Source organism: Aureitalea marina, assembly GCF_002943755.1.
GTDB lineage: Bacteria > Bacteroidota > Bacteroidia > Flavobacteriales > Flavobacteriaceae > Aureitalea > Aureitalea marina.
The window spans coordinates 576227-633897 of sequence record NZ_MQUB01000001.1; the positions used below are offsets into that span (position 1 = coordinate 576227).

Here is a 57671-nt window from a genome sequence, read left to right on the forward strand (position 1 = left end):
TCTGGTCCTGGTGGAACTCAATGCCATGCTTTACAAGTATGAAATGGACTTTGCGGAGCTGATCAAAGAAGTATTCGATGAATCTTTCCTCTGTAATGGACGGAATTACAACTCGTCGTATTGGGAAGAGAAGGCGGCTAAGCGAAAAGAGCTGGTGGATCAATTCCTTTGGAATGAAGATGAGGGTATGTACCTGGATTACGACTTGGATCAGGGTAAACAAGTACCTTTTGTTTCGGCCACCTCCTTGGTCCCTTTATGGTGTGGCATGGCCGGCGAAGAGCAGGCTCAGGCACTGATAAGGTCGGTCTTACCGAAGTTGAAGGAAAAGGGTGGAGTTGCCTCTTGTGATGCTGGCAGTCGTGGAGATATATCCGCAGATCGTCCCCAAAGACAGTGGGATTATCCCAATGGCTGGGCACCCCACCAAATGATGATTTGGCAGGGATTGTTTCGTTATGGATATAAGAAAGAGGCCAGGGAGATCATCTATCGTTGGTTATTCATGATCACCCGGAACGCAGTCGATTACAATGGTACCATACCTGAGAAATACGACGTTGTAGCCGCTACACATAAGGTCTTCGCAGAATATGGGAATGTGGGGACAGAGTTCGAATACATCACCCAGGAAGGGTTCGGTTGGATGAATGCCTCATTTCAGTTGGGATATCATTTACTCGATGAGATAGACCGGGAGAACCTGAACCAACTTATTGCTCCAGAGGAGTTGTTTTAGCCGGCTACGATAACCTCAATTCCTTTGTCCTCGAATGCTTGTCGGTGCTTCTTTTTGATACCGGCATCCGTTATCAGGACATGTACCTGCTCAGTCTCAGCGATCTTTCCAAAGCTGCGCTTCCCGATCTTGGAGGAATCTGTCAGGACAACCACTTTTTCGGAGCAGTTGATCATGGTTTTATTCAGGTGGGCCTCCATGGAATTTGAGGTAGTGAGGCCATATTCTGCATCGATACCATCCACACCCAGAAACAAGGTGTTACAGGAATAATCACTCAGGATTTGCTCCGCAATTGGACCCACAACAGATTTCGAACTCTTTCGAACTGACCCCCCAACCTGAATGACGTTAAGCAAGGGGTGTTTACATAATTCGATGGATATATACAGAGAAGTGGTCAAAACGGTCAATTTGGAAAAATCCGATAGCATCCGGGCAAGGTATTGCACGGTGGTACCGGAGGCCATAATGATGTTGTCATTGTTCCTGACATACTTCAAAGCTTCTTCGGCTATCTCTTTTTTCTGATCCACCTGCAGGCTTTCCTTTTCGAGCAGATTTCGCTCAAAGGCATATAGAGACTGTTTACTGGCTCCTCCATGTGTTCTGAATAGCAATCCCTTTTTTTCCAGGAATGTCAGATCCTTGCGAATGGTCACCGAGGAAACATCAAATTTCTCACATAGCTGAAACACCTTGACGAATCCGGATTCGTTCAATTCGGTAAGGATTTGCATTTGTCGCTGGTTGACTCCCTCCATATGTCGTTTTTTAGGCGACTGCAAGTTAACTATTAATTAAAGAACATTCGTTTACATATAGTTTCGATAATTTGTATTTTTGACAAAAAAGAAAGAAAACGAAATATGAATAGGGAGGAACAACTTCTGCAGTTATCGAACTGCGATCAATGGGACTTCATTGTGATCGGTGGAGGAGCCAGCGGATTGGGTGCTGCCGTAGATGCCGCCTCACGGGGTTTTAAAACGGTCTTGTTTGAAGGAGTTGATTTTGCCAAAGGTACATCGAGTCGTAGTACCAAGTTGGTCCATGGTGGAGTTCGATATTTGGCCCAAGGAGACATCGGATTGGTCCGAGAGGCGCTAAAAGAGAGAGGTGTATTGGCTCAAAACGCCGGTCATCTTTTTCAGAATCAAGAGTTCGTCATTCCAACCTACTCGCATCGACAGAAATGGTTCTATGGGATAGGACTTAAAGTATACGATTGGTTGTCTCTTGGATGGAGCCTTGGTCGATCCAGATTGATGGGTAGAAGCCAGGTTTCAAAATTGCTACCGAACATTCGCAAAGATGGTCTGAACGGGGGAGTGTTATACAGGGACGGACAATTTGATGATGCCCGTCTTGCATTGAACCTTGCTCAGACGGCCATTGAGGCCGGTGGTACTGTGATCAATTATATGAAAGTCATCGATTTCCTTAAAGATGATGACCGGAAGATCTGCGGTGTACGGGTCCAGGATATGGAATCTGGGGCGCAACACGAGGTGAGATCTCGGGTAGTGATCAATGCAACCGGAGTTTTCAGTAATAAGATTCTGAAAATGGACGACAGAAAGGCCAATGAGATCCGGGTGGTACCCAGTCAGGGGATTCACCTAGTAGTAGATGCCTCTTTTCTTGGAGCTGATCAGGCCCTTATGATTCCTAAGACGACTGACGGGCGGGTGCTTTTTGCTATACCTTGGCATGGTCGAACCTTACTGGGGACCACAGATACCTTGATCAAGAAACCGAGTTATGAGCCCGAGGCCAGGAAGGAAGAGATCGATTTTATATTGGAAAATGCAGGGCAATATCTGGAGAAAGCCCCGCAGCGGTCTGATGTATTGTCCGTATTTGCTGGATTAAGACCATTGGTTGCTCCCAAAAAGGATAAAGAGAATACCAAAGAGATTTCCAGGGGCCATAAGATATTAACTTCTCCATCCGGTTTGATTACCATTTTGGGGGGCAAGTGGACCACTTATCGCTCCATGGGCAGGGAGTTAATCGATAAAGCTCTCCACATTCATGACCTCAGGAGGGAGCCTTCCAACTCAAGGCAAATTGGGATCCATGGTAATCCAAATGGCCGGGAGTTACCATTAGATCCCAGACTGAGGGTCTATGGTCAGGATGCCTTTAGTATACAGGAAATGGAGAAAGCGGAACCAGAAAGTGCGCAGCGCCTTCATCCCTATTATCCTTATACCAAGGCCCAGCTTATTTGGGCCGTCAATCGTGAGATGGCAAGAACGGTCGAAGATTTCCTTGCCCGAAGGATTCGTTTGCTTTTTTTGGATGCCGAAGCGGCCATTCAGGCGGCGCCTCTGGTTTCCCAGATAATGGCGCAACAGTTGAACAAAGAGCAGGATTGGGTAGAGCAGCAGCTCAGGGATTTCACTAAATTGGCCAAGGGCTACCAATTAGAACATTAACATATGCAAGAACAGCTAGTATTGGCCATCGACCAAGGAACCACCTCCTCCCGAACCCTGATCTTTAATCGTAAAGGAGATATTGTTTCCCAGGCACAACAGGATTTTGAACAACTTTTTCCTCATGAAGGCTGGGTGGAACACGATCCGCTTGCGATTTGGGATTCCCAGTTGAAGACCATGAAGCAGTCTATTTCCCAGTTGGACCTGACTTCAAAAAGGATAGCCGCTATTGGTATTACCAACCAGCGGGAGACTACCTTGGTCTGGGATCGGCAGACCGGTAAGCCGGTATACAATGCCATTGTCTGGCAGGACAGAAGGACAGCCGGTTACTGTAATGAACTCAGAAAAGCAGGTCATGCGGATATGATTCAGGAAAAAACTGGCCTAATACTGGACGCTTATTTTTCTGCTACTAAGCTGAAATGGATATTGGATCAGCAACCTGGATTAAGAGATCGGGCTAAGGCTGGCGAACTGTGTTTTGGAACAGTTGATACCTGGCTGATCTGGAACCTTACTGGAGGAACAAACTTTGTGACCGACACCTCCAATGCCAGCAGGACCATGCTATTCAACATACACCAGCTGAATTGGGACCAGGAGCTGTTAGATCTGTTTGACATCCCCGTAGCCATTCTGCCAGAAGTAAGAGAATCCAGCGAAGTTTACGGAAAAACCCTGGCTGATTTATTCGGAGAGGCCATCCCGATTGCAGGAATTGCTGGGGATCAGCAAGCTGCCTTGTTTGGTCAACTGTGCTGGGAGAAAGGAATGCTTAAAAATACCTACGGCACAGGTTGTTTTATGCTCATGAATACCGGAACCGAGCCTGTCTTGTCACAAAATAAATTATTAACCACCGTAGCCTGGACCATAGGAGGAGTTACCCATTACGCTCTCGAAGGAAGTGTCTTTATAGCAGGGGCCGCCGTACAGTGGGTAAGGGATGGGCTCAAACTGATCGATCACTCACCTCAGATCGAGGATTTGGCGCGGTCTGTTCCTGATAATGGAGGCATGTACTTTGTACCAGCCCTGACGGGCTTGGCGGCACCGTATTGGGATCCATACGCCAGGGGCAGTGTCTTTGGAATCACTCGCGGATCTACGCTGGGGCATTTTGCCCGGGCAACATTGGAAGGTATAGCCTTCCAGGTGTATGATATTGTGCAGGCTATGGAAGGAGATGCGCAGACCTCCGGTGTAGAGTTTAGGGTAGATGGTGGAGCCTCGGCAAACAATTTATTGATGCAATTCCAGGCAGATATCTGCCAGTTTCCGGTAGTACGACCAAAGGTAGTAGAAACCACAGCCATGGGAGCGGCCTTTCTGGCTGGTTTAGCCGCAGGTTATTGGGAAGATAAAGGGCATCTAAGCCAGCAATGGGAGGTGGATACCCGCTTCGATCCCCAGAAGGAAGCACCGGAAGTAGAGGGGTTGTTGACCGGTTGGGAGAAAGCTGTAGAAAGAAGTCGTCAATGGATGGACTCCGAAAGTTAACATGCCCTGAGAATATATTTATGTCCTAGGACTTCAGTTATCTGTGTTGTAGTTTTGCAGCCATGTATCGATCCGTTATCCGTCCAATTCTCTTTCGCTTTGATCCTGAGCGTGTTCATTATTTTTCTTTCTCATCTATCCGTTGGATGCACCGTTTGGGCCTTGGGTGGTTGTTCAGATCACTCTATCAGGTCAATGACAAGCGGCTAGAGCGGGAAGTTTTCGGGCTAAGATTTCCCAATCCTGTTGGTTTGGCAGCCGGGATGGATAAGGATGCGACCCTCTTCAATGAATTGGGCAATATGGGCTTCGGTTTTATCGAGATCGGAACCTTGACCCCCAAACCGCAAGCGGGTAATCCGAAGAAGCGACTTTTTCGATTGAAGCCAGACCAGGGGATCATCAACCGTATGGGCTTTAATAATTCCGGGGTAGAGGCCGCCGCAGAACGGCTTAAAAAGAACAAGGGTGTACTGATAGGAGGAAACATAGGTAAGAATAAGACAACTCCCAACGAGCAGGCGACCTCGGATTATGAGATCTGTTTTGAGGCCTTATTTGAACACGTGGACTATTTTGTGGTCAATGTGAGCTCTCCCAACACTCCCAATCTGCGGGCACTGCAAGATAAAGAACCCTTGACCCGTCTTTTGCAGACCTTGCAGCAAAAGAATAGCGCGAAAGAAAGTCCAAAACCAATCTTATTGAAGATAGCACCAGACCTTACCGATGAGCAATTACTGGACATCATCGATATAGTAAATACAACCGGAATTGCAGGTGTAATTGCTACCAATACCACGATCTCTAGAGAAGGGCTGAAGTCTGAGAATAAGAAGGAGGCCGGTGGCCTCAGCGGAAAACCATTGACCAATCGTTCTACCGAAGTGATCCGTTTTCTGCATCAAAACAGCTCAGGCAGTTTTCCCATCATTGGAGTAGGAGGGATTCACACCGCCCAAGATGCATTGGACAAGCTAGAAGCAGGCGCTAGCCTTGTTCAGCTCTACACCGGTTTTGTCTATGAGGGACCCGGACTGATCAAAAGGATCAACAAGACTTTACTTACTGCTTAATGATCTTGTGCGTACTGACGCGATTGTCGTTGGTTGTCAGCCTGACCAGGTAGAGTCCTGCCGGGTCGTCTTCCATGGAAATGACTTGCTCAGCATTGTCGGCTCTGACCGACCTGATCAAACTTCCAAGTGCATTATAAATTTCAACCTCACGGATATTGGATCCACTGATGCGAAGGACATCGGTTACCGGATTGGGATATAGTCGTACAGCTTTAGTTTGAGTGTCGTCCAAATCAAGTATGGTATTTAAAGACACCGTCAAGGTCCCGATCTTCTCGTTGGAGAATGGAACTACCGCTTGCAGACTACTAATGGGTTCTGCTGGATCCGTATTCATATTTGGGGATGTATAATCCGGGCCACTGTCCGTACCTGCATCATAGGCGTAAAGATTGATCTCGATCTGATCGACCCAATCTCCTTGCTCATCTAGTAGGGATATGCCATTGACTGCGATCATCCAATCCGGGCTAGGAGCGATCATGGATGCAAGGGTCAATAATGGGAAGTCAGAAGATACCACCAGGTCATCGATCTGCATTTGCCCCAGACTAGTATCCAGGTCTGGTCCGTTGATGCTTTTATCGGCCCATCCGGCTTGAATGGCATCGTCAACCTCTTCAAAGAATAAGGTGTTATTTCCCAATTCGGCAATATCCTCAATGCCTGGGGTTGCCAGACCGCCCATTTCAAGGAATAAGCCTCCATCATTATGGGTCGCACCAACCAGTCTGGACCAATGAGCACCACCGGGTAGATTACCACTGCTGTGCGGGTGAGCTGCCTGGGACCAGTTGCTGGTAAAGGTTACGGTGTATTCGGCTGCTGTCTGAGCATCCGATAGATATGCGGTGAGAGCGAAAAGTGATAGAAGTAGTGATCTTTTCATAGTCAGTTTTTTTACAAAGTCGTCACAGATGTGGAATACTTACACATAGACACAAATATTATGCCGACACCAGCATTTTCTTCGTTTTCTGAATTGCTATCTTTGATCCATGCCTACCGTAAAATTGATCGAATGCCCAAGGGATGCCATGCAGGGGATCAAAGACTGGATACCTACTCAGGAAAAGATCCAATACATCCAATCGCTGCTGAGGTGTGGATTTGACACCATCGATTTTGGCAGTTTTGTCTCTCCCAAGGCTATTCCACAAATGCAGGATACAGCCCAGGTTTTGGCTGGTCTGGATCTGTCTCAAACCAAGAGCAAATTGTTGGCGATTGTGGCTAATGTTCGTGGGGCACAGGATGCCGTTCCACACGAGCAGATTCAGTATTTAGGTTATCCTTTTAGTATCTCCGAGAATTTCCAGATGCGCAACACCCACAAGACCATCGATCAATCCGTGGAGGTTTTGAAGCAGATATTGGAGCTGGCTAACGGCAGTAACAAGGAAGTAGTGACTTACTTATCCATGGGCTTTGGGAACCCCTACGGTGACCCATGGAGTGTGGAGATCGTAGGGCAGTGGGCAGAACGGCTCTCCGAGATGGGCGTTCGGATTCTTTCCCTCAGTGATACCATTGGTAGTTCGACCCCGGAGGTCATCGATTATTTGTTCAGTGGACTGATCCCGGCTTATCCCGACATCGAATTTGGTGCTCATTTACATACCACTCCAACCACCTGGCACGAGAAGGTTGATGCGGCCTACAAGGGGGCTGCCGACGTTTTGACGGTGCGATCCAAGGTTTCGGTGGATGCCCTATGGCAAAGGATGAACTGACCGGGAATATGCCTACGGAGAAACTCTTGAGCTTTTTTACAGCTGCAAAAGTGGACTCGGGTATCAACACTATGTCCTTTGAAAGTGCACACAATGAGGCGACCAAGATTTTCACAAAGTATTATTAATTCTGGTTACCCCGGTTTGAAAGCTGGTTAATTCGTTTTACATTTCTGTTGGGTTTCGCCCAAACAACCTAATCCGATAGTATGAATAAGTATATCCGTTATTTTCTATGGCTGGCTCTTATTGCACTGATCGTTATTCAATTCTTTCGTCCGGAAAAGAACATTGCGGGTTACGAGGCGGTCGCTGCCTTTGAGACCGAAACCCGTCCAGGTGACGCTGTTCGGGGAATATTAAAAGAGAACTGTTATGACTGTCACAGCAATCACACGAATTACCCGTGGTATGCGGAGATCGCACCCGTGAGCTTTTGGTTAGACGACCACGTCCGTCATGGCAAAGGAGATTTCAATGTGTCTAACTGGGAGTCCTATTCGGCGAAGAAGAAGGACCACAAACTAGAGGAATTGATCGAAGAGGTCAAGGGTGGTCATATGCCACTTGACTCCTACACTTGGGTGCACGGTAAATTATCTGATGACGAAAAGGATTTACTTCTTCAATGGGCGACTGTGGCCCGGATGGCCTATCAACAAGAGTTAAAGGTGTCATCTAAATAGAAGAAAAACAATCAGTTATATGTTTAGACCTAACTTTATTTAAAATTAATCTAAATAAAGTTGCTAGCTTCATTCTCAGTATTTATTTTTGCCACTGATTTATCAGCCTATTTAAAATCAGTCTAAATAAAATTAGTATGAACAACAGCTTGCTTTTCGCCCTAATCGCTACTACCATTTTAGCGTCTTGTTCTTCCGATGACGACAACAATATAATTGAACCGGATCCGCCAGCCGTAGTAGCTCCGGCAACCTATTCATTTGACCGCGATGGAGAATCAACGGTATCATACAGCGGTCAAACTACCCGAATCCTGATGGGGGAAGAATTGATCGATGCCTTCCTTGATTTTGACAATTCTACAGAAGAACGTCTAATGAGTATGTTTGCTCACGAAGAGGGAAATGCCGATTTCGATAATACAGATCTTAACAGTTCCGACAAAAGCATCAGGAGTAAAACAGCTGCCTCGCGTGACTATTTTAGCGCGAATGCTTCAGAATCCGCCTTGATCAAAGCCGATTTTGAAGGCTGGATCAGTGGACAGATCGATGAGGTTTTCCCTAACGAGGATACATTGGCGGCACCTGGTGTTGCTGGTCAAATTGCCGATGGCGAGAGCACTCGATACGTGAACGGAGATGGATTCGAATTCAATCAGGTATTCGGAAAGGCCCTGATCGGGGGATTGATGGCCGATCAGATGCTGAACAACTACTTGGGGACGGCTGTACTGGATGAGGCGGACAACATTGATAATAATGATAATGAAATCGTTGCGGATGGTAAATCGTATACCACCATGGAGCACAAATGGGACGAGGCATACGGTTATCTTTTTGGAGCCTCCGAGAATGGAGCTAGTCCTTTAGCAACCCTGGGAAGTGACGATAGCTTTCTGAATAAATATATTGGAAGAGTAGACGGTGATGCTGATTTCAACGGAATTGGCCAGGCAATTTATGACGCCCTCAAGTTGGGCCGTGCTGCAATCGTTGCAAAGGATTATACCCTCAGAGATGAGCAGGCCAATATCGTTCGTCAATTGGTTTCGGAAGCCATTGCTATCCGTACAGTGTATTACTTACAACAAGGTAAGAATGCAATCGAAAACGACAATTTGGGAACGGCCTTCCACGATCTTTCAGAAGGTTTAGGGTTTATTTATAGCCTGAGATTCACTCAGAATCCGCTTACTGGTCAGTCTTTCTTTAACCGCGCCGAGGTCGAAGATATGATCGAACAATTACTTCAGGGAGAGAATGGACTCTGGACAGTTACACCAGCCACACTGGATGCTGTTTCTGAGCAAATTGCCGCCCCCTTTGGTTTTACTGTGGAACAAGCCGGCAGCACCAATTAATTTGAATTAGCTATGAAAAAGAACATTGTTTGGATCCTATTCTTTGGATTTCTGTTAGCCTGTTCTTCAGGGGACGATACCCCTTCGAACGACAACAACGATGATAACGGGCAAAATAATAACGACAATAATGACAACGGCACCTCTTTCGACAGGGGTGCTTTGTTGGTCAATTGGGCGGATAATATCATCGTTCCCGCATTTGAAAATTTCAAAGCAGCAGCTGATGGATTGAATCAATCTGCAAATGCATTTTCTCAGGACGCCAGTAGCTCTAATTTGGAAGCCCTAAGATCGTCGTGGTATGACGCTCTGGTTGCATTCCAATCTGTTTCCATATTCGAAATTGGGGAGGCGGAATCGATCCGCTTTAGAAATAGAGTAAACATATATCCTGCGGACCCCAGCCAGATAGAAGAGAATATTCAATCTGCTAGTTACGATCTTGCGTTGCCTTCTAACAATGATGCTCAAGGCTTCCAAGCCTTGGACTATCTGCTTTATGCGTCAGCTGCAGATAATGACGCCATTTTGAATCGATTCCAGACTGAGGCCGATTTGATGGATTATCTCCAGGATTTGACCCAGACCATTTCTGATCTGACAGCTGCTGTGTTAGCAGATTGGCAGGGCGGCTTCCGAGACAGTTTTGTTGCCAATACGGCCAGTTCCGCCAGTGGTTCGGTAGACAAACTTACCAACGATTTCATGTTCTATTACGAGAAAGCTTTACGTGCAGGAAAGGTTGGTATCCCTGCTGGTGTATTCTCTACCGAACCTCTCCCGGATCGAGTAGAGGTTTACTATCAACGGGATTCCTCCAGGGAATTGGCGTTGATCGCTTTGCAGGAAGCCCAGGATTTTTTCAACGGCCGTGCGTTTAATGGGAATGCCACAGGATCTAGTTTGAAGTCCTATCTGGATTTTCTGAATACCATCAAGAATGGAGAGGACCTAAGTCAATTGATCAATGATCAGTTTGACATTGCCAGGTTGAGCATTGAAGGGCTGAATACCAACTTCGTTCAGCAAATACAGGACGACAACGCTAAGATGTTGGGAGCCTATGATGAGCTACAGCGCAATGTGGTCCTGATGAAGGTCGATATGATGCAAGCACTGGATATTAGTATCGATTATGTAGACGCCGACGGCGACTAATGCTGGAACGATATAAAACATATTTGAATCAGTCTACGGAGGCCGCACCACTTGCGGTCTTTCGTATTCTATTTGGTGTGATGATGTTGGCCAGTATCATCCGCTTTGTTGCCAATGGTTGGGTGCGTAAACTCTATATAGACCCCCAATGGCATTTCACTTTCTTTGGCTTCGAATGGGCCAGGCCATTGGGAGAGGCCACTTACATCCTGTTTGTTATCTGTGGGCTTGCCGCTATTCTGGTTGCCCTGGGATATAAGTATCGCTTGGCGATAACGATCTTCTTCCTCAGCTTTACCTATATCGAGTTGATGGATAAGACCACTTATCTGAATCACTATTATTTCATCAGTTGCCTGAGTTTTCTAATGATCTTTCTACCGGCCAATCGCTACTTTGCTTTGGATGCAAATACCAGGCCGGAGTGCGCGAGCCGGTTGGTTCCCCGATGGAGTGTAGTATCTGTACAACTGATGCTGGGAATTGTCTATTTCTATGCCGGTTTGGCCAAGCTGAACAGCGACTGGTTGTTGGAGGCCATGCCCTTGAAGATCTGGCTTCCGGCGCGCTACGATTTACCGTTGTTGGGAGATTTGATGCAGCAGCCATGGGTTCATTATGCGTTTAGCTGGGCAGGTGCTATTTATGACCTTACTATTTCCTTTTTATTACTGAACAAAAGAACCAGGTTATTCGCATTTGGTCTTGTAGTCATCTTTCATGTGCTAACCCGGGTTTTATTTCCCATTGGCATGTTCCCATATATCATGATCGTGAGTTCGCTAATTTTCTTCAGTCCAGCTTTTCACCAGCGGATTCTCGGAGTTCTTTCGAGCTTGATCCAATTTGATCTGCCCAAATGGGACAGTGGTTTGTATGGTCGTATTCTGCCTTCTGGCTCAAGTTGGAAAAAGAAACTGATTATCGGATTTTTTGCCTTCCAGTTGTTGTTTCCGTGGCGCTATTTGCTTTATCCCGGCGAACTGTTTTGGACAGAGGAAGGCTATCGGTTCTCTTGGCGGGTCATGTTGATGGAAAAGGCTGGGTATGCTCAATTCAAGGTTGTTGATGGGGTTAATGGCAACAGTTTTATTGTAGATAACTCGGACTTTTTGACTCCCTTTCAGGAGAAGCAAATGAGTTTTCAGCCGGATTTTATCCTGGAATATGCACACAAGTTGGGCAGGCACTTTGAAGCCCAGGGTCATAGGCAAGTTCAGATCTACGTTGAGTCCTACGTGGCGCTAAACGGCCGCTTAAGTCAACCCTATATCGATCCGGATGTCGATCTGATGCAGCAAAAAGAATCACTGAAACACAAAACCTGGATATTACCTTTTAACGATGAGATCAAAGGTCTATAAGCATTCATTCTTATTCGCCATCACACTTATGTGGTGTGCTCAACTGCTGAGTCAGTCTGTACTCAGTGGGCGGGTAGGTGATCCGGATCAGGGAATTGTCATTGCCAATGCAGAGGTTTATCTGGTGGAAGAAGGCCTGACGGCGATTACGGATTCAAACGGAGAATTTTCATTTTCGAATCTCAATGATGGAACGTATCGCTTGGTCATCTTTTCACTGGGATATGATCTGCTGGAAGAAACTACTGTTGTCCAAGGCGACTCCATGGTCTATTTCCAATTGCAGTTATTGGGAGAGACCTTGACCGAAGTTGTTCTTTCCAGACAAAAGGAACGGATATTTACTTTAAAACAGCTCAAATCTGTTGAGGGGACGGCAATATATGAGTCTAAGAAAAGTGAGGTGGTGCTGGTGGATAATCTAACCGCAAATCTGGCTACTTCCAATGCGCGCCAGGTATATTCCAGAGTAGCGGGATTGAACATTTTTGAGAACAATGATGCCGGACTGCAACTAAACATCGGTGGACGGGGGTTGAATCCGAACAGGACGGCAAACTTCAATACCCGTCAGAACGGTTATGATATTTCGGCCGATGTATTGGGTTATCCGGAGAGCTATTATACTCCACCCGCGGAGTCCATTTCGGAAATTCAAGTAGTTCGTGGTGCAGCTTCCCTTCAATACGGGACTCAATTTGGTGGCTTGGTCAATTTTAAAATGCATCAGCCCAACCGCACCGAGAAGATCGAGTGGACTTCCAGGCAGACCCTTGGCTCTTACGATCTCTTAACCAGTTTTAATAGCCTTAGCGGACAGCTAGGCAAACTAGGTTATTATACCTACTTCAATTACAAACGCGGGAACGATTTCCGCCCTAATTCTCAATTCGAGTCCTATAATGCTTTTGCTCACTTGGACTATGAACTAGGTCAGAACACAACCCTTACCGGCGAATTTAGCTATTTGAACTACCTGGCACAGCAACCCGGAGGTATGACAGATGCCCAGTTTGAAGAAGATCCAAGCTTTAGTAATAGGGAGAGAAATTGGTTCGAGGTAGATTGGAAACTGTATTCACTCAGGTTGGACCACCGCTTTTCCTCCAATACCGATTTCAGTCTTAACCTCTTTGGTCTGGATGCCAGTAGAAAGGCCGTAGGTTTTCGTGAGAACCGGGTTTCTCAACCCGATCAACCCGATGCTCCAAGGGAATTGATCGATGGTCGGTTTAACAACTGGGGAGCAGAAGCCAGATTACTTACGCGTTATGAATTTTTAGACAGGACTCAGGTCTTATTGATAGGGACCAAATACTATCAATCCAACAACAGTGAGAGGCAAGGGCCTGGAAGCAACGGTAGTGATGCAAATTTCGATTTTGCAGACGATGAGTATCCCAATTACCCACGTCAAAGTGACTTCGACTTTCCGAATCTGAATCTGGCTTTTTTTGGAGAGAACATTTTTAAACTGAGCAGGGAGTGGTCCATTACACCTGGATTTCGCTGGGAGTACATCAGGACAGAGAGTGAAGGGGCCTTTAAGAAGATCAATCTGGACAATGCCGGAAACCCTATTCTGAATGAAACCATACGCGATGACAGAGTATTTGAGCGCAATTTTGTGCTTTTCGGACTAGGTGTTAGTTACCGTCCAGAAAATCGGCTGGAATTTTACGGGAACATCAGTCAGAATTACAGATCGGTCACCTTTAATGATATTCGGGTCACCAACCCGTCACTGACAGTGGATCCGAACATATCTGACGAGGAAGGATTTACGGCAGATCTCGGACTGCGAGGACAAATTGACGATGTACTTAGGTTCGATGTAAGTGCATTCTTCTTGAGTTATCGGGACCGGCTAGGAGTAGTCGTGCGGGCGGTCAGTGATATAGAAGAAGAACGATTTAGGAGCAATATCGGAGACGCGATCACTTACGGGTTAGAGACCTTTGGTGAGTGGGATATAAGAAACACCTTCAGTTGGTCTGAGGATTGGAATTTGAGCTTATTTTCCAATCTTGCCTTGACCGGATCCGAGTATACTAGCTCTGAGCTAAACAATGTTGAAGGAAATAAGGTAGAATATGTACCCTTGATAAACTGGAAGACGGGCTTGAATTTCGGTTACCGGAATCTGGCTGCTTCACTACAATGGACCTACTTGAGTGAACAGTTTACAGATGCCACCAATAGCGAGCGAGATTTTGAAAGTCAAAGTGGTATAGTAGGGGAGATCCCATCCTATGGAGTGATGGATCTGTCATTTAACTATACATGGAGATTCGCCCGCCTGGAGACTGGACTTAACAATGTGTTGGACAACAGTTACTTTGTCCGTCGGGCAACAGGTTACCCTGGACCTGGGATCATTCCCAGCCAACCCAGAACCTGGTATTTAGGCTTGCAATTGACCTTTTGATGGTTTAACGGTTATGGTCATGTTAAGACCGGTCAATTGTTCGGCTTTATTACGTATATTTGCACGCAATTAAATGTGAAATTCCGACCGTCTTCTTAGGTCAAAATTTAATTGCGATGACTGCACACCAGCACAAAATTCTCGGAGAAGGACTTACTTACGACGACGTACTTTTAGTACCTGCTTATTCTGAAGTATTGCCTAGAGAGGTTTCGATCTCTTCTCGATTTTCAAGAAACATCACCTTAAATGTTCCCGTGGTCTCGGCTGCTATGGACACCGTCACAGAAAGCGCTATGGCCATCGCCATGGCACGTGAAGGTGGTATAGGGGTATTACATAAGAATATGACCATTAAGAAGCAGGCCGCGGAGGTGCGAAAGGTAAAACGAGCAGAAAGCGGAATGATCTTGGATCCGGTAACCCTCAAGAAGGATCATACCGTTGGTGATGCTCAGAAGACCATGAGCGAATACAAGATAGGCGGGATTCCTATTGTAAACGATGATGGGATACTGATCGGTATTGTGACCAACAGGGACCTGCGTTTTGAGAAGAATTATGGCCGTTTGCTGGAGGAGGTCATGACCAGTGAGAATCTGATCACGGCAGACGAAGGAACTTCCCTGGCTGATGCAGAAACCATATTGCAAGAGAACAAGATCGAGAAGTTACCAGTTGTCTCTAAGGATGGAAAACTTCAAGGATTGATCACTTTCCGGGATATCACTAAACTGACCCAAAAGCCGATTGCGAATAAAGACCAATTTGGTCGTTTACGTGTAGCGGCAGCCCTGGGTGTAACAGCCGATGCGGTAGAACGGGCCACAGCCCTGGTAAAGTCTGGAGTAGATGCAGTGATCATAGATACGGCCCACGGACATACCAAAGGTGTAGTTACTGTGCTGAAAGAGGTCAAAGCGGCCTTCCCTGAACTGGAAGTAGTGGTTGGAAATATTGCGACTGCGGAGGCAGCCAAATATCTGGTCGAGGCCGGAGCCGATGCGGTCAAGGTCGGAATTGGACCGGGATCTATTTGTACGACCCGTGTGGTTGCCGGAGTTGGCTTTCCACAATTCTCGGCGGTAATGGAAGTTGCGGAAGCGATAAAAGGATCGGGAGTACCAGTGATCGCCGATGGAGGTATTCGCTATACCGGAGATATCCCAAAGGCCATAGCGGCCGGAGCAGACTCGGTCATGTTAGGATCACTACTAGCAGGAACCAAGGAATCTCCAGGAGAGACCATTATTTACGAGGGTAGAAAATTTAAGTCTTACCGCGGAATGGGAAGTGTAGAAGCGATGAAGAAGGGGTCCAAGGATCGTTACTTCCAGGACGTAGAAGATGACATCAAGAAATTAGTCCCTGAAGGAATAGTTGGTCGGGTACCATATAAAGGTGATCTTGCCGAAAGCATGACTCAATTTGTCGGTGGGCTAAGAGCCGGAATGGGGTATTGTGGAGCTCCGAGTGTTGAGCACCTCAAAGAACACGCTAAATTCATCAAGATCACGGCTGCAGGGATACACGAAAGCCACCCGCATGATGTTACCATCACTAAGGAGGCTCCTAATTATTCCCGATAAAAGCCAGGGGGTTATTCTCCTTCTTCCAGTTCTATCCCAAGCGCTTTGATCACATCCAAGGTAACATCGTAGTTGTTGTCAATGTAGATCAGGTTGTTGTCGCGCTGAAAGATCTGGGTATAGCCTTGGGCCTTGGCTATGACCTCCAATTGATCACCTACTTTTTTGAACAGTGGCTGCATCAATTCATCCCTTTTCAGAACGAGTAATTGGGAGGAGTTGGAACGGTACTTGTTGATATCGTCCTCCATGGCCAAAAGTGAATCCTGACGGGTCTTTCTTTGGGCGATGGTCAAAGTGGCTTCGTCTGCCTTGTACTTTTCCAGTTCGGTATTGAGGTCAGTCATTTTCTTATTCAGATCTACCTGCAAGGTATTTCCATAGTCTTCAACCCCCTTCTGAACTTGTGCCAGTTCGGGCATTTTGGACAAAATAAAATCCACATCTATGGTTCCGACCTTTGTTTGCTGGGCTATTCCGCTAAATCCGATCAACAGGATAGCGATCATTACATATCTCATCATGGGGTTAACTGTTTAGATTCCCGCAATAATAAGACATTTCTCAGTTATCCTAAAGGAATTATAAGAGCCTTAACGTTATCGTTTGTAAACGACATAATCACTACCAAAAGTCTGGATACCAGCTTCAGACATCAAAATCATGATCTGACCCCGATGATATGTACCGTGATTTATCAGATGGTAGAGGATTTGAGCGACTGTGTTATTAAATGCCTGGCCTCTGCTATTGCTGTAGATGACCTCCTTACTTAAGTCTGTCCCTTCCAAAATTTCCAAGCTTTGATGGTGCAATGAATCGTTGAGGTCGTGGAGCTCAGTGAGTTCTATAAGGTCCCAGACGCCACCTGTATACTGTTGACCCAGGATTCGATTATTCCAGATACCTTGTGCATGCAAGGTATGGGAGATCAATTTGATCATGTCTTCGCTGGTCTTGCTGCCGTCCTCAAGTAAAGAATCGATTATTTGTCTGTTGGAGTATAGGTGATATTCCAATTTATCCCTAAAGAACGCTCTCATTACTGTCGGTGGATCTGTCCTCGATGAGGCTTTAATTTTTCCCTTAGGGCGGGTACCATGTCTTTGGGAACTACCATATAGGCCATGGTATAACTATCCGATACCTTTTCCAAGCCCGTCTCGCACTGATTCAATTTTTCCATACGGATAAAATCGTCCAGGTGGATGCGGTGATGCTCTGCAGTCCGCTCGGCACTGCGTCCGCGAAAGTCCCAGATCATTTTGACAAAATCATAGGACTCATCCATCGGCAACGGAAACCCCTTTCTCGGCAAAATTCTTAAAGTCCATCATATATTTCAGGGACTGTTTCTTAAATGCTCCTGGCATAAGCCAACCCATGAGCTTCATTCCAAAGGAAGCGAATTGGAATTCGCTCTCTGAGACCCACTTCGTAGACTGGGCATCGACCTCTTCAAAAAAATTCTGCTGGATATTATGCACTCCTTTAGCATCGTAAGTGGCATGAAACTCACCGGGAAAATCTCGTTTGGTAATGGTTTCGGTCATGATCATTTGTCGTTTGCCCATCTTGTATTCTAGTTCCATCTGTGCCCCAACGGCTCCTGGATCCTCTTCATTGAGCAACTTATAGCCAATCAGTCCCCTCTGCCAGTGTTTCATATTGTCCGGGTTATCCAGCTTTTCAATAAGCGTACTGCGGGGCAGATCAATGGTAATTTCATTGCGATATTTCATGTGGTCAGGTTTTAATAGACAAGTTAACCAATTTTAAGAAGAAGACAGTACCTCAAAGACACTACAGGGCTATTTATGAATGGCAGCAGGGCTTGGGTAGCGCTTCATTTTTTCTATTTTTGTGCGATTGCTAAACGAATTGATAGTATTGATGAAATTTGCCCTTTTTTCCTTATCCCTGTTGTTCTTTATTCCTATCTGCGCTCAACAAGAGTCGGATGTCCTAATGACGGTCGGACAGATGGAGATCACCGGCCGAGAATTTTTACAGGTCTACCAGAAAAATTTAAACCTGGTTCAGGATGATCAACAGCGATCCATGGATGGTTATATGGATCTTTTTGTTGAATACAAGCTGAAAGTAGCGGAAGCCTACTCCATGGGCCTGGATACCCTGCCTCAATACAAAAAGGAGTTCGCGAAGTATGAGGATCAACTGGCGCGCAATTACATCTACGAGGATAAAATGACGGACGAGCTAGTAACGGAGGCATACGAACGGGGATTGGAAGAATTGGACGTTGATCATATCCTGATGTTAGTTGGTATGAATAGTCTTCCTCAAGATACCTTGAAGGCCTACAACAAAATAGAGTCAGTCAGAAAGAAAGCCTTGGCGGGCGAGAATTTCACACAGTTGGCGAAGCAATACTCCGAGGAACCCGGTGCAAAGGAAACAGGTGGTAAGTTGGGTTATATCTCTGTTTTTGCAACCGTTTATCCTTTTGAGTCTGCCGCTTACCAAATTGAAGTAGGTGGGGTCTCCAAGATTGTCAGGACGCAATTTGGCTACCATATCCTGAAGGTAAATGACCGGCGGGCAAAGAGTCCGGATCTGGTGGTGTCTCATATCATGGTATCAGACAGACAAGATGCCGGTACTGTTGACCCTGAGCAGCGGATCAGGGAAGTATATGCGCAATTTGAGCAGGGAGAAGAGTTTGAAGGTTTGGCCAGGCAGTACTCTGAGGATAAGGGTTCTGCCAGAAATGGGGGCCAATTAAGACCCTTTGGTAGAGGAAGTCTTCGCTCTAAAATATTTGAAACCAAGGCCTACCAGCTTTCGGAGATCGGAGCCGTTAGCGGACCCTTTAAAAGTGAGTTTGGCTGGCATATTATCCGATTGGATTCATTGATACCCGTAAAGACATTTGAAGAACAAAAAGAGGATATTAAAAACAGGATCTCTCAGGGGAATCGCGCCAAGGTTCTCACGCAAAACTTGGTCGACCGGGTAAAGGATCAGTATGGTTTCCAGCGCAAGCAATCGTACTTGGAACCTGCTATGAACTGGGTTACGGACAGTGTGATGAAACGGAGTTGGAAAGCTACCCCATTAATAAGAGAAAGTGACCCGGTATTGTTTATCATTGGAGACAAACCCTTAAGACTGTCCCAGTATGGTGCTTATCTGGAACAGCGACAGAAACGGATTAAATTACCTACACAAAAAGGAGAGCTGCTTACCCAGGTTTACTACGAATTTGAACAGCTGGAGATCGAGCGGTTCGTCAAGTCTCGTTTAGAAGAAGACAATGAGGAATACGCCCTGGTCGTTAATGAATACAGGGAAGGCCTGTTGATATTTGAAGTTATGAACAGATCTGTCTGGAATGAGGCCAGGACGGATAGTTTAGGACTGGAAAAGTTCTTCAAAAAGAACAAAAAGAATTATCGATGGGAAGATCGATTAGAAGCAGAGATCTTTAGTGCCTCGGATGGGACTGTTTTGGAAGAGGTCTCCAACAGATTGCGATCTGGCGAAAATGCAGAGGAGATTCGTGCCGCTTTGAATAATTCTGACAAGGTCAAGGTGCTTTATACCTCAGGAGTTTATGAAGCTGGAGATAGTCGCTTACCGGATTCCTATCAAATGAAAGAAGGTGTCTCCTCAGTGCTGTCCACCGAAGATAATTTTGTTCTGGTGGTAGGTAAGAGCGTGTTACCTGCCGGACCCAAATCCCTGGAAGAAGCCCGAGGACAGGTTCTTTCCGACTATCAGGTCAAAATGGAGGAAGACTGGATGGAACAGCTCAGGAAACGATACCCTGTGGAGATCGATCGGCAGGTTTTTGATCAATTGAAGAACGGCATGAATTAAGCCGTATTAGGGATGAGGAGAAATAACAGAGATAGATGGAGTTGGATTTTGGTCATTGGGATACTGTTTGCGCTATTCTCCTGTGACTATATCAAACAAGATGAGGGACGGATCCCCATAGCCCGTGTAAATGATTCTTACCTGTATTTGGACGAGATCGAGGATCTGGTCTTCGAAACGACGAGCCCGGAAGACAGTGCAGTCATTGTAGGCGGTTATATCAATCGATGGGCCACGCGTCAATTACTTATCGATCAGGCCATGATCAATCTATCAGAGCAGCAGCAACAACAGTTTGACGAATTAGTTGAGGACTACAGATCGGAGCTTTATACGGATGCGTACAAGTCTATGATCGTGAGTCGTGAACTGGACAGTACCATTTCGGAATCTGAACTGAATCAATACTACGAACAGAACAAGGCCAACTTCAGACTAAACGAGTCCTTGATCAAGGTGCGCTATGTTCATTTGGATCCCAATTATTCGGACGAAGAAGCAGTAAGACAGAGGCTGGTCAGATTTGACTCGGCGGATCGATCCGAACTATCCGAATTAAGCATCCAATTCATGTCCTATAACTTCAACGATTCCACCTGGTTTAGGCAAGAAGCACTCGTCGAGACCTTACCAGTTCTGAGTGATCGATTGGAAGTGTTAAAAAAATCCAATTTTACACTCCTACAAGACTCAATAGGACTATATTTGGTCAAAATTGAAGACGCCTTGGCACCTAATGATCCGGCGCCAATGTCCTACGTCCGACCTACCATTATCCAGGTTATTCTGAACAAACGAAAACTGGAACTGATCAAGAAATTAGAAAAGGATATTACCAAAGATGCGATCAATAGCAACCGTTTTGAAACCTATTTCCCGCAATAATCAATTATTAATAGTCGTCATGCTGCTACTGGTATCTGTTACTCAGGCTCAGGAGGTGGTAACTGTGGATAGCACCGGTGTGGCCAAGGGAAGTGCCGAGGAATTAACATCCCAGACTGTTGAAAAGAAAGACACCGTCAGGACCTTCAAACGCTTTAAGGCAGAAGGAGTAACCGCAGTGGTAGGAAACTATGTTATCCTGGATACGGACATAGACAAAAGTTACCTGGAATTGAAGCAGCAAGGAATTTCCGTAGAGGAGATTACCCGATGTGAGCTGCTGGGTAAGTTAATGGAAGATAAACTATACGCACACCAGGCTAAAATAGACAGTATCTTGATCCCGGATGCGGAGATCAATAATCGCATCGACCAGCAAATGCAATACCTGATCACCGAGTTGGGTAGTGAAGAGAAAGTGGCCGAATTCTATCGAAAAGAGAGTATGGCCGAGCTGAGGAAAGAGTTGTTCGAGGTGAACAAAACCCTACAATTGGCCAGCGAGATGCAGCGTAAGGTGGTGGAGAATGTAGAGATCACCCCAGAGGAAGTTAGGGAGTTCTTCTATTCCATACCGGAGGACGAACGACCCATCTTCAGCGCTGAGGTTGAAGTAGCCCAGATCGTCGTCGAACCTGAGGTTACCGCTGAGGCTACTCAGGATGTGATCGACCGATTGAATGAATTAAGACGGGACATCGTAGATAATGGCTCCAGTTTTGCATCCAAAGCTGTACTGTATTCCAAAGATGGAAGTGCTTCCAAAGGCGGTTTGATCCCTGCGGTCAGAAAGAATTCCCCGCTTGCGAAGGAGTTTAAGGACATGGCATTTTCACTTCTAGAGGGTGAAGTCTCCGAACCTTTCGAAACGGAGTTCGGTTGGCACTTGCTCTATGTAGAAAAGATCCGCGGACAAGAAGTGGATGTAAGACATATCATCTTATTCCCTGAGGTTACCCAGTCTACAATTGACAAGGCCCGGGTGAAGATAGATTCACTCCGACAGGAGATCGTTGGTGGTACCATTGCCTTTGATGAGGCTGCCCGGCGTTTCTCAGACGAAACTGAGACCAGGAACAACGGAGGTCAGTTGGTCAATCCGGTCACCTTTGATACCCGCTTCGATCTGACGAAGATGGACCCAACCCTCAGCGCCCAGGTCTACAATTTGAAACAAGACGAGGTGTCGCAGGTGTTCACCGATCGCGATTATACCGGTAAGAGTAAGTTTAAAATACTGACCATAACTCGTCGTTTTGAAGAACACCCGGCGGATTATGTTAAGGATTACGAGAAGATCAAGGACCTCGCTCTAAAGGAGAAACAGATCAGAGCCATCGAGAAATGGCAGGAGAAAAAGATCAAAGACACCTATGTCAATGTCAATGCCGATTACCAGGGTTGTGAATTCAGCAGTAACTGGCTTAAACGATAAATATCTATGAGCGATGTCGCCGCCGTAGACCTTCTGGTCGGAAAATACGAAGCCTTACGCCAGGAGATCGGTAAGGTAATTGTTGGACAGAATGAGGTGGTTGAGCAGGTATTGCTCTCCGTTTTTTCGGGAGGACATGCCCTATTGATCGGTGTTCCGGGATTAGCTAAGACCTTATTGGTCAACACTGTTGCCAATGCCCTAGGGTTGGCTTTTAAACGCATTCAATTCACCCCGGACCTTATGCCGAGTGATATTTTGGGATCGGAGATCCTGGATCAGAACAGGCAATTTAAATTTATCAAGGGTCCCATCTTTGCCAATATCATTCTGGCTGACGAGATCAACCGGACACCACCAAAAACTCAGGCCGCCTTACTAGAGGCCATGCAGGAGCGGGTAGTTACTGTTGCCGGACATCGCTACCCACTGGATAAACCATATTTTGTATTGGCTACACAAAACCCCATCGAGCAGGAAGGGACTTATCCATTACCTGAAGCCCAATTGGACCGTTTTATGTTTGCCATCAACCTGGATTATCCAAGCTTTGAAGAGGAGGTAGAGGTGGTAAAGGCAACGACTACTGGTGATCTTCCGGAGGTAGATGCCTTATTCTCCGCAGAAGAGATTATCAACTTCCAGCAGCTGATCCGGAAAATACCTGTTGCAGATAATGTGATCGAATATGCGGTTTCCCTAGTGGGCAAGAGCCGGCCAAAATCTGACCAGGCTTCGGATATGGTCCGCCAGTATATTGATTGGGGAGCGGGACCACGGGCGTCCCAGAATCTGATCCTCGGTGCGAAGGCCTATGCAGCACTTCACGGTAAATATTCTCCGGATATAGAAGATGTTCAAAAAGTGGCTGTGGGGATTTTGAGACATCGCCTGATCAAGAACTACAAGGCGGAAGCCGAAGGGCTGACGATAGAGGAGATTATCCGCAACTTATTTTAATTGATTACCTTGCTCTGATCCAATCCAGATCAGCTTGCCAATCGAATTTGAGAAACGCGTTTTCGGCTTAGACCTGATGAGGGCAGTTGCCATTTTGAGCGTTGTCTTTTCACATTTTTTATGGGTCTACCCGGACTGGAACAATGGCCTGACACAGTTGTTGATCATTGCCGGTTTCATGGGTGTGGAGATCTTCTTTGTCCTCAGTGGATTTTTGATAGGTGGAATCCTTTATCGCCTATTTGTTGAAGAGCTACAAGGAGGACGCCGGCTGGGCTACTTCCTGATCAGAAAATATGAGAGTCCCATGATGGATTTATGAGATCATTCATCCAAAAAGCGAATTTTCAGAGTTAAAAATTAGCAATTTCATAATTATTGCTACAAAAAATTTGGAATCATTGAATTAATGATTGTTTAAATTGTGATTCATTAAAAAATACGCATTGATTCCCCAATTTTATTGAATTAATTTTAAAATAGTTCATTATTTTGTAATTTCGCAGCACTTTAAAAGCACTAAAAAAAAGAGACTATGGCCTTTGATATCGACATGATCAAACAAGTGTACGCAAACATGCCCGAGCGAGTGGATAAAGCCCGGGAAATTGCTGGTAAACCGTTAACACTTGCAGAGAAGATTTTATATGCCCACCTGTGGGATGGAAATCCGACCCAAGCCTACAGGAGGGGAGCAGATTATGTCGATTTTGCGCCGGACCGAATTGCCTGTCAAGATGCCACAGCACAAATGGCCTTGCTTCAATTTATGCAGGCCGGGAAGAAGAAAGTCGCCGTACCTACTACTGTTCACTGTGACCACTTGATCCAGGCGAAACAAGGTGCGGAAGCAGACCTCAAACGCGCCAACGAGGTCAGTAGTGAAGTATTCGATTTCCTGGAGTCTGTATCCAACAAATACGGTATTGGATTCTGGAAGCCGGGAGCGGGAATTATCCACCAGGTAGTGATCGAGAATTATGCCTTCCCGGGTGGAATGATGATTGGAACAGACTCTCATACGGTGAACGCGGGGGGACTGGGAATGGTAGCCATTGGAGTGGGAGGTGCAGACGCCGTGGATGTCATGGCAGGTATGCCATGGGAGCTAAAGTTTCCTAAACTGATCGGTGTCAAGCTGACTGGAGAGTTGAACGGATGGACAGCCAGTAAGGATGTCATTTTGAAAGTGGCCGGGATACTTACCGTTAAAGGAGGAACAGGAGCTATAGTAGAATACTTTGGACCAGGGGCAGAAAATCTTTCTGCTACCGGAAAGGGAACTATCTGTAATATGGGAGCCGAGATAGGGGCGACGACCTCTACATTTGGGTATGACGATTCCATGGAACGATTCCTTCGCGCCACCGAGCGGGGAGAAGTAGCGGATGAGGCCAATAAGATTCGGGAATACCTTACTGGAGACCCTGAAGTCTATGCCAACCCGGAACAATATTTTGATCAGGTCATCGAGATCGATCTATCGACCCTTAGGCCTCACTTAAATGGGCCGTTTACACCAGACCTGGCTACTCCGGTTGGTGAGTTGGGGCCAAAAGCACAACAAAACGATTGGCCTATCAACGTTATGTGGGGGTTGATTGGGTCCTGTACTAACTCTTCTTACGAGGATCTGACCCGTGCGGCTTCAATCGCCCAGCAGGCCATAGATAAAAACCTTAAACCTAAGAGTGATTTTGGGATCAACCCAGGAAGCGAGCAAATACGATACACTGCAGAACGCGATGGGCTGCTAAGTGTATTTGAAAATCTCGGTGCCACCATCTTCACTAATGCCTGTGGCCCGTGTATTGGCCAATGGGATCGAAGTGATCTGCTGGGGGACGAAAAGAATACCATCGTTCATTCTTTCAACAGAAACTTCTCCAAGCGTGCTGATGGAAACCCAAATACGCATGCCTTTGTTGGCTCTCCGGAAATGGTAGCTGCAATAGCTATCTCAGGCCGATTGGACTTTGATCCGATAACCGATGCCTTGATCAATGAGGATGGGGAAGAGGTCATGCTGGACGAACCAGCAGGACTGGAACTGCCGCCGCTTGGATTTGATGTTGTTGATAATGGCTACCTGGAGCCAGTTGCTGACGGGAGCGGGATCAATGTAGTTGTAAGCCCGGAATCAGAAAGACTACAATTACTTACACCCTTCGTTCCAATTCAAGATAGCGAACTTCAGGGGGTGAAATTGTTGATCAAAGCATTTGGTAAATGTACTACAGACCACATCTCCATGGCGGGGCCCTGGTTGCGCTATCGAGGTCACTTGGACAATATTGCCAATAACACCCTGATCGGAGCAGTCAACGCTTACAACAAAAAAACCAATTTTGTTAAGAATCAATTGGATGGGGAATACGGTGGAGTACCGGATACTCAACGTGCTTACAAATCGGCAGGGATTCGTTCCATAGTTGTGGGAGATCACAACTACGGGGAAGGATCTTCCAGGGAGCATGCCGCCATGCAACCAAGACACCTGGGAGTTGCGGCCGTTTTGGTGAAGTCCTTTGCCCGTATCCACGAGACCAACCTGAAGAAGCAAGGAATGCTTGGACTCACCTTTGCCAATGAGGCCGATTACGATCTGATCCAGGAGGACGATACGTTCAACTTCCTGGATATAGCAGAGTTCGCACCTGGGAAACCATTAACGATAGAGGTGGTTCACGCAGATGGATCTACGGATACCATTATCGCCAACCACACCTATAACGATTCTCAGATCGAGTGGTACAGGGAAGGATCTGCCTTAAACCTGATCAAGAAGCAAAACGCATAACACCAAGAACCCGCCAATCGGCGGGTTTTTTTATTTTAGGAATTTCCTGAATTGCTCAATATCCTCCTTGGAGGTCAAGTCTGGAACATGCTCTGAGATCGGATAACAAAAGCAAGCCTTTTCAAGATCACGGGTTGCATTTAATAAGGCTGTTGGGATTTCCTTTTCACCTCTTTCCTGGTGAAATGGACAATCTCGTAAATAGGGGAACATCAAGGAGCCATCAAAGGAAAAGATGTTCATGCTCACCCTGAATTTACCATCGGGTCCTCGAAATTGATCAACTTTATCCTGCTCTGGTTTTTCGATTATATCGGACAGAAAATTTTGACTGTCCGACTGAAGTAAGGCAAATCTGGCGATGCGCTCATCGGAGAATTCCAAGGCGGCTCGGTCATAGGCCATCAGAGCTGCAGGGCTATTTGACAACCTCACGGTGTTAATGGCTTCAGCAGAGTACAGATTATCCGAGTTACAGACCAGGAAATGTTGTTGTTGCAATTCTGGATATTGAGTCATCGCTTGGTAAACTGCGTCGGCTGTTCCTAATGGTTTGCTTCTAGCTGTTGGAATGTGTTGAATGGCATAGTGGATTTGAATTCCGTGAAACTCATTCTTATTGATTTTTGGACCATAATACTCCTGGAAATCGTTAAGATTGGCACCCACAATTAGGTAGATCTGGGATATGCCAGCAGTTTTTGCCCTAAGAATCAGATGATCCAAAACCGGTCTGTGACCATCTGGTCCGGGGATCAGCGACTTGGACCGGGAATTGGCGAGTTCGATATCCTTAGAAGTCAGGCCAGCTGAACCCTTAGAGGCCTTCATTCTGGTGGAAGCTCCCGCCGCAAGTATCAATAGTTTGTCAGTCATAACAATTTGCTGCCGTTTGCAATCTTAACTCCGAAGGCCTCCTTGGCCCGGCCATAATCATAGCTTCTGCAATCTTGTCTTCATTGCCCGGTTTACACAAACAGATCACACAACCTCCACCGCCGGACCCGACAATTTTTCCTCCTAGTGCACCAGTGGATCGTGCAGCGCTAAGCATTTCTTCGATCCTGTCGGTAGAGAGCCCCAAATTGTCCCTTAGTAAGGCGTGATGCGCCGTCATGATCTCTCCCAGCTTAGCCAGGCTAGGTTCTTTCCGTTCTAGTTCTTCCGTGGCCAATAGAGTGAGGTGATGATTCCCGACTGCTGCACGAAATACAGCCTCTAATTCATCGGGAATTGATCCCAGATAGTCATCAACCTCAGAAGGAGTACAGTCCCGAAGGACAAAATCGGGCTTGGAGTGACGAACGGCACTTATGACTTGTTCTGCTTTTTGCCGGTTGAATCCCAAGGTCCCTAATGTAGATTTTGGTATGCCAGATACACCAAGTACTAGTCCAATGGAGGGACTTCTCAGTGCCTGAACTTTTCCATGACCTTGGGTGTCAATGAACACCAGGTCGCCACAGGCAATGGTGAGTTGGTCCATATTGCCGCCTGGTGAATGATGTTCCAGTACTTCTGCGCGATACGCCAATTGTCCCAGTTCTTGCCCATTCACTGATCGGTCTAGATAGGCAGAGTTCAGGAAATGCATCCAGGCTACCATTACAGCCGATGAGCTGGACACCCCGGCATTTATGGGTAGATTACCGCTAATTGTGATATGATATCCCTGGCTGGCCTCAGCTCCCAGGTCTCGTAAAACCTTCAGGCCACTGGCCAAGTGATCGTGGAGGTCGACTGTCAGTGGGTCACTCAATGAAATTGTTCGCTGCTTATCCAGGTCTGGTAAATGTATCTCAAGAACCGGTGATCCAATTGGATTTGCCTCCAGGTAAATATATCGGTCTATGGCGCAGGCAATGACCGGTAAGCCCAGGTAGTCCTGATGATCACCATATAAACAAACTCGTCCCGGCGTCTGAATGCGTATCTGGGCCATGGATCTTTATTAATACTGGTCTTTGATCCAATTATAGGGCTTCCTCTTGACCCAATTACCACGTGTGAAATCCGGGAAATCCTGGGGAGCTCCATTATTTTCAATGGACGCTTCAGAAAGGGGGGTTATTGCACTCCAGGCAGCAGCATCATAAGCGTCCAAGGGAGGTGCTATGTTCTGCTTCGCCGACTCTACGAATGCTTGTAGCACAAAAAAGTCCATGCCTCCATGGCCAGATCCTTCGGCGTATTCGCCGTATTTCTGCCACAATGGGTGATCATAGCGTTCTAACCAGGAGGAAGCGTCGTCCCAACGGTGTGGCTTTTCTGATTTACCCTCGATGTAGATTCGATTCCCATCTACTTCCCACAATCCTTCGCTTCCTTGTACTCGGAAGCCCAGGGAATAAGGGCGAGGAGAATTGCAATCGTGAGTCACTATGATGGTCTCTCCCATAGTGGTTTCAATGGTGGAAGTGATCACATCCCCTTGTTTCCATTTTAGTTTGGCATTGGGGTGATCTGCGCCACCTACATCCACAATATATTTATTTAGACCTACTGCCTTGCTGGCTGCCGAAGTCATGGAGACGAATCGATTTCCCCGGTTGATATTCGCCATAACCGCTATTGGACCTACTCCATGGGTTGGGTAGACATCTCCGTTCCGAGTAAGGGAGTGCTGGGTACGCCAGGCCGATTCGGATATGCCTTTTTCACCAAACTCTGCGCCTCGACCGTAAGGTTCGACCCCGTCGTTAAACTTGACAAAGCGCAAATCGTGCTGGTAACCACATCGGAAATGGATAAGTTCGCCAAAAAGGTTTTCACGGACCATGCGCATCACAGCCATGATGTCCCTTCTGTAGCATACATTCTCTAAGATCATTAGATGGCTTCCGGTTTCTTCGTGAATGTTGACCAGGTCCCAACATTCTTCCAGGGTATTGGCTGCGGAAACTTCGACACCGGTATACTTCCCGGCGCGCATGGAGTCCTTCGCCATCCTGGCGTGCCAAAGCCAAGGTGTAGATATAATGACGGCATCAACCTCATCCAATTCCAACAGATCGCGATAGGCGTAATCGTCATTACTGAATACTTTAGGCTTACTCCCACCTGCCTTTTCGATCATTCCCAGGGCAATACTGTTGCGTCCATCATCTATATCACAGATTGCTGTGACCAGGATGTCGTCTCTTTGTAAAGCGTTATTGAGGTGGTTGGTTCCTCTAAGACCAACACCTATAAAACCTAAACGGAGTTTATCGGCTCCTGTATTTCTTGAGGCCCAGCTTAAACCGGGAGAAAGCGCCAGGGCCGTGCTTGCCAAAGCGGTTGTTTTTACAAAATCTCTTCGTGTACCCATAGTCGTTTCGTTGAGGTGGTGTTAATTATTGGTCTTGGAAATTACAATTTTAACCAAAGTCCTGGGAAGGATGTAAGGCAAAAATTACTGATTCGACCAAAACCCTATAGCTAATCGATCATGAAGCCCATCTGGTACCTGGAAGACATCAACCTGTTTCAAGTCCTTTGTCCGCACAAATTCAAGCAGCACAAGGCTTCGCACTCTTATGATCAATACCATAAGAAAGACTATATCTACTTTGAGGCGGATCATGCCAATAAGATCTACCTGATCGAAAAGGGGAAGGTAAAGATCGGATACTATACCGAGGATGGTCAGGAAGTGGTCAAGGCGATCCTTACCAAAGGTGAGATTTTCGGTGAACAAGCCATCTTGGGAGAAGAAACCAGGGAAGAATTTGCCATGTCTGTGGATAACTCCACCTCCATTTGTCCGGTGGATGTTGGGATCATGCATGATCTGATGCGTGATAACCGTTCCTTGAGTGTGCGGATATACAAACTGATCGGTTTCCGGATCAAACGATTGGAAAGGAGATTGGAACTCATACTGTTCAGGGATGCGGAAACCAGGGTGCGGGAATTTTTAAAGGAGTTGGCCGAAGACTATGGTCATTGCTGCCCCGAAACGGGAGATACCGTTATTGAGCATCCGTACACCCAAAAGGATATAGCTCACCTTATAGGGACTTCCCGTCCCACCTTCAATGCTATTATGAACCGATTCAAGGAATTGAATGAGGTTGATTTCAGCAGGAAGGAGATTCGCCTTAAATTTTCTGTCTAATGTCAGCTAGCTGACATTTTATCTTCTCGGGCTGAAATAGCTTTGCCTCAGTAACCTAAAAAAATCAAAACATGAAAAAGTCTATCTGGGGCCTGTTGGTCCTGTCTGTTCTGCTGTTTGCCTGCGAAAGCGATGACGACACCCAGGCAGCCGTGGTGCCAAATGCCGGCATGATCACCGGTGGTCCGTTTACCTTTATCGTAGATGGTAATCCGGACAATGTAAGTGGTATTCAAACCGATCCAGATGCCACAGGAACGAACAGAAGCTTTGTGATCACGGATGATCAAGGTGTTATTCTTGGTCTTCCACCAACAACGGCCGATCTGGAGAACGTCGATTTTGATGGTGCCGGGGCAGGAGTTTGCCTGATCTGGTATTTGCGCTTCGAAGATGGCCTGCAAGGAGCCGAGGTTGGCCAAAATGCCAATGATCTTCAAGGAGATTTTGATCTCTCCAATTCCATTACCGTTACTAGAAACGCGGCCCCCAATGCGGGCACACTATCCGGTGGTCCATTTGATTTCTGTGTGGACGGAACGCCTGACATGGTGAGCGGGATTACCACTGACCCTGCTGCAACAGGGACAAACAGAACCTTTGTGATCACCGATGACCAAGGAGTCATTCTTGGATTACCACCCGATATGGCAGCCCTGGAGGGAGTCGATTTTGACGGTGCTGGTCCTGGTGTTTGCCTGATCTGGTATTTGAGATTTGAAGATGACCTAGTTGGGGCAGAACCAGGAATGAATGCCAATGACCTGCAGGGAACGTTCAGCTTGTCCAATTCCATTACCGTGACACGTAATCAGCCGCAAGCTGGAATGATCTCAGGAGGACCCTTCGAATTCATAATTGACGGTAACCCGGATTTTGTAAGTGGAATCACCTTAGATGGAAACGCCACAGGGTCCAATAGTACCTGGGTGATCACAGACGATAGTTTAAATATACTTGGACTACCACCAACACTAGCCGATGTTGAAACGGTAGATTTTGACGGAGCTGGAGTAGGGGTGTGTCTGATCTGGTATTTGCGATTTGAAGATGGACTTCAGGGAGCTGCAGTCGGTGAAAACGCTGCCGACCTTGAAGGATGCTTTAGCTTGTCTAACTCGATTACGGTAAGCCGTGTGAGCGAATAAGCTCAAATTTCTTGTTAGCTTTATCGCGCTTTCCGGACTAAAGGAGGGCGCGATTATTTTTATGGTCAAATTTCTAAAGAAAAACTACGGAAACATCCTGATCCTGGCCTTTCTGGCTCTGTTGATCTTCCCTCAGACCGGTACCCCGATCAAGGTCTTTTTTAATCGGTTGATCTCCTTTTCTCCATCTATATTATCGGAAGAGGATAGGACCAGACTAGAGGACTACAACTGGGTGCTTAGAGATATGGAGGGAAACCTGGTCAATTTGGATCGGTCCCGTGAGAGAGTGGTCATCATTAACTTTTGGGGAACCTGGTGTCCACCATGTATAGCTGAAATGCCTTCTCTACAGGAACTTTATAACGATTATGGGACGCAGGTCGATTTTTACCTGGTCTCTGCTGAGGATCTTTCACTGATTGATCGCTTTATGGAATCCCGGGAGTTTGAGATGCCAGCTTTTCAATTGAGGTCCGTACCGCCAGACAATCTTTCCTATAAAAGCTTACCGACCACCTATCTGCTGGATAAACAAGGGCAGATCGTTATTCGTAAAACAGGTGCCGCCAACTGGAATTCTAAATCGACCCGGGAGCTTTTGGACCAACTACTAATGGATTGATCAGTTATCTTCCTTCTTAGGCCGGAAATTCAGCACCATGGACAGGGTGTGGGCTGCCAGGTTATTGGACCGGCCGTAATAATAATATTGCCAGGAGATATTGGCCAGATTACCGTTCTTTCTACCTGTAGGGCTATGCGAAAGGCGCAATCCGATATTTAGACTGTTGAACTCGGATAGGTCATAGTCTGAAGTGTAAAACTCGTCGGTTGGATCGTGAGCTTCAAAGGGTGCAAAATATTCGGATTCCGATTGCAGATAAAAGCGAGCGCTCGGTTGAAGGTTCCAGCGGGCATTCATCTTAAATACCGCCTCACTCTCTATGGCAAAACTCGTAATTCCAAAGGTGTCCATATAACCGTGGAGGCTATTCCTCAGGATGATGTTTCCGCCTAAAAAGGTATTCCATGATCCGGTCAGGGCTGTTTTAAAACGCTCGTTGGGAAGCAGTTCCACAGCTAGGCTCCCATCATTGAAATAAACCCGGTGAAAGGGTGTGGAAAGCAATCCTTCCTGGAAACTGAGGGTGATGAATCCACCGAAGGTGTTACGCTGGTCAATGATTCGGGTAAATCCAAGATTCAAGTTGTAGGAATTCCTGTTGTACACATCATACCATTCTCTAAAGCGCAATTCCTCAGGATAGATCAACCCGATAGGAGGTTTTAGAAATCCGCCTTGAAGCCGGCCCCAGCGAAGATCGTCAAAGAAGAGCTGAGCTTGGGCGGAATAGGTATTCATTTTATCTTTTGATGAGGCCACTACACCGAAATTGGTCCCCAACGAGGTATAATCGGATTCGATCGACCCACTGAGACCTCCAGTAATGGTCATTCGACCCTCCTCCAGGATCCTGGAATATCCAATACTGGTGTAGGTCCTTGCATCCAGCCTGGAAGGAGAAGATTCATCAAAGTCAATGTTATCTGTAGAGGCCGAAGAAATGACATCTATACCCAGGTCAAAATCAATGATGTTGTTGCCAAATGTATGGCTCATACTAAAAGCCGGCCCATAAATAGTGAGGCGTTCTGTGCCAATTCCTCCGGTTACCGCAGAATTATCACCGGTCTGTAAGTACTGATTATATACCAGGGAAATATCCGACTGAGAAACCCGGATTGTCTCTTGCTGTTGTGCTTGTGCCAACCAAATGGTACAAGCCAGACTGCCAACGATGAGGTAGGGTTTCTTCATCGGTTCTAATTACATCCGCATCCTCCACTACCTTTTTTGGCGCTAGCCGTAACAGCACCCTCCCGTATTGAGTGCACATAGTGTTGGAATACCAACGATCTACTGGGTGCGAGTTGCATCTCGGTATCGTCTACATAAACCCGCTCATAGGGTTTTAACTGATCCGAGCAGGAAGCAAGACCAAGTCCGATAAGAGCTAAGACCGAGACTATTTTAAGAAGTCGCCGCATAATCGAGATTTTTAGAAAAATGGATATGATTATTGTCGTCAATGATGACGACGTGTGTCGATGGCAATTGATTTGCAAATCCCAAGCCCTTTCGCACGCCCATGGCATGAATAGCCGTTGCCAGGGCATCTGAAAGTTCGGCAGAAGGTGATATAACCGAAACGCTTTTTATACCGCTGATCGCCTTCCCTGTGGTTGGATCGAGGTTATGTGAATATCGTTTGCCTTGATGAATAAAATACTGATATTTATTACCGGAAGTGGCAATGGCCCTGTCTGAAATTGGTAAATGTAATATGAATCTTCCTTCTTGGTCAGGATCAGAGATACCTACAGTCCAATCTTTCCCTTTCTCATCCTTCCCAAATGAACAGAGGTCGCCACTGGCATTGATAATTCCGCCATGAACCCCGGCATCCTGCCAAATGGTCCTTACCCGATCTGCTGCATACCCTTTCCCAATTGCCGCAAAATTGATACGCATTCCAGCTACAGGAAGTCTTGCTTGTTTCTTTTCGGTATGGAATTCGATCTTGTCAAACCCAACCAGCTCCATTTGCTTATTTAGTTGTTGATTACCAGGCAATCGTGCATACTGTCCATCGAACCGATAGATCCCTTTTAAAACGGCGGCGGAAGGATCAAAATAACCCTGGGTCATCCGATACAGGCCCTTGCATCTGATCATCAGTTGCATAAACTCTTCGCTGATTTCTACAGCAGCACCTCCAGCCTGATAATTTAACTGACCGGTCATGCTGGTCTCATTGAATTCTGTGAGGACCGCTTCAATTCTGCGGATCTCAGCAATACCAGCGGTTAGCAATTCCGTAGCCCGTTTGGGATCGTCCAGGACCAGACCTAGCTTAAATCCACAACCCATCAGGGTTTCCGTTTGGGTATACCGCTGCAGTTTCATTGACTCATCGCATTTTCAATCAGTCCAATGAACTGATCTACATTTTGTTTCCGATAGGGTATTTGCTGGTAGGCTCCATCTTCTGTATCGACAAGGAGTACGGTAGGGAAGGTACCCTGGAAGTTATATTGATCGGCCATTTTTGCATTGTATTCTTTGGTTGCCTTATCCTGCTCATTACGCTGTGGGAAATCGATGCGCTCTATCTGCATGGACTTAGAAAGTCGATAAACATCAAAGCTGGATTGGCTCAATACATTTCGCTCCAAGCGAAGACAATTACTGCACCAATCAGATCCCTCAAAAACGATAAGACGATATGCTGCTTTTTCTTGGGCAGTGGAGTATAGGCCAATAAACAGTACTAAAAAGAGAATAAATTTCCCTCTAGAGATTATCATTGGGATCAATTAGTTGGTTGTGATCCCTAAGTTAAACATTTTTCGATAGCCGTTAATCAGCTTTTGAGGGCGGGATTCCGACTGGAGGGCCATTCCATAATGGCATAAACGGTAAGTAGCATTCCCAGGTTATAGATGAGGTCCTCAACAGGAATTGTACCCAACCGAATCTCCAGGTTTTGCGCATTATTATACCAAACAACCTGTTCTTCTATGCCTGTTCCTGTTAATACACCATTCACAATAAAGAAAGGGACCAAGATTATAAGGTAGGTCAGGAAAAAGGATTGAAGGATGTCTGCACGCTTGTTATAGACAATGCCCAGTAATAGAAGGGCATATGCAAAATTCAATCCTGTATACCAGTTGGTGTAATGATACCATAAAACCACGATCAGAACAGAGACCAAGCTAATATAGACCACTGAAGTCGCTCTAGCCGATAACTTCATTTTCGGGAAGAGTTCCAATAATGCGTAGTGAGTGAACAAACAGGCGTAAGGAATGCAAATAAAGAAGAGCCACTCTTCCAGAGGCAGATGGAACAGATATACTCCGCTGAGGTAATCTGGGTTAAATCCCCAATACCCCTGAACAGTAAAGTAAACGTCCCAAGGGATGAAAATGCACATCATGACCGCGATCCCCAGGAACAGACGCTTCCATCTCAAATAGAACTTAAGACGCGGATGAAAACTAAAAAGAAAGGGAATAATGAACGAACCAAGATCTAACCAGAGATACAGGTATTTCATTAACGCTTAAAGTATTTTAATGGTGGGATCAACATGCCAAAGCATTCTCCTTCGCCTTTATTGATGTTCTTATGGTGGATCTTGTGCGCTCTCCGAATTCCTTTTGCGTACCAATTATTGGCATTGCGAAACATCTTAAACCGCTGATGGATAAAGATGTCGTGAACCATGAAGTAGGTAAATCCGTAGGCAAAGATTCCGAGTCCAACAGGAAGTCCTGCCCAAAAGTCATGGGAATTCCAGGCATAAAAACATCCTATACTGACAGCCGCATAAAAAATGAAGAACAGATCATTGCGCTCCCACCAACTGCCGTGATCTTTCTTGTGATGATCCTTGTGAAGCACCCAAAGAAATCCGTGCATAATATACTTGTGGGTGAACCAAGCCATGAATTCCATGATGAGAAAAGTGGAAATAAAAATCAATATCCAAAGGGCAACTTGCATCTTATCTGACCAGGTTTAGTTGATATTTAACATAGGACCGGGTTAATAGACCGATCTTTTCATAGTTGGGGACTCGGATACGTTTGTTCTTGATCTCCATAGCAGGAACCCGTTTAAGTTTTTTCAGTAAACGCTTGTAATAACGATATGCCATGAATACACCGAATTTGGCTTCTGCCGGCAAATTTAAGATTCCCTGATAACCTTTATGGAAATCGGCTTCGATATCGGCGATGATCTCCTGTTTAGATACTTCATCAAGCGCTTGTAGGTCGGTATTGGGAAAATAAGTACGGCTAAGGCCCTCGAAATCTGCCTTGAGATCTCTGAGGAAATTGACCTTTTGAAAGGCTGATCCCAGGCTCATGGCCGCGTCTTTCAGTTCGTTGTAGCGTGCGTTATCTCCCTTAACAAAGACCTTTAAACACATCAGTCCGACCACATCGGCAGAACCGTAGATGTATTCCGCATATTCTTCCTGTGTCTTATAAACCGATTTATACAGATCCATTCGCATGCTCTTCAGGAAAGAATCGATCAATTCCCGTTCTATTCCATATTTGCGCACCGTATGTTGAAAGGAGTTTAAAATCGGATTAAGACTGATCTCATTTTTGAGCGCGTGATCCAGATCGGCTACAAAACGATCGAATAATTCTTCTTTAGGGTAGTCGTGAAAGGTGTCTACGATCTCATCTGCGAAGCGAACAAAACCATAAATATTGTAAATGTCTTGTCTGATGGTAGGGGCCAGCATCTTTGTAGCCAGTGAGAACGAGGTACTGTACGCATGGGTGGCCTTGCGACTACATTGGTTAGAAACTTGATCAAAAATAGCTTTCACTACGCAGATTCTTTTTGAATTAAACTTGCGACCAATTTCCCAGAGATCAGAGACGGAGGCACCCCAGGTCCTGGTACAGTCAGCTGTCCCGTGAAGTACAACCCCTTCACTTTTTTACTCTTTAGCTTAGGTCGTAGGAACGCAGTTTGTAGCAAGGTGTTGGCCAGCCCATATGCATTTCCCTTGTACGAATTATAGTCTTTTATAAAGTCATTGATACAAAAGGACTCTTTAAATATAATTGAATTTTTCACTTGTTGACCCGTCAGATCTTCGAATCGGGTCATTATTTTATCAAAATATTCTTCCCGGATGGACTCATCGTCTTCAATTCCAGGAGCTAAAGGGATTAGGAAAATTCCTGCTTCTTTTCCTACAGGTGCACAAGAATCGTCTGTTTTAGATGGGAAACTCGCATAGAAAAGAGGCTTCTCGGGCCAGTGAGGATCGTCGTATATTACCCTGGCATGTTCCTCAAAGGGAACGTCAAAGAAGAGGGTGTGATGATCTACATTCTCCAGCTTTTTGTCGAACCCAACATAGAACAAGAGTGCAGAGGGGGCGAATACCTTTTTGTCCCAATAGGATTCAGAGTATTGGCGATATCCGGGATCCAACAGTTGTTCGGTATGATGATAATCTGCACCCGACAAGATATAGTCTGCTTCAATTTCCTTTCCATCAACCAACAGGTTTTTCACCTGCTTCCCTGTTACGGTGATCTTCTGAACGGCGGCCTCGGTATGAATCATTACACCCAGATCACGTGCTAATTGCTCCATTCCCTGAATCACACTATACATACCATCCTTGGGATGAAAGGTACCAAGACCAAAGTCCGCATAATTCATAAAGCTATAGAAAGCCGGAGTATTGGATGGTTTGGCTCCCAGAAACAGAACTGGAAATTCCAGGATGGAAACCAGCCTGGGATTATCAAATTCCTTCCTCACCTCCTTACTAATGGTCGAGAAGAATTGACCCAGTTTTTTCATGGTAACTGGCGTCACCAACTCCAAAGGGGAGACTCCAGGCCTATATACCAAGTCCTTGATAGCAATATTGTAATTGTCCAGCGCTTCGGCCATAAAAGCCTTGAGCTTTTCTGAACTTCCCGGCTCTTCAGCCTCAAATGCTCTACAGATCTTTTCTAAGCTGTCCTCAATAGTGATAGCATCACCGGGACCAAAATAGACCGAATAAGCCGGATTCAACTTGATCAGATCGTAATAGTCGGAGGGCTTTTTGTCGAAATCAGAAAAGAAGCGCTCGAACACATCGGGCATCCAATACCAGGTTGGCCCAATATCAAATACGAAACCATCGCGTTTCAATTGGCGGGCTCTGCCGCCAACCGTACTGTTCTTTTCATAAATACTCACATCGTAGCCGGCTTTAGCCAAATAGGCCGAGGCCGCAAGCGATGAGAATCCGGATCCAATAATGGCAACAGATGCAGGCATAGTGGGGGTAGAACTGAATTAGTTAGTCCGTTTGTAACGCACCAGGTTTTCGGATAGCTGAGAGAGATCGGAGAAGGTCTTGACGTTTTCCGGTAATACGGAATCTGCCAGCTCGTAAACCTTGGCTCCCATCAGCCAAAGTGGATAGGTTTTCTTCTGGCAAATGAGCTTGTCAAAACGCTTGATGTAATCCATTACACTTTCCTCATCCGGTTTAACGGTGAAATACGAAAAGAAGATGATGTTCTCGTAGTGTTTAAGTAAATGTTTAAGGCTGGTTATTGGAATGTTAGAACCCAGATAGACACTGGTAAATCCACCTTTAAGAAGTTCGTAATTGGCATAGAGAAGGCCAATCTCATGAATTTCTTCATATGGTAAATACAATACAAAAACAGATTCATTGTACTTCCGTGGTTGTCTCATTTCAGCCTCGGTATGAATGATGATCTTCTGCTTTATCAACTCCGAAATGAAGCGCTCGTGTGCGGGGTCTATCGTCCCGGTTTGCCATAGCATACCGATCTCATTGAGCAAGGGCATGAAAACCTCGAAGAATACCTCGCGGAAGTTACGGTCCTCCAAAACCTTGGAATAGGTGTCAGCAAAAAGCTTGTAGTCAAAATCGAACATGGCTGTTTTGAAGGCAGTAAGAGCAAAATCATCTTTCTTCTGCTCTGCCTGTTCCTGCACTACTACGGCAATATCGTTTTCCGAAAGAGCTGCTATCTTCGAAATTTTGTACCCCTCATTATAGAGGAAGGTTACATTGAGCAATTTCTTCAGATTATCCAGATCATATTGTCTGATATTTGTATCTGTTCGCTCGGGTTCCAACAGATTATATCGCTTCTCCCAAATGCGAATTGTGTGGGCCTTTACTCCACTTAAGTTCTCCAGATCACGGATACTAAATTGGGTTTTTACTAGCATAATTTCTTACCTAACCATTGCGAATTTATGAAAACAGGCTCAATTATGTTTAAAAATTTAAGTTAAAAGATAAACAAAATATTTATCAGACTGTTGATAAATGAATTTTGGGACGTCTAAAATTATGTTAAATTGAGGCCTCAAACAGCCGCTATGAGACTTCCATATACCCTTCTTCTAGTTCTCACACTTCTATTAGCTGCCTGCCAATCCGAAGTGGTTCCAGATCAGCCAACCATAGATCCCGATGCCCCGTTATTTAGTTTGTTGTCACCGTCAGAGACAGGGATAGACTTTACCAATACCTGTGTAGAGTCCATTGAGCGAAATCTTGGGCGTTATGATAATTTTTATAACGGGAGTGGTGTGGCCATCGGTGATCTGAACAATGATGGTTTTCAGGATATCGTCTTTGCCGGTAATGACTCACCCAATGTGATCTATCTGAATAATGGCGACATGACCTTCCGAGATATTAGTAAAAGTGCCGGTATTCAGTCCAATAGATGGTCAACAGGGATCAATTTGGTCGATATCAATAAAGATGGTTATCTGGATATCTACGTCGCCAATTCTGGTCCTTATTTGAACGACCTGGCCTTGAGCAATCAGTTATACATAAATAACGGGGATCTCACATTTACTGAAAAAGCTGCAGAATTTGGCATCGACGACTCATCTTATTCCTCTCATTCGGTATTCTTCGATATGGATAAGGATGGGGATCTGGACCTCTTTGTGCTCAATCATTCCTTGTTCAACTATGGAAGTAGTCCCCAGGAATGGGAGCGCGTGCTTAAATCCAAACCAGCTAGTGAGTATAAGAAATCCTGCAGTACCCTCTACAGGAATGATGGTGGCCGTTACACAGATGTCACAGAAGAGGCCGGTATATTCAGGCCTGGATTTGGATTAGGAGCAGCCGTTACGGACATCAATGCCGATGGGATCCTGGATATTTATGTAGCGAATGATTACTACATGCCTGATTTCGTCTTTTTCGGGCTAGGTGATGGCACCTTTAACGAACAATCAGAACGCAGTTTCGATCATACTTCCTTTTACTCCATGGGATGTGATGTTGCCGACATTAACAACGATGGCTTGATGGACCTGTTTGTTGCAGATATGACCCCTCGGATCATTTTCGCTCGAAGACGCTTATGGAATCTATGGATGTTGAACTCTTCAATTTCTTAACCTACACCATGGATTTTGTACCCCAATACATGTTTAACAGTCTAAGTTTAAACAGGGGGGCAGGTTACTACAGTGAAATTGCCCATATGTCTGGTATCGCCAAAACGGACTGGAGTTGGGCAACCCTTATGATGGATCTGGACAATGATACCTACAAGGATCTGATAATCACCAATGGATTTAAGCGGGATACCAAGAATCAGGATTGGAAGACAGAATTGAATGCGAGATATGAGGCAGAAGGGCAGACGATGGAGGTGTATTGGGATCAATTGCAAAAGGCCGATTCTAAACCTATTCCAAACTATGTCTATAGAAATGATGGCGCCCTGAAGTTTGAGGATAAGGTTATCGAGTGGGGATTTGAGGATCCATCATTCAGCAATGGGGCTGCCTACGGTGATCTGGACAATGATGGCGACCTGGATGTGGTTGTAAACAACTTAGAAAGTCCTGCATTTGTATATCGAAACAACACCTCTGAAAAGGGACAGCAGAATTATATTCAGTTGGAATTATTGAATAATGGATTGATCGATCGGGTTTATAATTCGAAGGTCAGACTGTATGCTGGAGGAACAGAACAGATTATCGAGTATAGCTTTTCCCGGGGGTATTATAGCAGTATGCAACCATTAGCACATTTTGGTATAGGGACTAAACAGCGAGTAGACCGGATCGAGGTGGAGTGGCCAGATGGTCAAACCACCACATTGGAAAATCCGGCGATCAATACGAAGCATACGATCGATCGCAGTAAAGTGGCCGCGGTTAGTACTTCGACTGATAGCGAAAGCAAGATGTTTCTTGATATTATTCCTCAGGTTCCCAGTTTTGACTTTGCTCACCAGGAAAACGAGTATAATGATTTTGCCCGGGAGATCTTATTACCACATAAACAGTCTACGCTTGGTCCTGCTTTGGCAGTAGGCGATGTGAATGGTGATGGAGTAGACGATTTTTATATGGGCGGAGCAAAGGATCAGGCGGGTGTGATCTATGTGCAGAATCCGGCTCAGGGATTACTGGCCACAGATCAGCCGATCTTGAACCGGGATTCTGGACATGAAGATGTTGGTGCCACATTTTTTGATGCCGATTCTGATGGTGACCTGGACCTTTTGGTCAGCAGTGGGGGAGGTGGAGAATTCAGGGATAATTCCCTCCTGTTGCAGGATAGACTTTATATGAACGATGGTTCTGGAAATTTTACCAGGTCGTCCAATGGTCTGCCGCGTATGATTTCCAGTACTGGTGTTGTTCGGCCATTTGACTTTGATGCGGATGGGGATCTGGATCTTTTTATCGGGGGACGAACAACACCTGGTAAGTATCCGGAGGCACCTCGCTCATATCTGTTGGAAAATAATAACGGAAAATTTGCTGACAAGACCGATGAGTTAGCCAGTGAACTTAAATTTATCGGTATGGTCACTGATGCCAGTTGGGCGGACGTGAACATGGATGGTAAAACAGACCTGATGCTGGTAGGAGAGTGGATGAATATCACTGTAATGGAATCTGGTGGAAATGGGTTTGAAAATAAAACAGAGCTTTACGGCCTTAACCAAACCGGTGGTTGGTGGTCCAGTATAGAAAAGGGAGATTTCGACAATGACGGAGACCTCGATTTCATTGTTGGTAATATTGGTGAGAATAACAAATTCCATCCAACCAAAGCGAAACCGTTACATATTTTCGCCAACGATTTTGATGAAAATGGCACGCTAGATATTGTCCTGAGTAAAGATTATCAAGGTAGCCTGGTACCTGTGCGTGGTAAGGAATGTTCCACAGAGCAAATGCCCTTTTTAAGTGAGAAATTCCCCAGTTATGCGGAGTTTGCTTCCTCCTCCCTTACCCAGATCTACGGCAATGAAAATCTGGAAGACGCTCTTCATTATCAGGCTGAGACGTTTAGCAGTGTTTACCTGGAGAATTTGGCCAACGGATCTTTTCAGATTTCGACCTTAGCTGTTGAGGTTCAAATGAGTCCTGTAAATGACATCGTAGTACACGACTTCAATCGGGACGGAAATCTGGATGTTGTGCTGGGAGGGAACCGATACAATACCGAGCCGGAAACAACGGCATACGATTCTGGTAAGGGTCTCTATTTATTCGGATTGGGAGATGGATCCTTTATTGTTCAGTCTGATATTTCGGAAAGCGGTTTAATGATACTTGACAATTGTAAAGGTCTTGAACTATTTCAGTTGATTGGTCAACGCCCTGCAATTTTAGTTGCAAATAACAACAGTCGTCCTCAGTTATTTGCATGGACAAGGTGATAACTGCTTAGTTCTTAATACTGAATGGTGATTAGGGAATCGCAATTCGGGATATTTCGACTACAGACTACCGTCTCCACACTAGGGTGTTTATGAATGACGGCCTTACCGTTCAAGAATGATCACAGGTGTTCTAGTTTACGCTGGGAACCTATACATGAAAGACCTAGATTAGCCCCGGTAGGGGAATGGGGGCCCCAAGGTAGAAATCGTGAATCGTTATTCGATTTATTGAGTGAGCAGTGAGTAGTGAATCGGGCTTTTATTTTGACTACCGACTACCGACTACCGACTACCGACTACCGACTACCGACTACCGACCGACTGCCTACACTCTTCACCCCTCACTCCTCACTCAAATCTGGGAGTTGCTTCGCACGTCCCATGCCGTGCAGTCCTGCAAATGTAAAAACCGGACCGGGTGTGTGCTTGCACAAAAACATCCGGTGGATGTTTTTAGCGAAGGGGCCAGGTGGCGGGCTGGCGTTGTTTTTCCGTTTCTTCGAAGTTAGCAAGCAAGCTTGAAAGGAAAGTAATTAGAAATATAAATTGGCGGGGTTAGCTTCGCTGCTCCCAATAACGGCCAGTCCTGCAAATGCAAAAACCCACCCAAACCTGAGGTTTGTGTTGTTTTTCCGTTTGTTCGAAACACTCAAGCAAGCTTGGTGTTCCTCTCAAACGAAAAAACCCACCTTCCTTGGTGGGTTTTTACGCTTGACGTGCCCGAGGTGGGAGTCGAACCCACACGCCCTTGCGGACACATGAACCTGAATCATGCCTGTCTACCAGTTTCAGCACCCGGGCGGATACTTTAGATGTAATGAAGAATATCGAAGTAGGACTTACGCTTTCCTCCTTTACTTAGCCTTTTGTTGGGAGCAGCTGAGCTACTCTCAAGAACTTGTCTCGGCACTGTCTTTATTGTGGGAGTAGCTGCGCTGCTCCCAAGAACGCGCCGAGATTAAAATCAAATTGCTGTTGCACTTTGTGCAACTGGGTCTGTTCGCAGCGATTATTCAAAAACGAGTTTTTGATAATCTCGCTTCACATACCGCCTTCGGTAGCAATTTGATTCCCAAGTGCCCGAAGTGGGAGTCGAACCCACACGCCCTAATGGACACATGGCCCTCAACCATGCCTGTCTACCAATTCCAGCATCCGGGCTAAGTGGGTGCAAATATAAGTCCTTTCGGCTTCCTGCAAAAAATTATTTGTTGAATTCCCAGCCAACGCCCGTGGTAAAAACGTAGTCAAAATCATTCCCTTCTACAGCAGGCTGATTATCGAAGTTGACCGTCGTTCCCATTTTTATGTAGAAGTCCAATGGTAGGTCATATTTTAAGTTCAGATCAAAGTCAGATCTCCACCGACCACTCTCCGTTATACTGGGGTAAATTTTTAGACCAGTGGTCAGGCTAAAATCCTTGAAATCGAACATATTCAGGGAGGTGTTTACAAAAACCTCAGCTGAATTCTTATCTAAGCTCGGATCTTCGAAATTCTCGATATTGTACGTAAAACCCAGGGCAACTCCCCAGAACAACTTATTGGTGGCCACCAGTAAGCGACCCCCTCCTAAACTAGGGCTATACCTTGATCTAATTGCCTGTTCGGTGTTGGATAAAAAGGAAACATTTCCCAATACATACCAGCGCTTTCCGATTATACGAATTATTTCTGCTGTCGCATCAGTTCGCTGAACATCCTCTACGTTGTCCTGTGCCGTTCTCAGAGCATTTAGTTTAAAATCAGAGGTCCATTGTTCTCCAATGTATCCTAACTGTATCCCAAGAGTGTATTGATTGCTGTTATTGGCTTTGGTCAGGTTGTAACCGAAATCGATCGAGCCACTCGTTCGCTGCCAAAAGGTTCCTTCCACTTCCCTGAGGGCAATGATCTCCCATAGTTTGACACTCTCAAATGATCCATCAGGTTGCACAATTCTAAGCTGTCTATCGGCTTCCGGATCAGGTTTTAGTTGACCAAATCTTCGACGACCTCTGGTCAAAACAATGGAGTAGCGGCGTTCTACATTTAATTTTACAACCTTGTCGAATTCGATCATAAAATCAGAATCGCTGTAAGATGTCTCCATGACCAGGACTCCCGCGGCCATAGATTTAACCTCCCCGATCAAGACTTCACCACTTTTCAGGTGCAAGGTGTCTTTTTGAGCTAGAGCTGAAAAGCCAATTGCCCATGTTATGAAAAGCAGAAGCAGTTTACTTTGTATGTGCATACAGTGCCGAACTTTTTTCATTTCTAATTTACAGTATACAATTCAAAAAAGTACCATAGTCCAAACCAGCCCAAATGAGTTAACATCCGAACCTACCGAATTGAGAGCCTCTTTTCTGAAATAAACCAATTTTATTGCTTGCCTGGGGTCAATTCTGACCCCAACTGATCCACCCACTACCAAGTTCGACCGATAATCGGCTAAAGGAATCGTATCTAGTGAGCTTTCACCACCATAGCCGTAACCCAGATCAACGGCAAGCCACATCCCTTTCTTAAAGCGACGGATCAGATGATTTTGAATGGCGTAGATCGGATCGGTAACCTTGCGCTGGTCTGGAAAGAATTCGTTATTCTCAGAATAAAAGAATACGGAACCAGTGAGTTCATATGACCAAGGTCCCCATCTGTGTTCCAAGCCCAATTGTGGCCTGAACATAAAACGGTTTTCACCAATATTGATCAGTTTACTTTCGTCATATTGTCCAAGTGGTAACCTGATAGCCAGGCTGAAACCTAAGGTAGTGTGAGTGGGGTTTTCCTGGTAGAACTGCTGCAGATCTTTCAGATTGCTGGCGGGAGCTCCGATGAGGTTGATGGAAAAGCGAATCCTGGGATCGACCAATCCGCTTCTTTTCACCGATCTGGGTACTCCTTCAAGAAGACCGTTCCAATCTTCAAAATTGACAGGGATTAATATTCCCAGTCTTGCAAATTTCTTTCCAATTCTAAGTGGGTGGACATAAGAAAATGCTACAGTATGTATCTGGATCTTTACATCTTCTGCCAATAGAGAAGGGTCAAACAATACCTCTCCCTGAGTGAAGGCATAACCCGCTCCGATAACACGCGTGTCTAATGGGATAGGGGTCCAACGCCGAGGCTCAACATCTTGCGCTATGCTCTCCAAAGTGAGCAGCAGAGAAGTCAGCAATACACAAACCAAGCATTGAGCTGATCTCACAAGAATCTATTAGAATGTAAAATTTAAGCCTGTAGCAACACCAGCGTAGTTCAGTTTGAGCCGCAGGTCGTCCTTCTTGTAATCGATACCGTAACCTTGTATACCCAGAAGTACAGAGAATAATTCTGAGAAACGATATCCTACATAGATGTTGGCTTTCCAGCTAATATCTGATCCTATTCCCAGCCCACCAGCGTCTATCCGTGCACTGTTGATCCATTTTTCTGTAATGGTCTTGAATCTCACTCCAACAAAGGGATCATTGACATTTGTGGTACGATCAAACGCAGTAACTCCACCGGCATTGATTTCATTGGAGATGTCAAAATAGCGCAGTCCGCCAAATACATCGATAAATAACCAGTCTTGAGAATTGAAGATATTATAACCCCCACCAATTTCTGCTATAAGTTGCTTGAGTTCTAATTCTGCCGGAATATTGACTTGTTCGATCTCACCGTCCTTGGTCAGTTTGAGATAAACGATATCGCCCATAACAAACCAGCGACCTTTAGAGGCTTCGGCATGCATGAGGAACCCAATACTGAAATTATCCATCAGGTCGCCAAAATCTGCTGATACCGGAATATTCTGGCTTTGAAAATCGATGTCACCGGAAAGACCAGTAAACCAGAAGTAGGGGGTCAGTTGCCAATTCCACTCTTCCTTATCGTCGTTTTCCGTAGTCTGGGCTTGCATCAAACCGACCCACAATAATACCAGCAGAAGGAATAGCTTCTTCATGGTTCTGTTGTTTAGTTAATTGAATTTTGACCATATCTCGGTCAGGAGAAAGAACAATCTACCATTCCAACCCTTTCCAGCCCTTAAGTTAAGGGTTAGATTTCAATTACCACAACAGGCAGGTACTATTCCAGTGCCTTCAGGATCTCTTCTGCGTATTTGTCGGCTACCTTGTAGGCGTCGCTTGGATTGTCCGTTTTGGAAGTGACAACTGCCACTAATTGATCGGAATCGTCCTTAGTCAGATCGTAGGCTACGGTTTCCAGATAATAGGTCTTGGTGGTGTAGCTACTAGGTCCGGTGCTTATCCCTACTGAATAGGTATAGGCGTAGGGATGGTAATAATACGGGTAGAATCCTCCATAGTAAGAAGGATAATATCCACCCCATGCCCCTGGGTAGTAGTTGTTGTCGTAGTATGTTGTGCTTTCCTTTACATCCTTAAGTGAAGTGACCACTACTGCGTCGTATCCTTCGTTATCAAAAATGGTTTTGATCATAGCTTGACGCTCTTCGGTCATTTCTGCATCCGGATCGAAATTAGGAAAACGTTCAAAACTCGCGGTCGCATTCAAGCCTCTTGCTTTAAGTTGGTCGGTAATGGCGCGTTCGAAAGCTATTCTTGCAGTTCGATTCTTGGTTCGTGCTATGACCAAGGCATTGTTGTCGGCAAATTCGTTGGAATTTGGAGATTTCCAAGCGTCAACTATGGTCACACTTTTACAAGAGAACAGACCGCTTACTGCCAACAAGAGTATAAAAATTCGATTTTTCATGAACTGTTTTTCTATTTATTGTTTTGCGAATTCGGCATTGCCGATCTTTCCATTTCTTAAAATGGTAATTGAGATTTTCTCGCCCTTTTGAGCTTTCCCGATTCGTTCCCTGACCTTAAAGATGGAATTGATGTCCTCGATCTGAATTCCGCCGATCTCTAGGATTATATCTCCTCCCAACATGATGTTCACCCCTGCGATGCTGGCGGGTATAAATCCTCCCATCAGGTTCAGTTGATTTCCTGCTCCTTTGGTCGAAACATTCATCACGAGTAATCCCCCGGATTGAGGAACATTTAAAGCGGCGGCCATTTCTTCTGTGAGCAGTTGAGTGTCCATCCCTCCCCAGATAGGATCGCCGGTCAATAACTTCTGCGCCACATTGGATGACACTGCAAAGCCAAGCCCTTCAAAGCCCCCTGAGTTGGTATAGATCCTACTGGCAATTCCCATGACCTCTCCTTTTTTGTTAAAGACGGGCCCTCCGGAATTACCCGGATTGATTGCGGCATCTGTTTGAAGGAATTCGATGTTGACGAAGGCATTGCTCAGATGTTCGGGTAAGTATCGCCCTGAAAGGATTCCTCTGCTCAGCGACTGTTTGAACCCTCTGGGAGCACCGAGCACGAAGATGTCTTCTCCAATATCCAATTGGTCCGAATTACCTATACTGGCAACATGCCGACCTTTCAACTCGAAATTGCCCTTCACTTTGATCAAGGCGACATCCGCCAGGGGAAAGGAAGAGATCACGTCTGCTTCGTAGGTCTGACCATCTGAGAATTCCACTTTTACGGATTCAGCCGATTGTACGACGTGTGCAGCGGTCCAGATATGGCCCTGTTCGGACACCAAAACTCCCGATCCTGATGCCTGGTTTGCCATCAGCTCTACTCCTGATGCGCCCAGTTCAGGGCTTACACTTATTATGTTGATCACCACTACCGAAGAGCTTACTCTTTTGTAAAGCTCGGGCAGGGATTGGGCCATACTACAGCTTACACTGACTAGTAAGGCCAAAGTCATAAAACGTTTCAAATCCAAGAAGTGTTTAAGGTTCCTACTGGATACTGGACTCCATAAGAGCGTTGACCAACTCGTAGGAGTATTTGGAAACTGACTTGGAGATGGACGAAGGATCCTTAACCTGGAAGCGGCCAACCCACTGCAGGTTATCGGTATCGTCTACACGCAAATCGTAGAGTACACTCTCAAGGGTATATTTTACTCCGGTAACTACTTGGTCAGGCTCCCAATAGGTCACCGGGTAATAACTGTAGTAGCGGCCAAACCGTCCATATCGCGCCGGATAGTAGGCGGTGTTGGTGTTACCCGGAATCACATCTGTATATTGAGAGGCATCTATCAGGTTGGTGATAATGATACCATCGAAACCAGCTTGTTTCAGGGTATTTCTCAACATGTCAATTTCCGCTTCCGTCAACTTTTTATCGAAGGAGTCTTTTTTGATCACATCTACAGAAGATGCAGCTGTAATGCCTTTGGTGGCAAAATCAGATACTACCTGGTTTTCAAAGCGGATCCTTGAAGTAAGGTCCTTGGCGATGGCCACGATCAGAATTTTGTCGTAACTCTTTTTTTCCTGGCTGACATTAGAGGAAGAGGTCAGGTATTTACTGCTACATCCCGATAGTGTCAGCAAACACACCAATGCGATGAAGGAAATCTTTTTCATATGCATTTAAATTAGTTATGGAATAGGTTAATCGCGCGAATCTCTCAAAAATACTATAATTGGCTTAATGCTCAATAAATTGAATAAAGTTTTAGACAGCGCTTATCGATTTATTACATTAGACGGAAAAATAACGTATGCGTAAACTAGCTCTTTATTTAGGATTGCTGTGCATGATGGTCTTTGTTTCCTGTGCAGGAGATCAGGCAAAGACCTCGGCCAATATCCAATTGGTTGAAGATTATGTAGAAGCGGTCGAAAATTTGGATTACGATGCCATGTCCAATTACCTGGCGGAAGACTACATGGGCTACGGGCCTTCAAGGAACGACAGTATCAACAAGCTGGATGGAGTGGCCAGTTGGAAGCTCAATGTGGAGACCTTGTATGAAAAGATCGACTACAAACGATCCCGCAACATGGCTGTGGTAGTTTCAGATGGGGACAATGCGGGCGAGTGGGTGTCGAACTGGGCAGAGTTGGAGATCACTTACCAGGGAGATCTACCGTCTGTGACCATTTTGGCCAATACCATTTACAAGATCGAGAATGGAAAGATCGCTCGTTCATTTACTTTCTATAATGAGGCAGATGCCCTGGAGCAACTGGGTTATGTCTTTATAAATCCCAACGAATTATGAAGATGTACAGAATAATTGGATTGATGAGTATCATGCTCATATTAGGAGGTTTCATTGGTCAGGCTCAGAATAGCGGATCCATTTCTTCCAGTTTGGACATCTTTATTTTTCCAAACGATGGACAAGGACAGGACCAACAAAACGACGATGAGCTTGCCTGCTTTACCTGGGCTAAACAGCAAACAGGTTATGACCCTATGAATCCGCCCGAATATGTTGGAGAGCAAGTAGATCGATCTGCGGATGGATCTGCGGTTGTCGGAGCAGCAGGAGGAGCAGCCGTTGGTGCTGCTATAGGCTCCATTTCAGGTAATATGGGCGATGGGGCTGCATATGGTGCCATCATTGGTGGTCTGCGCGGACGCCGGCAGAAAAGAGCTGCCGAATCACGTCAGCAGCAAAGCAACAACACAGCAGCGGCCAATGCCCAGAAGGAGGCAGAGAACAATTACAAGAAGGCTTTTAGTGCCTGTATGGAGGCTAAGGGTTACACCGTTAAGTTCTGACACGGTTTATACGTTGGTTTGGAGGTGTAATTCTGGGCCTAAGCCTAATCTTATTGACATTCCTTGTAATTACCTCTAAAGATTCATTGGTCCAATTGATCACGGGCTGGTTTCACCTGGATGAGGTCGCTTCAACTAAGCTGAGGAATTGGTTAAGTCCGTCAGTAGTTTGGGGCCTTAGATTGCTAACGCTTTTCACAGCCTTAATGGGCTGGAAGATCATCTCTCGGTCTGAGGTTGTTGCTGATTTCTTTTTGAGAATTCGGAAGTGGATCATCGCCGTAAAGAGCCGGATACTGCGGATAGACCGGTTGTATCTATACAGTGCTTTGGTAATAGTTGGCATCAGTTTTCTTTTTAATTTGTACAATGTGCTGGTTCGTCCCATTTTTTACGACGAAGCCTGGACCTATTTGAACTTTACCCGTCCTGGTTTTTTAACCGCTATCTCGTACTATCCTTTACCCAACAATCACGTCCTGCATTCGGTCTTGACGGTAATGACCAGGGACTTACCGTTTGGGACCACTGTGAATTTGCGACTTTCCAACTTGTTGGTTTCGTTAATAACGGCCTTGGTCTTTGCCTACACCAGTTACAGGCTCTTCTCCAAGCGAGCAGCACTCGTGCTGTTACCACTGTTCTGTTTTCTATTCCCTGTAAGTTATTACAGCTACCTGTCACGGGGGTATATGTTACTTATTCTGGCTTTTGTGATTTGTCATTATGCGGTCATGCGTTTAACGGCTGCTACGGGTTCAGAAAGGGAGAGAAGGAAGTATAGTTTATTGCTGGTAGCAGGTGGAATTTTAGGCTTGTATACCATGCCCTCCTTTGTCTATCCGTTTTTTTGCTGCGTTGGATTTGTAGCTGTCTGGCTGATTTTTAAAAGCGGTGTTCGCTCTACTGTTCATTTCCTTGGGTTGAATTTGCTCGGAGGCTTGATCGTCGCATGGCTATACGGCCCTATACTTTTCAGGTCAGGGTTGAATTCCTTGATCAATAACGAGATGGTGCAGCCAATCTCACGAGCTGAGGTATGGTCCAGATTGGGGTCACATTTCTCGGAAACTTCAGAGTTCCTATTCGGAATGCCCTTGATTGTATTTACGGTAGCGGTAGTTGTCATGTTGATGGCACTCGCCCGCAAGGTTACTCAGCTGGCGTTTTGGATTTTTTGCCTGGTGATGCCTCCGATAATTTTGATGATCCATGGAGTGATACCTTTTTCCAGAACCTGGATCTATTTGGTGGTAATTGTACTCTCTATCCTTGGTCAGTTGATTAGGACATTCGAAGATCGAATAAGACTTAATCATACCTCAATTGTGGTGTTTGGATCGTTGTTTATCGCCTTGTCCGTTTTCCAGTTTACCCGAAAGATTCAATTGCAGGAGTTCTATTCTTATCGAGCTATGGAAGTAGCTGAATATCTGATGGATGAAGAAGCGAAAACCGTCTATGTTAATCATCCATTGACGGAGATCAACCTCCGGTATATCTTCCTGGAAAGAGATAGTTCGATACAGATCATATATTCCCGAAACCTATTGGATGAAGAAGAAGTTGAACAGGCAACCGAGTGTTGCGACTGGATCCTGCTGGAAGAGGCTATGGACGGTGAAATAGAGTGGCGATTTCATACGGCGGGTGAGTATCCCATGGTTTTAGGACGGACTGATCCGGCTGAATAGATTTTAATCCATGGGTTTGTACTGATTGATCACTCGTAAATTCCGACACGATATTTCATGAATAATCAAGGCCAGGTCAATTTTTACTTGATTGCAATTTAGGGTTACCTTAATTTGTCCAGGGTGGGGAAAAGTGCCCCTAGGTGGAAGTTGTTATTGGTTAATCGATAGTCCTTAATCGAGATCGCATAATTTGACTACAGACTATTAATGTGAGCATTGAGCAGTGAGGGGAAAGAACTAGGTATGTCTGCTGCCAACTGCTGACTACTGACGGGTCTCACCCTTCAGACTTCACTCGAAATACTGGGGTTAACTCGCTTCGCTCGTTGGACCGGACCGAATGTCTTCCAACGGAAGTTGAAAGGTCCACAGGACCTTTCAAAATGCGGGGTCAGGTGGTGCGGTGGCTGTTTGAGAACAATTAGTAATTATCAGAAGTATGAATGCTGGGGTTGGCTCACTGCTTTCACCGGACCGGACCGAGGGATCACAAAATGTCCGGTGGACATTTTGCCCGAGGGGCCAGCTTGTCGCGCGGGCCGATGAAGAAATATTGGGATTCATCAAAATTATCAATGCTGGGGTTAACTCGCTTCGCTCGTTGGACCCAGCGATCCCAAGTTGCAAATGCAAAACCACACAAGCCTCCGGCTTGTGCAGTTTTTTTGTTGTCTTGAAGTTCGAAAGCAAGCTTCCTACTTCTACCCAACAAAAAAACCCACCATTTATGGTGGGTTTTGCATTAACTGGTGACCTGGCTGGGGCTCGAACCCAGGACCCTCTCCTTAAAAGGGAGATGCTCTACCAACTGAGCTACCAGGTCATAATTTAAACTGAACTTTTCGAGGTGTTACATAGCCCCGCAAGCGGGTGCAAATATACTATCAATATCTTGATATTTCAAAGCGAAATTAAATTAAATTTGATGGTTCAAGGGAATTCGAATCGTCCTCTAAAGAGAAAGAGTTTATACAACTATGAAAATAGTATTGATCGGTTATATGGGTAGCGGAAAATCTTCAGTAGGAAGAGTTCTGGCAGATCGTATTGGCAGTGATTATTTGGACCTGGACCTAGAGATTCAACTGAATCAGTCGAAGACCATACCACAAATTTTCAAAGATCAAGGAGAGATCTATTTTCGAAAGATCGAGGCGCAATTGTTGAGACGTGTTTTATGTGCGTCCGGAGATCTGGTGCTCTCCTCTGGTGGAGGAACACCTTGTTATGCAGGGAATATGGATTATATGTTACAGGATGAATCCGTGCGTACCGTGTATCTGAAATGTTCCCTTGAGGTACTGACCGATCGACTTTGGCCTGAACGTGAAGAACGCCCCTTGATAGTACATCTGGAAAATAAGGATCTATTGAATGATTTTATTCGGAAGCATCTCTTCGAACGTTCGGGATACTATCTGCAGGCCGAGCAGGTAATCAATTGTGACGATCTAACACCAGAACAGGTGGCCCTACGAATAGAAGAAACCTTACTCTAGGATCGCCCTGTCTTTTCCTTTCTCGAAGATCACTTCTACATTCATGTTCAGGGAAGTCGAGAGGGATATTCCTTTAAAGTCTGCCTTAACAGGGTATTTCTTGTGATTTCGATTCACCAGCACAGCCGTTTTGAACTGCTTGAGCGGGACTTCTAGAAAATGACGGATCCCGTAGATCAGGGTGGTGCCGGAATGCAATACATCATCCACCAAAACCAGGGATTTATCCCTGTATTGATCTGGGGTTAAAGAGGTCTTTACGGTGTTAATGGGAGAACGTTTGTCCATTTCCACTTCACAAAGTGTAACGGCTATGGGGGAAATCTCTTCCACCTTCTCTTTCAACCGCTGAGCCAGTTTCAGCCCATTTTTCTTGATACCAGCGATGATCACTTCTTTTTCCTCTGTATTCGTCTCATAGATCTGATAGGCAATACGACGGATCTTGTTTGCAATCTCTTCCTGGTTCAGAATTACAGTTGTGGCAGTTTCCATGTTCCCTTTAATTAGACTCCAAAGATATTAAAGCCGCAGCTATTCCTCGTCAAGATCAGTGAATTCATCCAGGTCCCTTCGGTCCTTTTTGGTAGGTCGTCCGCTACCTTTTTGACGATAATATTTTTGAGCCAGAGAAGCAAACTCCTTATTTGCATAAGCCTCTTCCGAAGTGGTATCCTTGCGGTATTGCAGCAGTAGCTTGGCCCCAACCCGACTTGGAGGGATGTCCAGGACTTCCAGTTGAAGATCAATTTGATCCTTTCTCACCGTCAGGTTGTCTCCAGCGAAAACCTCCCTTGATGGTTTAGCTACTTCATCGTTTATCTTAATAGCACCTTTCCGACAGGCCTGGGTAGCCATATTCCTGGTTTTGTAATATCTGAGACACCAAAGCAGTTTATCAACCCGCATGTTATAGCCCTTAATAATTCGTTAATCGAGTCTACTAAAATAGGGGAAAATCGTATCTTGCGGCACCAAAAAAATAAGGATGAGCATAGACAACTTCAAACTTGGTTTGCTTCTGGTCGTGGTTATGGTGATGGGTGCCTGCGGAAATGACGACAACGGACCCGAGCCTATCCCTGAAAGGGACAGAACCGAGGAAGCTGCTTTCGCACAGGAGGAGATCGAAGACTTCTTAGCAACCCACTTTTACAATTACGAAGAGTTTCAAAACCCTGAGCCGGGATTTGATTTCCGAGTTCGGATCGATTCCATCGTAGGAGACAATGCGGATAAGATTCCGCTGATCGATCAAGTAACTTCGAAAATGGTACCGGATAGGGAAGAACCGGATCTGATGTACAAACTGTATTATTTGCAGGTTGAACGAGGTGCTGGAGATCAAATGAGGTTCCCGGACGTCGGTACAATGACCTATGAAGGTCGTTTACTAGATGGACTGGATCTTTTTGATAGTTCCACTGTACCAGTTCAATTGGACATTACTCAAACCATAAATGGTTTCCAGGATGCCATGGTCGAATTTCAAGGGGCAACTGGAGTGACCAGCAACCCAGACGGTAGCTTGACCTTTGATGAGTACGGAATTGGCGCTGTATTTATTCCATCCGGGCTGGCCTATTTCTCAGAGCCACCCCCACCGGATATCAGTGCTGTTTTTATCCCGGTTTATGCCCAGTTGATCTTTACATTCCAGTTGTTTGCTGTAGAGGTTGTAGATCAGGATCAGGATGGTGTACCATCCATCATGGAAGACCTCAATGGTAATGGAATCGAAGAGGATGACGATACCGATGGTGACGGGATCTTCAATATGTTTGATGGTGACGACGATAATGACGGCCGACCAACCTTCATCGAGATTGAAATTGATGAGGACGGCAACATCACCTTTCCAGATGAGGACGGTGACGGAACCCCGGATTACCTAGACCCCGATAGTTGATTTGATATTAAGACCTAAAAAAACCTCGCCCTAAGCGAGGTTTTTTTGTGCTTGTTCATCACCTTATTTTCGAGCAATCACCTTTTTACTTGCTTCGACTATTGAGGCCGCATTCAGACCGTATTTCTCCATCAATTGTGCAGGTGTACCGGATTCACCGAAGGTGTCCATGGTTGCAACGAATTCTTGAGGAGCCGGATTGTTTTTTGTCAGCGTACGAGCCACACTTTCTCCAAGACCTCCGTAGTAGTTGTGCTCTTCTGCTGTTACCACACAAGCTGTTTTTGATACACTGGCAAGAATGGCTTCTTCGTCCAGAGGTTTGATGGTGTGTATGTTGATCACTTCAGCAGAAATTCCCAGATCGTTCAATTGTTCTGCAGCTTGCAAGGCCTCCCAAACCAAATGACCAGTGGCAACAATGGTTACATCTGTACCTTCTTGTAAAAGCACTGCCTTACCGATCTCAAAGACTTGATCCTCCGCCGTGAAATTGGCTACTTTCGGTCTTCCGAAACGCAGATAGACTGGACCGTGATGATCGGCAATTGCAATGGTGGCTGCCTTAGTTTGATTGAAGTCACAGGTGTTAATGACCGTCATTCCCGGGAGCATTTTCATCAGGCCAATGTCTTCCAGGATCTGGTGAGTCGCACCGTCTTCCCCTAAGGTCAATCCAGCATGCGAGGCACAGATCTTTACATTTTTGTGACTGTAGGCTATACTCTGACGAATCTGATCATACACCCGTCCGGTAGAAAAGTTAGCAAAGGTTCCGGTGAAAGGAATCTTTCCACCTATGGTCATTCCAGCTGCAAGCCCCATCATATTAGCCTCGGCAATCCCCACCTGGAAAAATCGTTCCGGGTGATTGGCCTTGAATTCGTCCATTTTTAGGGAACCGGTCAGATCAGCACAGAGTGCCACAACATCCGGGTTCTTCTTTCCCAATTCTGTCAATCCGGCACCGAACCCTGAGCGAGTATCCTTGGCGCCACTATCGATATATTTTTTCATCTTTTTTCCTAATGCGATTAATAGTCTCCCAGGGTTTCTGGGTTCTGGGCTAAACCGATAGCTAATTGCTCATCGTTGGGTGCTTTACCATGCCAGGCATGGGTGTGCATCATAAAATCAACACCATTACCCATAACCGTGTGCATCAACACGCAGACAGGTTTGCCGTTTCCGGTTTTGGTTTTAGCCGCTTCTAATCCAGAGATTACAGCCTGAAGGTCATTGCCATCTTCGATTTCCATCACCTCCCAGCCAAAAGCTTCAAACTTGGCTCTCAGGTTGCCCAATGGCAGAACATCGTCTGTAGAGCCATCAATTTGCTGACCATTATAGTCAACGGTCAGTATGAGGTTGTCCGCTTTGTGAGCGGCACCATACATGATGGCCTCCCAATTCTGTCCTTCTTGTAATTCACCATCACCACATAATGTAAATACCAGGTGGTCATCTCCGTTCAGTTTCTTGGTCTGAGCAGCTCCGATTGCAACAGAAAGCCCCTGACCTAATGACCCTGATGCGACACGTATTCCAGGAAGACCTTCGTGGGTGGTTGGATGTCCTTGCAGTCTGGAATTGATCAAACGGAAGGTGTTTAATTCCTCCACCGGAAAATATCCTGAACGGGCTAGTACACTGTAGAAGACAGGCGAGATGTGTCCGTTGGATAAAAAGAAGATGTCTTCTTCTTTACCGTCCATATCAAATCCTGACTTCCTGTCCATGACTTCCTGAAACAGGGCTACAAAAAATTCGGTGCATCCAAGTGAGCCTCCGGGATGTCCCGAGTTCACTTTGTGCACCTGTCTTAGAATATCTCTTCGAACCTGCACTACCAGGTCCTGAAGCTGATCTTGATTGGGCATATAGCTTGAAAGTTTACGGCGACAAAAGTACACTAATTAAAGGCTTTCTCAAAGGTTAAAAAAAGCCATTTATCAACGGTTAACGCGAATTAGTTAACAGATGGAATTCAGTAGCAGGTATTCACAATTAGTTAAGGACTTGTCCTGATAATTCGGACTATCTTTGCATTTCAATTTTCACCCAGCAGATGCAATTCAACCTAGCAGCTAAAGATCCGCACTCCAAGGCCAGGGCAGGGACCATAACCACGGATCACGGGCAAATACAAACGCCTATTTTTATGCCAGTTGGTACCCTGGCCACAGTCAAAGGGGTTCATCAACGGGAGTTGACCGAGGAGATCGATCCGGATATCATCCTGGGAAATACCTATCATCTATATCTTAGACCTCAGATCGATATTCTTGAAAAGGCTGGGGGCTTGCACAAATTCATGAATTGGGATCGAAACATACTGACCGATAGCGGAGGCTATCAGGTGTATTCCCTGTCAGCCAATAGGAAGATTAAAGAGGAGGGCGTGAAATTCAAGTCTCACATTGATGGAAGT

At 45.7% G+C, this 57671-nt stretch carries 55 protein-coding genes, 3 tRNA genes and 1 pseudogene (2 of these 59 running past the window's edge); 28 read left to right on the forward strand and 31 right to left on the reverse strand.

Features of this window, described 5'->3' with window-relative positions:
• Nucleotides 1-739, forward strand: the final stretch of a protein-coding gene (locus tag BST85_RS02695) for a trehalase family glycosidase (protein ID WP_104811853.1). It extends 1121 nt beyond the left edge of the window; the window shows 739 of its 1860 coding nt (coding positions 1122-1860); the start codon falls outside the window, past its left edge; it ends in the stop codon at nt 737-739.
• Here the strand turns inward: BST85_RS02695 and BST85_RS02700 are convergent.
• The gene (locus tag BST85_RS02700) at nt 736-1479 is read right to left on the reverse strand and encodes a DeoR/GlpR family DNA-binding transcription regulator (RefSeq protein ID WP_245917620.1); all 744 of its coding nucleotides are present in this window, start codon (nt 1477-1479) and stop codon (nt 736-738) included. The two genes, BST85_RS02695 and BST85_RS02700, sit on opposite strands and share 4 nt — an antisense overlap.
• Nucleotides 1480-1608: 129 nt before the next feature.
• On the opposite strand from BST85_RS02700, the gene BST85_RS02705 reads away from it, so the two are divergent.
• The 3 genes from BST85_RS02705 to BST85_RS02715 all read left to right on the forward strand — a co-directional run bounded on the left by BST85_RS02705 (nt 1609) and on the right by BST85_RS02715 (nt 5765).
• Nucleotides 1609-3183 (forward strand): glycerol-3-phosphate dehydrogenase/oxidase, encoded by a 1575-nt coding sequence (locus tag BST85_RS02705; protein ID WP_104811855.1) that lies wholly within the window; start codon nt 1609-1611, stop codon nt 3181-3183.
• Between the two features lie 3 nt (nt 3184-3186).
• The gene (gene glpK / locus BST85_RS02710; protein WP_104811856.1) at nt 3187-4689 is read left to right on the forward strand and encodes a glycerol kinase GlpK; all 1503 of its coding nucleotides are present in this window, start codon (nt 3187-3189) and stop codon (nt 4687-4689) included.
• A 62-nt stretch (nt 4690-4751) separates the two neighbouring features.
• A complete protein-coding gene (locus BST85_RS02715; RefSeq protein WP_104811857.1) occupies nt 4752-5765 on the forward strand; it encodes a quinone-dependent dihydroorotate dehydrogenase in 1014 nt (337 codons plus the stop codon).
• On the opposite strand, the gene BST85_RS02720 is transcribed toward BST85_RS02715, so the two are convergent.
• Complete coding sequence (locus tag BST85_RS02720; RefSeq protein ID WP_104811858.1) at nt 5755-6657, reverse strand: spondin domain-containing protein; 903 nt, start codon at nt 6655-6657, stop codon at nt 5755-5757. The genes BST85_RS02715 and BST85_RS02720 overlap by 11 nt on opposite strands.
• 109 nt (nt 6658-6766) lie before the next feature.
• On the opposite strand from BST85_RS02720, the pseudogene BST85_RS02725 reads away from it, so the two are divergent.
• From BST85_RS02725 to guaB, 7 genes and pseudogenes are all read left to right on the forward strand, one after another.
• Nucleotides 6767-7629 (forward strand): annotated as a pseudogene (locus BST85_RS02725) (hydroxymethylglutaryl-CoA lyase).
• Nucleotides 7630-7710: 81 nt separating this feature from the next.
• Complete coding sequence (locus BST85_RS02730) at nt 7711-8187, forward strand: heme-binding domain-containing protein (protein WP_104811859.1); 477 nt, start codon at nt 7711-7713, stop codon at nt 8185-8187.
• A 137-nt stretch (nt 8188-8324) separates the two neighbouring features.
• Nucleotides 8325-9551, forward strand: a complete 1227-nt coding sequence (locus BST85_RS02735; protein WP_104811860.1) for a DUF4856 domain-containing protein — start codon at nt 8325-8327, stop codon at nt 9549-9551.
• A gap of 12 nt (nt 9552-9563) precedes the next feature.
• Nucleotides 9564-10712, forward strand: a complete 1149-nt coding sequence (locus tag BST85_RS02740) for an imelysin family protein (RefSeq protein WP_104811861.1) — start codon at nt 9564-9566, stop codon at nt 10710-10712.
• Nucleotides 10712-12076, forward strand: a complete 1365-nt coding sequence (locus tag BST85_RS02745; protein ID WP_104811862.1) for an HTTM domain-containing protein — start codon at nt 10712-10714, stop codon at nt 12074-12076. Before BST85_RS02740 ends, BST85_RS02745 begins: the two co-directional genes overlap by 1 nt.
• Nucleotides 12057-14504, forward strand: coding sequence for a TonB-dependent receptor domain-containing protein (locus BST85_RS02750; RefSeq protein ID WP_104811863.1), 2448 nt, complete (start codon nt 12057-12059; stop codon nt 14502-14504). The genes BST85_RS02745 and BST85_RS02750 overlap by 20 nt, the downstream gene beginning before the upstream one ends.
• Before the next feature lie 116 nt (nt 14505-14620).
• On the forward strand, nt 14621-16093 hold the full coding sequence (gene guaB, locus BST85_RS02755; RefSeq protein WP_104811864.1) for an IMP dehydrogenase: 1473 nt from the start codon (nt 14621-14623) through the stop codon (nt 16091-16093).
• An 11-nt stretch (nt 16094-16104) separates the two neighbouring features.
• On the opposite strand, the gene BST85_RS02760 is transcribed toward guaB, so the two are convergent.
• The 4 genes from BST85_RS02760 to BST85_RS02775 all read right to left on the reverse strand — a co-directional run bounded on the left by BST85_RS02760 (nt 16105) and on the right by BST85_RS02775 (nt 17835).
• Complete coding sequence (locus BST85_RS02760; RefSeq protein WP_104811865.1) at nt 16105-16617, reverse strand: OmpH/Skp family outer membrane protein; 513 nt, start codon at nt 16615-16617, stop codon at nt 16105-16107.
• A gap of 75 nt (nt 16618-16692) precedes the next feature.
• Complete coding sequence (locus BST85_RS02765) at nt 16693-17136, reverse strand: DinB family protein (RefSeq protein WP_104811866.1); 444 nt, start codon at nt 17134-17136, stop codon at nt 16693-16695.
• Nucleotides 17136-17384, reverse strand: a complete 249-nt coding sequence (locus BST85_RS02770) for a hypothetical protein (protein WP_245917621.1) — start codon at nt 17382-17384, stop codon at nt 17136-17138. The genes BST85_RS02765 and BST85_RS02770 overlap by 1 nt, the downstream gene beginning before the upstream one ends.
• The gene (locus BST85_RS02775) at nt 17377-17835 is read right to left on the reverse strand and encodes an SRPBCC family protein (protein WP_104811867.1); all 459 of its coding nucleotides are present in this window, start codon (nt 17833-17835) and stop codon (nt 17377-17379) included. Before BST85_RS02775 ends, BST85_RS02770 begins: the two co-directional genes overlap by 8 nt.
• A gap of 151 nt (nt 17836-17986) precedes the next feature.
• Here BST85_RS02775 and BST85_RS02780 point away from each other — a divergent pair, with 151 nt between their 5' ends.
• From BST85_RS02780 to BST85_RS02805, 6 genes are all read left to right on the forward strand, one after another.
• The gene (locus tag BST85_RS02780) at nt 17987-19936 is read left to right on the forward strand and encodes a foldase protein PrsA (RefSeq protein WP_104811868.1); all 1950 of its coding nucleotides are present in this window, start codon (nt 17987-17989) and stop codon (nt 19934-19936) included.
• A 12-nt stretch (nt 19937-19948) separates the two neighbouring features.
• A complete protein-coding gene (locus BST85_RS02785) occupies nt 19949-20821 on the forward strand; it encodes a peptidylprolyl isomerase (RefSeq protein ID WP_104811869.1) in 873 nt (290 codons plus the stop codon).
• On the forward strand, nt 20778-22256 hold the full coding sequence (locus tag BST85_RS02790; RefSeq protein WP_104811870.1) for a peptidylprolyl isomerase: 1479 nt from the start codon (nt 20778-20780) through the stop codon (nt 22254-22256). Before BST85_RS02785 ends, BST85_RS02790 begins: the two co-directional genes overlap by 44 nt.
• Before the next feature lie 6 nt (nt 22257-22262).
• Nucleotides 22263-23216 (forward strand): AAA family ATPase, encoded by a 954-nt coding sequence (locus BST85_RS02795; RefSeq protein WP_104811871.1) that lies wholly within the window; start codon nt 22263-22265, stop codon nt 23214-23216.
• Between the two features lie 34 nt (nt 23217-23250).
• Nucleotides 23251-23538: an acyltransferase family protein gene (locus BST85_RS02800; RefSeq protein WP_219842111.1), complete on the forward strand. Its 288-nt coding sequence runs from the start codon at nt 23251-23253 to the stop codon at nt 23536-23538.
• Nucleotides 23539-23751: 213 nt separating this feature from the next.
• Complete coding sequence (locus BST85_RS02805; RefSeq protein ID WP_104811873.1) at nt 23752-26016, forward strand: aconitate hydratase; 2265 nt, start codon at nt 23752-23754, stop codon at nt 26014-26016.
• Nucleotides 26017-26046: 30 nt separating this feature from the next.
• Here the strand turns inward: BST85_RS02805 and BST85_RS02810 are convergent, their stop codons facing one another.
• Genes BST85_RS02810 through BST85_RS02820 form a run of 3 tightly spaced genes read right to left on the reverse strand, consistent with a single transcriptional unit; the run spans nt 26047 to nt 29326 of the window.
• Nucleotides 26047-26892 carry a sugar phosphate nucleotidyltransferase gene (locus tag BST85_RS02810; protein WP_104811874.1) on the reverse strand — a complete coding sequence of 282 codons (846 nt, stop codon included), beginning with the start codon at nt 26890-26892 and terminating at the stop codon, nt 26047-26049.
• The gene (locus BST85_RS02815) at nt 26885-27958 is read right to left on the reverse strand and encodes a GHMP family kinase ATP-binding protein (protein ID WP_104811875.1); all 1074 of its coding nucleotides are present in this window, start codon (nt 27956-27958) and stop codon (nt 26885-26887) included. The genes BST85_RS02810 and BST85_RS02815 overlap by 8 nt, the downstream gene beginning before the upstream one ends.
• Nucleotides 27959-27967: 9 nt before the next feature.
• Nucleotides 27968-29326 (reverse strand): Gfo/Idh/MocA family protein, encoded by a 1359-nt coding sequence (locus BST85_RS02820; protein ID WP_104811876.1) that lies wholly within the window; start codon nt 29324-29326, stop codon nt 27968-27970.
• Nucleotides 29327-29446: 120 nt separating this feature from the next.
• On the opposite strand from BST85_RS02820, the gene BST85_RS02825 reads away from it, so the two are divergent.
• The 3 genes from BST85_RS02825 to BST85_RS02835 all read left to right on the forward strand — a co-directional run bounded on the left by BST85_RS02825 (nt 29447) and on the right by BST85_RS02835 (nt 31888).
• On the forward strand, nt 29447-30115 hold the full coding sequence (locus tag BST85_RS02825; protein ID WP_104811877.1) for a Crp/Fnr family transcriptional regulator: 669 nt from the start codon (nt 29447-29449) through the stop codon (nt 30113-30115).
• Nucleotides 30116-30186: 71 nt separating this feature from the next.
• Nucleotides 30187-31263: a hypothetical protein gene (locus tag BST85_RS02830; protein ID WP_104811878.1), complete on the forward strand. Its 1077-nt coding sequence runs from the start codon at nt 30187-30189 to the stop codon at nt 31261-31263.
• A gap of 61 nt (nt 31264-31324) precedes the next feature.
• Nucleotides 31325-31888, forward strand: coding sequence for a TlpA family protein disulfide reductase (locus tag BST85_RS02835; protein ID WP_104811879.1), 564 nt, complete (start codon nt 31325-31327; stop codon nt 31886-31888).
• On the opposite strand, the gene BST85_RS02840 is transcribed toward BST85_RS02835, so the two are convergent.
• The 9 genes from BST85_RS02840 to BST85_RS02880 are packed head-to-tail and all read right to left on the reverse strand — an operon-like array spanning nt 31889 to nt 39079.
• Nucleotides 31889-33085, reverse strand: a complete 1197-nt coding sequence (locus tag BST85_RS02840) for a DUF3570 domain-containing protein (protein WP_104811880.1) — start codon at nt 33083-33085, stop codon at nt 31889-31891. It lies immediately after the preceding gene.
• Nucleotides 33086-33090: 5 nt separating this feature from the next.
• Nucleotides 33091-33315, reverse strand: coding sequence for a DUF4266 domain-containing protein (locus BST85_RS14300; RefSeq protein WP_181039941.1), 225 nt, complete (start codon nt 33313-33315; stop codon nt 33091-33093).
• On the reverse strand, nt 33299-34234 hold the full coding sequence (locus BST85_RS02850) for an FAD:protein FMN transferase (RefSeq protein WP_104811882.1): 936 nt from the start codon (nt 34232-34234) through the stop codon (nt 33299-33301). Before BST85_RS02850 ends, BST85_RS14300 begins: the two co-directional genes overlap by 17 nt.
• On the reverse strand, nt 34231-34635 hold the full coding sequence (locus tag BST85_RS02855; RefSeq protein ID WP_104811883.1) for a thioredoxin fold domain-containing protein: 405 nt from the start codon (nt 34633-34635) through the stop codon (nt 34231-34233). Before BST85_RS02855 ends, BST85_RS02850 begins: the two co-directional genes overlap by 4 nt.
• A 56-nt stretch (nt 34636-34691) precedes the next feature.
• Entirely contained in the window at nt 34692-35390 is a 699-nt protein-coding gene (locus tag BST85_RS02860; RefSeq protein WP_104811884.1) for a lycopene cyclase domain-containing protein, read from the reverse strand.
• Complete coding sequence (locus BST85_RS02865) at nt 35390-35839, reverse strand: sterol desaturase family protein (protein WP_104811885.1); 450 nt, start codon at nt 35837-35839, stop codon at nt 35390-35392. The genes BST85_RS02860 and BST85_RS02865 overlap by 1 nt, the downstream gene beginning before the upstream one ends.
• A gap of 1 nt (nt 35840) precedes the next feature.
• The gene (locus tag BST85_RS02870) at nt 35841-36683 is read right to left on the reverse strand and encodes a phytoene/squalene synthase family protein (protein ID WP_104811886.1); all 843 of its coding nucleotides are present in this window, start codon (nt 36681-36683) and stop codon (nt 35841-35843) included.
• Complete coding sequence (locus tag BST85_RS02875; RefSeq protein ID WP_104811887.1) at nt 36683-38146, reverse strand: phytoene desaturase family protein; 1464 nt, start codon at nt 38144-38146, stop codon at nt 36683-36685. The genes BST85_RS02870 and BST85_RS02875 overlap by 1 nt, the downstream gene beginning before the upstream one ends.
• An 18-nt stretch (nt 38147-38164) precedes the next feature.
• Nucleotides 38165-39079, reverse strand: a complete 915-nt coding sequence (locus tag BST85_RS02880; protein WP_342750381.1) for a MerR family transcriptional regulator — start codon at nt 39077-39079, stop codon at nt 38165-38167.
• Between the two features lie 153 nt (nt 39080-39232).
• Between BST85_RS02880 and BST85_RS02885 the strand changes: the two genes are divergently transcribed.
• Both BST85_RS02885 and BST85_RS02890 read left to right on the forward strand, forming a co-directional pair.
• Nucleotides 39233-40279 carry an FG-GAP repeat domain-containing protein gene (locus BST85_RS02885; RefSeq protein WP_104811889.1) on the forward strand — a complete coding sequence of 349 codons (1047 nt, stop codon included), beginning with the start codon at nt 39233-39235 and terminating at the stop codon, nt 40277-40279.
• Nucleotides 40252-42570: an FG-GAP-like repeat-containing protein gene (locus BST85_RS02890; RefSeq protein WP_181039942.1), complete on the forward strand. Its 2319-nt coding sequence runs from the start codon at nt 40252-40254 to the stop codon at nt 42568-42570. Before BST85_RS02885 ends, BST85_RS02890 begins: the two co-directional genes overlap by 28 nt.
• Nucleotides 42571-43290: 720 nt before the next feature.
• On the opposite strand, the gene BST85_RS02895 is transcribed toward BST85_RS02890, so the two are convergent.
• The 8 genes from BST85_RS02895 to BST85_RS02930 all read right to left on the reverse strand — a co-directional run bounded on the left by BST85_RS02895 (nt 43291) and on the right by BST85_RS02930 (nt 48988).
• Nucleotides 43291-43374, reverse strand: a tRNA-Leu gene (locus BST85_RS02895).
• A 276-nt stretch (nt 43375-43650) separates the two neighbouring features.
• Nucleotides 43651-43734 (reverse strand) — tRNA-Leu (locus BST85_RS02900).
• Nucleotides 43735-43777: 43 nt separating this feature from the next.
• Nucleotides 43778-44830: a DUF481 domain-containing protein gene (locus BST85_RS02905; RefSeq protein WP_104811891.1), complete on the reverse strand. Its 1053-nt coding sequence runs from the start codon at nt 44828-44830 to the stop codon at nt 43778-43780.
• A 21-nt stretch (nt 44831-44851) separates the two neighbouring features.
• Nucleotides 44852-45772 (reverse strand): transporter, encoded by a 921-nt coding sequence (locus BST85_RS02910; RefSeq protein WP_181039943.1) that lies wholly within the window; start codon nt 45770-45772, stop codon nt 44852-44854.
• Between the two features lie 9 nt (nt 45773-45781).
• Entirely contained in the window at nt 45782-46516 is a 735-nt protein-coding gene (locus BST85_RS02915; protein WP_104811893.1) for a hypothetical protein, read from the reverse strand.
• Between the two features lie 125 nt (nt 46517-46641).
• A complete protein-coding gene (locus BST85_RS02920; RefSeq protein ID WP_104811894.1) occupies nt 46642-47292 on the reverse strand; it encodes a hypothetical protein in 651 nt (216 codons plus the stop codon).
• A gap of 15 nt (nt 47293-47307) precedes the next feature.
• Nucleotides 47308-48330: a S1C family serine protease gene (locus BST85_RS02925; RefSeq protein ID WP_146090630.1), complete on the reverse strand. Its 1023-nt coding sequence runs from the start codon at nt 48328-48330 to the stop codon at nt 47308-47310.
• Between the two features lie 22 nt (nt 48331-48352).
• On the reverse strand, nt 48353-48988 hold the full coding sequence (locus tag BST85_RS02930) for a hypothetical protein (RefSeq protein WP_104811896.1): 636 nt from the start codon (nt 48986-48988) through the stop codon (nt 48353-48355).
• A gap of 137 nt (nt 48989-49125) precedes the next feature.
• Between BST85_RS02930 and BST85_RS02935 the strand changes: the two genes are divergently transcribed.
• From BST85_RS02935 to BST85_RS02945, 3 genes are read left to right on the forward strand one after another with little or no spacing between them, the layout of a single operon-like run.
• The gene (locus BST85_RS02935) at nt 49126-49629 is read left to right on the forward strand and encodes a nuclear transport factor 2 family protein (RefSeq protein ID WP_104811897.1); all 504 of its coding nucleotides are present in this window, start codon (nt 49126-49128) and stop codon (nt 49627-49629) included.
• Complete coding sequence (locus tag BST85_RS14440) at nt 49626-50135, forward strand: glycine zipper domain-containing protein (RefSeq protein WP_245917622.1); 510 nt, start codon at nt 49626-49628, stop codon at nt 50133-50135. The genes BST85_RS02935 and BST85_RS14440 overlap by 4 nt, the downstream gene beginning before the upstream one ends.
• A gap of 53 nt (nt 50136-50188) precedes the next feature.
• A complete protein-coding gene (locus tag BST85_RS02945; protein WP_146090631.1) occupies nt 50189-51829 on the forward strand; it encodes a hypothetical protein in 1641 nt (546 codons plus the stop codon).
• Between the two features lie 750 nt (nt 51830-52579).
• Here BST85_RS02945 and BST85_RS02955 read toward each other — a convergent pair.
• Nucleotides 52580-52655: transfer RNA gene (locus BST85_RS02955), tRNA-Lys, on the reverse strand.
• A gap of 154 nt (nt 52656-52809) precedes the next feature.
• Between BST85_RS02955 and BST85_RS02960 the strand changes: the two genes are divergently transcribed.
• The gene (locus BST85_RS02960) at nt 52810-53331 is read left to right on the forward strand and encodes a shikimate kinase (protein WP_104811900.1); all 522 of its coding nucleotides are present in this window, start codon (nt 52810-52812) and stop codon (nt 53329-53331) included.
• Here the strand turns inward: BST85_RS02960 and BST85_RS02965 are convergent.
• Together BST85_RS02965 and BST85_RS02970 are read right to left on the reverse strand one after the other, a co-directional pair.
• Nucleotides 53323-53826 (reverse strand): phosphoribosyltransferase family protein, encoded by a 504-nt coding sequence (locus BST85_RS02965; RefSeq protein ID WP_104811901.1) that lies wholly within the window; start codon nt 53824-53826, stop codon nt 53323-53325. The genes BST85_RS02960 and BST85_RS02965 overlap by 9 nt on opposite strands.
• Before the next feature lie 39 nt (nt 53827-53865).
• Nucleotides 53866-54240 carry an RNA-binding S4 domain-containing protein gene (locus tag BST85_RS02970; protein ID WP_104811902.1) on the reverse strand — a complete coding sequence of 125 codons (375 nt, stop codon included), beginning with the start codon at nt 54238-54240 and terminating at the stop codon, nt 53866-53868.
• A 79-nt stretch (nt 54241-54319) separates the two neighbouring features.
• Between BST85_RS02970 and BST85_RS02975 the strand changes: the two genes are divergently transcribed.
• Nucleotides 54320-55240, forward strand: a complete 921-nt coding sequence (locus BST85_RS02975; RefSeq protein WP_104811903.1) for an FKBP-type peptidyl-prolyl cis-trans isomerase — start codon at nt 54320-54322, stop codon at nt 55238-55240.
• A gap of 63 nt (nt 55241-55303) precedes the next feature.
• Here BST85_RS02975 and BST85_RS02980 read toward each other — a convergent pair whose 3' ends face one another.
• Both BST85_RS02980 and BST85_RS02985 read right to left on the reverse strand, forming a co-directional pair.
• Nucleotides 55304-56257, reverse strand: coding sequence for a transketolase family protein (locus BST85_RS02980; RefSeq protein WP_104811904.1), 954 nt, complete (start codon nt 56255-56257; stop codon nt 55304-55306).
• Between the two features lie 17 nt (nt 56258-56274).
• A complete protein-coding gene (locus BST85_RS02985; protein WP_104811905.1) occupies nt 56275-57120 on the reverse strand; it encodes a transketolase in 846 nt (281 codons plus the stop codon).
• 188 nt (nt 57121-57308) lie between these two features.
• Here BST85_RS02985 and tgt point away from each other — a divergent pair, with 188 nt between their 5' ends.
• Nucleotides 57309-57671: the start of a tRNA guanosine(34) transglycosylase Tgt gene (tgt, locus tag BST85_RS02990; protein ID WP_104811906.1), read on the forward strand. It continues 768 nt past the right edge of the window; 363 of the gene's 1131 nt are visible here — the first part of the coding sequence; it begins with the start codon at nt 57309-57311; the stop codon falls past the right edge of the window.

Bases quoted from the DNA above. Each gene is read 5' to 3' on its own strand.
- BST85_RS02860 (WP_104811884.1), bottom strand. From the start codon at position 35,390: ATGAAATACCTGTATCTCTGGTTAGATCTTGGTTCGTTCATTATTCCC.
- BST85_RS02705 (WP_104811855.1), top strand. From the start codon at position 1,609: ATGAATAGGGAGGAACAACTTCTGCAGTTATCGAACTGCGATCAATGG.
- guaB (WP_104811864.1), top strand. From the start codon at position 14,621: ATGACTGCACACCAGCACAAAATTCTCGGAGAAGGACTTACTTACGAC.
- BST85_RS02855 (WP_104811883.1), bottom strand. From the start codon at position 34,635: ATGATAATCTCTAGAGGGAAATTTATTCTCTTTTTAGTACTGTTTATT.
- BST85_RS02790 (WP_104811870.1), top strand. From the start codon at position 20,778: ATGCGATCAATAGCAACCGTTTTGAAACCTATTTCCCGCAATAATCAA.
- BST85_RS02980 (WP_104811904.1), bottom strand. From the start codon at position 56,257: ATGAAAAAATATATCGATAGTGGCGCCAAGGATACTCGCTCAGGGTTC.
- BST85_RS02915 (WP_104811893.1), bottom strand. From the start codon at position 46,516: ATGAAGAAGCTATTCCTTCTGCTGGTATTATTGTGGGTCGGTTTGATG.
- BST85_RS02715 (WP_104811857.1), top strand. From the start codon at position 4,752: ATGTATCGATCCGTTATCCGTCCAATTCTCTTTCGCTTTGATCCTGAG.
- BST85_RS02965 (WP_104811901.1), bottom strand. From the start codon at position 53,826: ATGGAAACTGCCACAACTGTAATTCTGAACCAGGAAGAGATTGCAAAC.
- BST85_RS02815 (WP_104811875.1), bottom strand. From the start codon at position 27,958: ATGGCCCAGATACGCATTCAGACGCCGGGACGAGTTTGTTTATATGGT.
- BST85_RS02810 (WP_104811874.1), bottom strand. From the start codon at position 26,892: ATGACTGACAAACTATTGATACTTGCGGCGGGAGCTTCCACCAGAATG.
- BST85_RS02745 (WP_104811862.1), top strand. From the start codon at position 10,712: ATGCTGGAACGATATAAAACATATTTGAATCAGTCTACGGAGGCCGCA.
- BST85_RS02835 (WP_104811879.1), top strand. From the start codon at position 31,325: ATGGTCAAATTTCTAAAGAAAAACTACGGAAACATCCTGATCCTGGCC.
- BST85_RS02820 (WP_104811876.1), bottom strand. From the start codon at position 29,326: ATGGGTACACGAAGAGATTTTGTAAAAACAACCGCTTTGGCAAGCACG.
- BST85_RS02960 (WP_104811900.1), top strand. From the start codon at position 52,810: ATGAAAATAGTATTGATCGGTTATATGGGTAGCGGAAAATCTTCAGTA.
- BST85_RS02700 (WP_245917620.1), bottom strand. From the start codon at position 1,479: ATGCAAATCCTTACCGAATTGAACGAATCCGGATTCGTCAAGGTGTTT.
- BST85_RS02970 (WP_104811902.1), bottom strand. From the start codon at position 54,240: ATGCGGGTTGATAAACTGCTTTGGTGTCTCAGATATTACAAAACCAGG.
- BST85_RS02750 (WP_104811863.1), top strand. From the start codon at position 12,057: ATGAGATCAAAGGTCTATAAGCATTCATTCTTATTCGCCATCACACTT.
- BST85_RS02780 (WP_104811868.1), top strand. From the start codon at position 17,987: ATGAAATTTGCCCTTTTTTCCTTATCCCTGTTGTTCTTTATTCCTATC.
- BST85_RS02730 (WP_104811859.1), top strand. From the start codon at position 7,711: ATGAATAAGTATATCCGTTATTTTCTATGGCTGGCTCTTATTGCACTG.
- BST85_RS02765 (WP_104811866.1), bottom strand. From the start codon at position 17,136: ATGAGAGCGTTCTTTAGGGATAAATTGGAATATCACCTATACTCCAAC.
- BST85_RS02880 (WP_342750381.1), bottom strand. From the start codon at position 39,079: ATGCTAGTAAAAACCCAATTTAGTATCCGTGATCTGGAGAACTTAAGT.
- BST85_RS02890 (WP_181039942.1), top strand. From the start codon at position 40,252: ATGGATGTTGAACTCTTCAATTTCTTAACCTACACCATGGATTTTGTA.
- BST85_RS02740 (WP_104811861.1), top strand. From the start codon at position 9,564: ATGAAAAAGAACATTGTTTGGATCCTATTCTTTGGATTTCTGTTAGCC.
- BST85_RS02905 (WP_104811891.1), bottom strand. From the start codon at position 44,830: ATGAAAAAAGTTCGGCACTGTATGCACATACAAAGTAAACTGCTTCTG.
- BST85_RS14440 (WP_245917622.1), top strand. From the start codon at position 49,626: ATGAAGATGTACAGAATAATTGGATTGATGAGTATCATGCTCATATTA.
- BST85_RS02935 (WP_104811897.1), top strand. From the start codon at position 49,126: ATGCGTAAACTAGCTCTTTATTTAGGATTGCTGTGCATGATGGTCTTT.
- BST85_RS14300 (WP_181039941.1), bottom strand. From the start codon at position 33,315: ATGCGGCGACTTCTTAAAATAGTCTCGGTCTTAGCTCTTATCGGACTT.
- BST85_RS02930 (WP_104811896.1), bottom strand. From the start codon at position 48,988: ATGAAAAAGATTTCCTTCATCGCATTGGTGTGTTTGCTGACACTATCG.
- BST85_RS02825 (WP_104811877.1), top strand. From the start codon at position 29,447: ATGAAGCCCATCTGGTACCTGGAAGACATCAACCTGTTTCAAGTCCTT.
- BST85_RS02775 (WP_104811867.1), bottom strand. From the start codon at position 17,835: ATGAAATATCGCAATGAAATTACCATTGATCTGCCCCGCAGTACGCTT.
- BST85_RS02850 (WP_104811882.1), bottom strand. From the start codon at position 34,234: ATGAAACTGCAGCGGTATACCCAAACGGAAACCCTGATGGGTTGTGGA.
- BST85_RS02840 (WP_104811880.1), bottom strand. From the start codon at position 33,085: ATGAAGAAACCCTACCTCATCGTTGGCAGTCTGGCTTGTACCATTTGG.
- BST85_RS02830 (WP_104811878.1), top strand. From the start codon at position 30,187: ATGAAAAAGTCTATCTGGGGCCTGTTGGTCCTGTCTGTTCTGCTGTTT.
- BST85_RS02785 (WP_104811869.1), top strand. From the start codon at position 19,949: ATGAGGAGAAATAACAGAGATAGATGGAGTTGGATTTTGGTCATTGGG.
- BST85_RS02885 (WP_104811889.1), top strand. From the start codon at position 39,233: ATGAGACTTCCATATACCCTTCTTCTAGTTCTCACACTTCTATTAGCT.
- BST85_RS02920 (WP_104811894.1), bottom strand. From the start codon at position 47,292: ATGAAAAATCGAATTTTTATACTCTTGTTGGCAGTAAGCGGTCTGTTC.
- BST85_RS02805 (WP_104811873.1), top strand. From the start codon at position 23,752: ATGGCCTTTGATATCGACATGATCAAACAAGTGTACGCAAACATGCCC.
- BST85_RS02795 (WP_104811871.1), top strand. From the start codon at position 22,263: ATGAGCGATGTCGCCGCCGTAGACCTTCTGGTCGGAAAATACGAAGCC.
- BST85_RS02770 (WP_245917621.1), bottom strand. From the start codon at position 17,384: ATGGATGAGTCCTATGATTTTGTCAAAATGATCTGGGACTTTCGCGGA.
- BST85_RS02985 (WP_104811905.1), bottom strand. From the start codon at position 57,120: ATGCCCAATCAAGATCAGCTTCAGGACCTGGTAGTGCAGGTTCGAAGA.
- BST85_RS02975 (WP_104811903.1), top strand. From the start codon at position 54,320: ATGAGCATAGACAACTTCAAACTTGGTTTGCTTCTGGTCGTGGTTATG.
- BST85_RS02760 (WP_104811865.1), bottom strand. From the start codon at position 16,617: ATGATGAGATATGTAATGATCGCTATCCTGTTGATCGGATTTAGCGGA.
- BST85_RS02875 (WP_104811887.1), bottom strand. From the start codon at position 38,146: ATGCCTGCATCTGTTGCCATTATTGGATCCGGATTCTCATCGCTTGCG.
- glpK (WP_104811856.1), top strand. From the start codon at position 3,187: ATGCAAGAACAGCTAGTATTGGCCATCGACCAAGGAACCACCTCCTCC.
- BST85_RS02865 (WP_104811885.1), bottom strand. From the start codon at position 35,839: ATGCAAGTTGCCCTTTGGATATTGATTTTTATTTCCACTTTTCTCATC.
- BST85_RS02720 (WP_104811858.1), bottom strand. From the start codon at position 6,657: ATGAAAAGATCACTACTTCTATCACTTTTCGCTCTCACCGCATATCTA.
- BST85_RS02735 (WP_104811860.1), top strand. From the start codon at position 8,325: ATGAACAACAGCTTGCTTTTCGCCCTAATCGCTACTACCATTTTAGCG.